This window comes from Chryseobacterium sp. FR054 (genome assembly GCF_056844565.1).
Genome location: NZ_JBXDSA010000001.1, coordinates 1,462,412 through 1,520,082, shown reverse-complemented (window position 1 = coordinate 1,520,082; position 57,671 = coordinate 1,462,412). Strand labels below are relative to the sequence as shown.

The window sequence follows — 57,671 nt, the reverse complement described above, 5'->3', positions numbered from 1 at the left end:
GATCTTGAAAGAGAAACCTTAAGAACACCCCTGGAACCTGCGCAAACTTATTCAGACGACCCTTTGAGAATGATGAGGGCAGTACGTTTTGCGTCAACCCTGAATTTCAAAATTGAAGAAAACTCTTTAGAAGCCATCAGACAGGAAGCTGAAAGGATTAAGATCGTTTCTATGGAAAGGATCATGGTGGAATTCAATAAGATCATGATGTCTGTAAAGCCATCCGTAGGACTGAGATTAATGGAGCAGACAGGACTTTTAAAGCTTATTATTCCCGAACTGATCGAACTGAAAGGAGTAGAAGAAGTGGAGGGACAGACCCACAAAGACAATTTCTATCATACTCTGGAAGTGGTAGACAATATTTCTGAAAATACAGATAATCTCTGGCTGCGCTGGTCGGCATTATTACACGATGTAGGAAAAGCTCCCACGAAAAAATTTGTAGAAGGAACAGGCTGGACCTTTCACGGACATGAATTTCTGGGCTCTAAAATGGTGAAAACTCTTTTTCAGAGACTGAAGCTGCCATTGGGAAGCGATATGAAATATGTACAGAAAATGGTTAAGCTGTCCTCCCGTCCTATTGCATTGATCACAGATGACGCCTCAGATTCCGCATTGAGAAGGCTTCTTTTTGATGCCGGGGAAAATCTGGAAGACCTGTTTACCCTTTGCAAGGCCGATATTACCACCAAGAACTCGAAAAAGCAGGAGAGATTTAAAAAGAATTTCGAATATGTAGCGGTAAAAATCAGAGAAGTGGAAGAAAAAGACCAGGTCAGAAACTTCCAGCCGCCGATTACCGGAGAAGAGATCATGAAGATGTTTAACCTTAAACCCGGCCGTGAAATCGGAATTCTTAAAGAAAAAGTAAAAGAAGCCATCCTGGAAGGCGAAATCCCGAATGAAAAGGAAGAAGCAGAGAAATTTGTGATTGCCGAAGCCGGAAAACTGGGACTTCAGATCAGTTGAAAATAAATTCTTAAAAAATCTTAATTTTTTATCAATAATATATTGAAATAATACACTGTTGAATTGATTTTGTAATTACATTTGTAAAAACATTTCAATTCGGCAGTGTATCATTTTTAAAACATTCTATTGGTGAAAAATACCTTTTTATTCCTCGCTCTCATCCTTTCCCTGCTTTCCTGTGAAAACAAAGTGGAATCGGTTGAAAAAGCTTTCTATTACTGGAAATCCGATGGCTACTCCTTATCCGAGAAAGAAAAAGATCTCCTGAAAAACCAGGATATTAAAAAACTGTACGTAAAATTCTTTGAAGTCGATTATAGCGAGGCGATGGGTAATTTTCCGGTTTCCAAAACCAATTACAGTTATTATACCTGTTGTGATGGGGAAAAAGCCGGGTATGAGATTATTCCGGCAGTATATATTAAAAATGTTGTTTTTCAGAAAAGCAATGAAAAAGAACTGGATCAGCTGGCGGATAACGTCAGCTACCTCATCGATAAATATGCCCGTGAAAAAATGGATTCACTCCAGGTTTCAGAGATACAGATCGATTGTGACTGGACGGAATCCACGAAGAATAAATATTTTTATTTTCTCAAAAAACTGAAGCCGCTTTCCAACAAGCAGATTTCTGCCACACTTCGCCTTTATCCTTACAAATATCCCGATAAAATGGGGGTTCCTCCGGTAGATAAAGTGACGCTTATGTGCTATAATCTTATCAATCCGCTTGAAGATAAATCAAAAAACTCAATCCTTGATCTGAAAGAACTGGAAAGCTATCTGAGCGGTACCAAAAAATATCCCCTGCATCTTGATATTGCCCTGCCGGTATATTCCTGGATGCAGATCTATCAGAATAACCGTTTTACGGGAATTATATACAACGGAAATCAGCTGAAAAAAAGCCTGAAATCCATAAAGCCGATGTGGTATGAAGTAACAAAAGATACGGTGATGGATTACCAGACCTACCTGAGAATTGGGGACAAAATAAAATACGAAGAAATAACCACAGATAAGATCACTCAGGCAATAGAACTGATTAAAAAGCATGTGAAACTCGATAAGAATGTCACGGTAACCCTGTTTCATTTAGACGAAAACCAGTTAAACAACTACACCGATGAAGAAATTAGCAGTTTTTATAGCCGTTTTGCTAAATAGCATTATCACGGCCTGCGGATATTATCCTTACGGTGAAGATCTGCGGTTTTCCTTTTTAAATCCGAAGAATTTACCTTACCGGAACTATGCTTCATTTTATTATTCGGCATTAGGCTTTACAGCAGAACCGGAAGTGGGAGCCGATGCCCGTGATAACGAAGAACTGTGGAAAAAATACTGCAGAAATAAAGTCTCCCTGGAAGATATAGAAGACGTTCTCAATCATTACAGCTATTCCGACATACAGCCGGACCGGAAAAACAGTTTTCTTAAATATCTGTATGCACAGAAAGACACCGAAGCCCTGGATTATCTGAAATTTGCCAAAAACTGTGAATATTTCAATACCTGGCAGGACGATCCGTGGGAAAGAAAAGACAGCATCGCCGGAGTAAAGAGAAAAGAACTGATTGGAAAAGCAGTTTCCTTTGCCGGAAGCAGCCGGAATATGGAAATCAGGAAAAGATACGCCTTTCTGGCTGTAAGGCTTGCATTCTATCAGGACGACATGAAAACCCTTAACCGGGTTTATGGCCAATATTTCTCTGCCGGTAACACCGGTACGGTGATTGATGTGTGGGCGCTTTACTTTAAAGCTGTTGCGGAAGAAAATCCGGGATTGAAAAACCTTTACCTGGCAAAAGTGTTTGCGCTTTCTCCTGCAAAACGTTTCGTGGCATGGCAGCTTTTTGTTTCCAGACTTCCTCAGGAAGAAACGCTGAAGTATGCTAAAAATAATTCTGAAAGATCAGCGGTTCTTCTCATGTACGGAGTTTACAATCCGGAAAAAAATCTGGAGAATCTAAAAAAAATGTATGCAGTAGATGCAGGAACAGAAGGACTGAGCTTCCTGCTTTTAAGAGAAACCAGCAAACTGGAAGACTGGATTTATACCCCTTATTACTCCCTTTTTGAACCGGCTATAAGACAAAATTATTTTACCAGCGATAATGATCCTGAAGAGGAATCCATACAAAGGATTTTACAAAGAACAGAAACAGACCGTGAATACGCCGGAAAAGTTCTGGAATTTGTCAGTTCAGCGGATCTTTCAAAAGTAGAAAATCCGGAATTCTGGAGGTTGGTGAAAGCCGAACTCCTGCTCATGACCCGGAATTACTCAGGCAGCCTGGAAGAAATTGCCGGACTTGAAAAAATGCTTCCCGTAAACAGTGGAATCTGGCAGAATCTGGAACTGATCAAAACCCTGAACCTCTTTGCCGGACAGGAGTATGGAAAGGCTGTAATTCCGGAAGAAACCAAAAATATTCTGCTCAGAAACAAACATAATAAGTATTTTATTTTTGCTTTGGGAAGAGAACTTGAATATCTGGGAAACACCGATTATGCCGCACTTTTATATGTTTCACTGGATACCAGCTATCAGAATGACTACTTTTCTGTCTTCTATAAATCCCTGAAAAATACTAAAAAGACCTATACAGATTATTACGCCGACTATTTTGACTACCTGGATGCTGTATATACATCCGGACAGCTGAAAAGCTTCATCAGTAAGACGGAAAGCTTATATAAAACCGGAGATGCTTTTTACCGGCAATACCATCCTCTGAAACAGGTCCAGATCAATGAACTTTACGATCTGCTGGGAACCAAATATATCCGTGAAAACAAGCTTCAGCCCGCTCTCGCAGTTTTTCAGAAACTGGGTGAGAATTATTTTGACGGACAATCCGCGCTTTGGGAAAGAGAAAAAGAAGATGATAAAGTAGCCGGGAAAATATTTTCCGAAAACCCTTTCTATGAATTGAGATATACCCCGGATTTTATCGATAAAAAAGAAGAATTCAGGCTTAGTAAGATCAGTATTACCAAAAAACTGATAGAATATATTGGCAGGGCAGAAAATCCCGGTGAAAAAGACAGAGATTACTATTACTTTCTGGTGGCCAACTGCTATTACAATATGACACAGTACGGAAATGCCTGGATGATGAAAAGGTACAGCCTGAGCTCTTCCGGAAATTTTTCAGTCCGTGAAGATAATGAAGAGTTCAATGCTGCAAATCTGGCTAAATTGTATTACGGAAAAGCACTTGAACAGGCCAAAACAGAAAAATTTAAAGCACTCTGCCTGAGAATGCAGGGAAGATGCGAAAATTATAAACTGGATTTTAAACAGGATGAAGCCGTAGACTATTTTTATGCTTCTGAAGGATATGAAGAAGAAAGACTTCAGAAAAACAAATACTACCAGGATCTGGCCGGTAATTACGGAGATCACTATTCTGATATGATGAGCGGCTGTGATTCCTTTGCGGAATATTTTAAGGCAAGGAGATAAAAAATCCGGCCGCTTCGGAGAAGCGGCCGGAAAAAAAACACAAATGATGAAAAAAAATAAAAATTTATAGTAATACCGGAGTATTATTTTCTTAATTCCAATACACCGCGTTAGAACCCAGTCCGGCGGTTAATGTCTTAATAATTGTTCCTGAAACAGCAGAGTAAATAACGATCTTACTGCCCGCTGTAAATCCATTGGAATCGGAAGTGAAAATCTTATCATTGATCACGCTGAATCCGTAAAGATCAGAATAAGGATCTGCGCTGCTTGCAACAGTAAACAGCGGTGAAGCAGGAGCTGTGGTAGCTGCCATATCCATCGCGTAAACTTTAGTTCCTGAGCTGAAATAAAACCTGCCGTTAGAGATTTCCAGATTCTTGGCATTCGCAATACCCGTTAAAGTAGTGGTTTTTACCACAGATCCTGTATTGGAGATCTGATAAATGTAAGAATCCGCAGTACCGGCAGCAATAGCATACACATTTTGGTTGTCGGCGATCATCTTTGTGATGTCTCCGTTAGGAAGTTCAATTACATCCTGTACCTCATTTGTGAAAGTATTGATGTAAGTGATCTTGTTTCCGTATCCGTATGAAGCATTCTGTACAAAAATCTTATTTCCTGCTTCTACAATTCTTTCAGCAGCACCGGTAACCGGGATTTTTTTGATGAAAGAGTTATCCGATAGCTTATAAACACTTACATATTTCTCGCCTCCGAACTTATCATTGGTTACATAAATGCTGTTATTGGCAAAAGCCATATAACGGGGAGCAGCAAGTTCTGCTTTAATTTCTCCCTTTATTTTAAAATTAGCACGGTTAACGACCTGTATCCTGTTGGAGTTATTCAGGAGAAGATAAGCATTATCACCATTGAAGGCAATGGTCTGCAGTACATCACCAAGTATGGTCCCGCCATTGCTGGAAGAGAAAATGTTGTTCTTCTGAATGTTCAGATCAGAGCTCAGGAAAGTTACTTCTGCCGTAGGAGACTGAAATTTACCTTCATTGGCAATCAGGAAACCGTTTCCATAGTATTCTTCCGGCTCATCATTGTCGCTGCTACACGAATAAATTCCTGAAAGGAGTACGAAAGCAAAAAGAAGAGATAAAAGTCTGTGTAATTTCATAATATATTTCAGTTTTAAAAATTAATGGTTGCGTAAATACTGTAATTCCTTTTAGGCATGGGATAATAGTACACCGTCTGATAAACAGTATCAGTCAGGTTATTGATCTTGACTCCTAAAGTATACTTCTTCAGAAGCGTTGCAGAAACACCGGTATTTAAGATAAAATAAGGATCAAGCGACATCGCTTTGTTTTCATCCGTAGTCGTGTAAGTAAGACCGTTGAAAAGACCCTGAACATACACTTTAAGAAAACCGTACTGATATTCTGCCGTTCCGTTGGCTTTGTGGAAAGGAACATACATCATCTGCTTCCGGGTTTCCTTGTTTTCCGATCGCGAATAAGTATAGCCCGCATTCAGCTTTAGTGCGTGTTTGCCCCAGTTTTTATAGAATGAAGCCTGGGTTTCCAGACCATAGGATTCAACTTTATAGGTATTGAAAGCTCCCCAGTATCCGTAAGGAGTGGGTAACCAGCTGATATAATCCTTAATATCCATATAATAAGGACTCAGCATAATTTTAAAGTCACCCAGGACGAACTCATGATTCATATCGATATTGATGGAAGTTTCCGGCTTAAGATCACGGTTCCCGCCCGGCTGCCAGTAAAGATCATTAAAAGAAGGAAACCTGAAGTTTCTGGAAAAGCTTACCCCGGTATGGTACCATTTCAAAGCATTCCATTTCCCTGAAAAAGAATACAGGAGCGGAGAAGAAATATCCTCGATGAAATTCTGCTTGACACCGGCTTCAAAACGGAGATCCTTTGTAGCAAAATACCTGATAAGACCCGCTATGGCTCCTACATTACGGCTGATATTACCGAGTCCCGATTCATAGCCTTCCCCTTTGTTGACCTGGAATTCACCGATCGCATTGACGTTGATCTTAGGAGTAATGAAGTAATTGAAATCATTCCTGAAAATATAATTCTTTCCTTCCGCACCGCTCGTTTTCGGACGGCTGATATCCCCGAAATACTGGAAATTATCCTCCGTATAGGCAGCCTTTAAACTGTTGGAAAGATTCGTTGTATTTACGTCCCAGGAGATCAGGCTCCTCAAAGTCTGGGCATTGTATTTGGTCTTATTCCCGTTAGGTTCAAAAATAGGATAGTGCTGGGATGCATCAAAGATCTGGTTTTGCCATGAAATCGTCTGACGGTCTGCAATCTTATAAGAAGCCCCGATATTGAAAGTCGTATTATAATACTTTCCGTTGAGGTTATTATAAGGAGAACTTCCCACGACAAACTCAGGAACCTTATAATCATTTTCACTGATAACATAGCTTCCGGATGCTTTAAAGCTGAATTTTTCATTGCTGTAAGAAGCTTTGGCAAAATTATTATACGTTCCGAATGAAGCTGCCTCAGAATACAGCGAGGCCCCGAATCCTCTGTTGAATTCCAGATTATTATTCAGGTGAATACTGCCGCCGATGGCCGAGCTTCCGTACTGCACGCTTCCTCCCCCTGCTTTTATTTCAAGTTCATCATAGCCATAAAGCGGAATATTATTCACATCTCCCTGCCCTAAAAATACAGAATTGATATTGATGCCGTTCCATACAAAAGCCGTATGTCCGGCACTCGTTCCCCGGAATGAAGGTGAAGAAACAGCACCACGGCCGTTTTCCTTCATATAAATCTGCGACTGAAAACGTAAAAGCTCGGAAAGATTCGTCGAATTTTTCTCAATATCCTTTGGAGTAATCGTATTGACGTAGTGAAACTGTTTCACCCTGCTCATCTGGTTATCGAATATATAAATGGTATCAATGGCCTTCTCCTGTCCCAAAAGAAAGCTGCCGTATGACGAACAAAGCAGTAATAAAGATCTTTTTATATCCATACTAATTTTACTTCTCCTCCGGAAGCAAGTCATTTTTAGTTAGTATTCTGGCAGGTCTCCTGACTTTCGCGTTCTGCACCTTCCCGTATAAACAGTGGTTTTTTGCAGAATCTCTTATTACGATTTACAGTTGCGGGGACAGTTTGGGATTTTCACCCAATTCCCTATTATTTCCAATAGACTGGAAACCAAAATTTTTGCAAAGATAAGTTTTTAAATGTATTAGACAACAGGACAGAAAGATGAAACGATAAATGGGTAGAACAGGAGGGATTCTGTCAAACTCTATGGATTACGTAAATTTTTTGTTGGTTTAAAGTAATCTCCTGATAAATTGAATTATTATCATGTTTTATGGTGTAAGAAGATCAAATATTTTCATCCATTTTACAATCAAATATTGAATTTCTCGCAGAATACACGAATTTCACAGATTTTTATGGGTATGTTTTTCCTCGCAGACAGAGCAGATGATGCAGATTTTTTGTCGGTTTAAAGCAAGGGCGTAAGGACTTTAATTATGATACAGCTTTTAAGACACAAAAAAATTCAAAGATTTTCAGCAGTTTTCCTGAACAGTGATCGATTGCTTTAAGATTTAAGACAGCCGAAGGCTAATCCATCGCTTCATCGGATCAACGGAGTTGATTCTGAACTTTACTTTCTTCAAAATTGCCTGTGCATCAAACTTTGCGTTCCAAAAAATACAGTTATCATATTGATGAAATTTGAGTTTTCCACAGATTTTCCAGAAAAAGATCTGTGTTATCTGTGAGATTTGCGGGAACAATATTTATGAAGGTTTTGAATAACGATGCTGTAAAAATCTGCTTAATCTGCCAGATCAGCGAGCATAAAATTTTCATGGATTAGGTAGATTCTTTACCAAGAATTTAAGTGAATTTCTATAAGCAAAACTTTAAACTTTCAGATGAGACGTAAAAAACTGTTGTGATTAAAAAAGCTTTATTGCCACGGACACAGATATTTTATTCGTGGCAAAAAGCAATATATCTTCCATTTATAAAAACGATGAATCAAAATAGAAGGGAAGCAGATCTTTAATCGCATGTACCTTGTAAACCTCCTCATTCATACTTGAAAAATAAAGGTCGATATTCTCGTTCTGCTTGGTCTCAAATTCTATTAAGCTCTGGCGGCAGGCTCCGCATGGCGGGATCGGAGGATTTTTCTCATGAAATTCCTTAGGTCCGCCCACTACAAAGATCTTTTTAATCTTCACATCCGGAAAGTTGGCGGCTACCCAGAAAAGAGCCGTTCTTTCAGCACACAGCCCGGACGGAAAAGCAGCGTTCTCCTGGTTGTTGCCGGAATAGATCTCTCCGTTTTCAAGCAGGACAGAACATCCTACCAGAAACTGGGAGTAGGGGGCATAGGCATTTTCGCGGGCTTCTTTGGCTCTTTCGAATAGTTTTTTTTCAATATCGCTCAGTTCACTGCTGTTTTTAAAATACTCGTAACTGATCTGTATGTCTTTTTTCATATATTGTAGGACTAAAAAAGGGGGGCTAAAATTAGTTCTTTTTAATCAGGTGGGCAATATTTTTGTTCATCAGATCATTGAACCTGAAATTCAAAAGTTTAAAATGCTGTATACACCAATAAAATTCAGAAATATAGAATTGAAGAACCGCTGGGTAATGTCACCGATGTGTATGTATTCCTGCGAAAACGGACTGGCCAATGACTTTCACTTTGTGCATTACGGAAGCAGGGCACAGGGCGGAACAGGACTGCTTATGGTAGAAGCCACAGGAGTGGAACCGAAAGGGAGAATTACGAATAAATGCATGGGAATCTGGAGTGATGAGCAGGCAGATCAGCTTAAAAAGATCGTTGATTTTGTCCATTCCCATTCGGAAAGTAAAATAGGAATCCAGCTGGCCCACGCAGGAAGAAAAGGCTCTACGTGGAATAATAAACAGATCTCTGTTGAAGAAGGCTGGGAAACTCTGGCTCCGAGCCCGGTTCCCTATCATCCTTCAGAAAGAATTCCCCATGTTCTGACCACTGATGAGGTGAAGCAGCAGGTACAGAACTTTAAAGAAGCGGCAAAAAGAGCCGTGAAGGCAGGATTTGATATCATAGAGATCCACGGAGCTCACGGCTACCTGATCCACCAGTTTCTGTCCCCGCTTTCCAATATAAGAACTGATGAATATGGAGGAAGTTTTGAAAACAGAATCCGGTTCCTGATAGAGATTGTTGAGGCGGTGAATGAAGAACTGGACGAAAATACCGCTCTTTTTGTAAGAATTTCCGGAACCGAATACGCGGAAAACGGATGGGATATTGAAGACAGTGTTCAGCTGGCTGAAATATTGAAAAGCCATTCCGTTGATCTGGTAGATGTTTCCAGCGGCGGAAATATTCACGGTGCAAAAATTTCAGTTTTTAACGGGTACCAGGTTCCTTTCTCTTCTCAGATAAAAAATCAGGCAGGAGTAAGAACCGGTGCCGTCGGATTGATCACTACACCCGATCAGGCGGAAGAAATCCTTCAGAACGGAAATGCAGATCTGATATTTGTCGCCAGGGAAATATTAAGAAATCCCTATATCGCGGTACAGGGAGCCTTTGAAATGAATGAAGAATGCTTTTTCCCGCATCAGTACTCCAGAGCAAAAATTTCTTCATAATAAAATGACCAACAGCAGGCAGAAAACTTTTCACTATTAGCAAAAACAGGGAATATGAACATAGAAGACTTTATGCTGACCTGTCCCATCAAAAAATATCTGGGATTCGAATGCCTGGGATGTGGAGCCCAGAGAGCTGTTATACTTGTGTTTCAGGGAAAATTTTCAGAAGCTTTTCATACCTATCCTGCAGTATATACTTTGCTGATATTCTTTTTTACACTGGGCCTGAGCTTTATAGACCGGAAAAGAAAATACGGTACTCTTTTAATGGTTATGGCCGCCGTTAATCTCATCATTATCATTGCTGCCTATATCTATAAACATTAAATTGGTTATCATCTGCAAAAAACGGAATACTGAGCACTTAATTGAGATACTTTGATTTTCTTCTTAAGGGAACTCTTTTATGAAGCTTGATTTTCCTGATTTTCCAGACAGTACCAAAGCAAAAGTCGTAGAATTACTACAATTTACGAAACTCTTCTTTAAAAACTTTTCAGATTAGGACCTGAACTTTATCTTTGCTTCCGGATCTGATGAATACAGTATCATCAGGAGAAAGATAAAAATTTAAGAATATGGCAGGAAATTCAAGAGGAATCTTAAAATTCAATGGAGGTGAAGGTCAGAAATTATTAAAGCTGAATTACAGCGTTTCAAGATCTACGGATGTTTCAGGGCGCGTAGCGTCTGATCCGTCTAATGCTCTTATTAAAGTAACAATAGAAGCTACGGAGAAATCTGATATTCTGGAAAGCTTACTGAACAGCAAATACAAACCTACGAACGGAGAAATCACATTCAATAAATCCCATGAAGAAGGAACACTCATCTCATTGAAATGGGAAAACGGATATGTGATCCAGCATGAGGTGGATTTTGATGCTCTGGACAGCAACAATATGTTGATCAGCTTCATCGTAAGTGCAGAAAGCATCATTTATGGTGGGGCACACTATGAAGGATTCTGGCCTTTAAGCTAGTCCCGGGCAGACCCGGATATAAAGAGACTGTCCCTGAAAAGACAGTCTTTTTTCCCTGATATAAGTATCCCTTTATGGAATTTTAGGGATCAGAGGTAAAAGCCGGATAAACCGTTGAGCAAAACTGAACAAAGTCTTGTTTTCCAAAAATAGACAGAACCGTTTTGTTGATAGTAAAAATATCCCGTTATTATGGATTCTCATGTATTTTTGAGATTAATGATAAAATAATGTGTCAGGTTTTCGGGTTTGGTCCGTTTTATGGACTTGCAGAAATTCCTGTATAATTGAATAATTATCAAATTAAAAAAACAAATCACCGATAGAAAACAGAATATGTCAGCTACACCTGAAAAGTCAAGAGGATCATCATTCCGTCCTACCCAAAATGCAGACGGGGTATCCGAAAATCACCATATAGGCATTAACCGTCTCGTAAAGCTTTCTCTCGTTATAGAAGGCAAAATGATTAAATACTATAAACATTTTAAGCTTAAACAAAGCACCGGACGTCATCACGAATTTACTCTTACGCTGGCCCACGATACCCTGGAAGACCGCCAGACCCATTCCCTGGAAGATGCCAACAAATTCCTGGGAAAACGTCTTACAGCAGTTATTTCCTATAAAGATATAGATAACAGTCCTGAAAGAACATTTGTAGGTGTAATTACCGGAGTAGGATTCAGCCAGGAAAAAATGAGCCTCGGAAACATCGTGCTTACAGGATACAGCCCTACCATTCTTCTGGACGGTGCTCCCCATATCCAGAGTTTTGGAGGAAGCCAGCCTGTGAATATGGGAATCATTGCTGAAGAAGTCATCAGACAGGGTATTGATAAAAACCGTTTTGACATCAGAATAGAGGCCAATAACTACTCTCAGATCATTTACAGCAGCCAGTACAACGAGACCCATTATAACTATCTGGCAAGAATGGCGGAAGCCTATGGCGAACAGTTTTATTATGACGGAGAAGTTCTTCATTTCGGAAAACTTCCGCCTCAGAATAAACCGATCATGCTGACTTACGGAAGCAATGCCAATGATATTAAAGTAGATCTGAAAGCAGTACACACCAGACCCCAGTTCTACGGCTATAACAGCAACAGAAATGAAAAGCTGATTTCCGGAGCCACACCGGTGCAGCACGTAGGTGACCTGGCAAAGACAGCCTATGCACACAATAACAATATCTATAAAACCCCGGCACTTCAGGTAGCTCCCATTAAAGCGGCTACTCATCTCGACGTTGAGTACTCCCAGAAGAGCGCATCAGGAAGTGAGGCTGTTAATGTCTTTTCCATATCGGGAAATACTACTGTGCCTTTCCTGCATCCGGGATGTGTAGCCGATGTACAGATGCGTAAGCCTGATTCCAATGAAACATCCTACTTTACAAGGATCATGATCACAGAATCTGAGCATGAAATTGATACCATAGGACACTATAAAGGAAGCTTTTCAGGAATCGCTGCCGATACAGGATTCCTTCCGAAACCTGACTTTAATATTCCCAAAGCGGAACCCCAGACTGCTGTGGTTATTTCCAATACCGATCCGGAAGGACAGGGAAGAATACAGGTGAGATTCGACTGGCAGACCAACGATACCACTCATTTTATCAGAATGATGAGCCCTGATGCAGGAGGAACCGATCAGATTACCCAGAACAGAGGATATGTTGCCATCCCCGAAGTGGGAGACCAGGTGATGGTGAATTTCGTTCACAGCCATCCGGACAGGCCGTTTGTAATGGGAGGCATGTTTCACGGAGGAGTAGGTTTAGGAGGCGGAATCAATAACCACCTGAAATCCATACAGACCAGAAGCGGAATCAGGATTCTGATGAACGATGAAGAAGGAAGCGTAAAGATCCTGGATCCGAGCGGAAATACCTTCTTTATGGACGGACAGGGAAATATCAGCGTAAAAGCCCCTAAAAACTTTACCCTGAATGCCGGAGAAAATGTAAGCATCACTGCCGGAAAAGAAATTTCCATTGATGCCGGAGCAAGCATTACCAGTACTGCCAATGAAAATATAAGCTCTACGGCAGGAAAAGATATAGAACAGACCGCTTCGGGAGATATCAGGGAGTCTTCTGATACCAGAACAGAGCTTATCGAAAAAGAATTCAGAAGAGAATCTGAAACTTCCCATGAGATCGCCGGTGAAATATCCATGTTCAGCGAACTTGAAAATATGACCATGCAGAGCGGAAAGATCGTGGAATTCAACAGTGCCGAAAAATCAAAACTTTTCTAGAGTATGGCGATTATTAAAACAGCAGCCAACATGAAGGTAACCGTTAAAGACACTTATCATCTTAATGTTGGGAAAAAAGTTGAAAAAATGGCAAAAAAAATAAATGTAGAGGCACGGAAGGAAAACCTTGTTCTGGCAAGCAACAAGAAGATCATGTCTCACGGAAACAAATAAATTACAGAATCTATGTCGAATGTAGTTTTTGGAGATTACGAACCGTCACCTCCGGGAAAAGGGCAGATCGATATCCGCATCGGAGTTTTTTTTGATGGTACCCAGAATAACCGGGTCAATACAAGAGCCGGAGGAAATGAACCGGGATATACCCCTACGGCAAGTGAAAAGGAAGTGTATAAAAAACAGTCCAATAAAGAAGACGACAGTTATACCAACGACCTTTCCAACGTAGCCAGAAAAGAATACTGGTACAAGGAAGACCGGAGTAAAAATGTTGCCAAGATCTATATCGAGGGAATAGGAACAGAAGATCTGGGCTCAGACAGCGATAAAAAACTCAATCATAAAGGAGTGGCTTATGGTGCCGGAAGCACCGGTGTCAGGGCAAAGGTGGAAAAAGGATGCCGGAGAGTGGCTGAAAAGGTCAATGAACTGAAAGGCAGATATGAAGTAAACACCATTACCCTTGATGTATTCGGTTTCAGCAGAGGAGCCGCTGCAGCAAGAAACTTCGTATTTGAAGTAACGCAGACTAATCCCAAAAACGGAATTCTCGGAAGCCTTCTCGACAGAAGCCGGATAGAATATAATGCCATAAGAATAAGGTTTCTGGGGATCTATGATACCGTTTCGTCCTATGATCCCAACGCCAAAGAAACAACCACAGATCCGGATTTTACCAACGATGTGGGAGAACTGAACCTGAATACGCTTAAAGCCAGGAATATTATCCATCTGGCAGCATCCGACGAGCACAGAGAAAACTTTATGCTTACCAGGACACAGCTCGCAGGAGGAACAGATTACTATCTGCCCGGGGTACACTCCGATGTCGGAGGATGTTATACCCATAACATGTCTGAGGAAAAACAGGTCATGGATTTAGACAATACCGTAGGAGACGGACTGGACGATGACGATTATAAAAAAATTCTGAATAATGATCTGAATAACCTTATTGAACAGGGCTGGTTTAAATCCGGTGAGGTGACACGCCCTAACTACTGGCTGGAAACCTATATCAACAGAGCGAAGATCAGCAACAGGTACAGCTTCATTCCTCTGCATATCATGAGTGAGCTGGTAAACAAAAATTATGCTGATACCATTGATCTTACCAACCTCAGTAAATCATACAGAATTCCTGACGGAAAAGAAGATTCCTATTATCCGCTTGACCTCACCAAAGTGAAAAAAAGACTGGATGAATATATTAATGGAACCGCTCCGCAAATGGTTTATTATACCAACAGGCAGATCGAGGATTTGAGGAAACAGTTAGCCCTGAAGAAGATCACTGTGGCAAATTTTAACAGGATTGTTGCAGATCATAACATTCTGATAGAGCTTAGGAACAGATATCTGCACTGGAATTCAAAATTCGGTGCACTCGGATACAGACCCAATTATACACTGGATAAAAACAAGCTGCAGGTAAGAAGGTGGCGAAGAATGGCTCCCCACTCATGAAAAAAGTTATAAAACATATCGCTTTCAGACTTATCCTTTTGCTGATCCCTTATCTGGCATTCTATTTCATGTTTGCCGAAAGCGGATTCAAAGGACAAACCTATGATATAGACGAAATCCCGCTGTATCTCTTTTTTGCCGTTTGGGTTTACATTTTTCTGGAGACCTTTTTCTGGCTGTATAAAAAGAACAGAGCCAAATGGACCGGTAATATTGCCGTATTGCTGCTGATGGTGGCTTTATATTTTATATTACCTCACCGAAACTACTTTAACTGAACCAACAATGAACGTGAAAACAGGTATTATTAGTTTATTGATTTTTATAAGTTCACTCATTTCGTGCCAAAATAAAATGGAAAAATACCAATGGCTTCCTACGGAAAGCTCACCCTCACTATACCCTATGAACATTTATCAGGGACATCTTTTTCTTGAAGACGGAAACAATGTTTATATTCCCTGTTCAGGAGTATCACATACAGGATGGGGATACAGCGGATCCCTGCATACCCAGGGAGAAGACCTTAAAGCAGTTCCGGTGAGACTGGAAGTAACCTGGGCATCCTTCCTTGAAAATAAATTTTACAAAGGAAACTGGGATCTTCCCGTAGATAAAATCAAAAAGCTCTTTAAAGAAGGGACGGTCAACTGGAGGACCAATGAGAAAGAAAGCTACTCATCCGTTGTAGTAGGGCTGGCACCGGGAGGTGTGGCTGTTGTATGGCTGTACGGAAACGACCAGCAGGTAGAAATAGGCAGATTCCAGGCGAAAGAAACCACCGTGGCTATGAAAGACTATGTTCCGGGAAATCCTACCATTTCACAGGAGGAATATTTTGATATGAGCAGTTCTGTGCCTGAAGCCTATGAAAACATGAAAACAAAAGGCATCCCTTTCGGAATATGGGATAATACATACCGTAAAAAATACAGTTGGAAGACAAAAACAGAAATTCCGGGCTACGTCCTGAAAAATGTGACTATGGAAATGTATAACGGGGAAAAAGAAACCCTGTTCAATCAGTCTGTTATTGAAAACCCTGTCAGAGAAAGAGCTGTTCCGCGTCTTATTTCTTACCAGTTTGAAGCTAAAGACGGGACACAGACTGTTTTTGAAGTCAAATATTTCGATGAAGATGAGATCTTTTCTCTGTTTAAAAATGCAGATGAAAATCAGCCCGTTGAAATCGTCCTTAAAATGAATGAAGACTTAAGTGACAGAAATCTGGTGTTCAGGCAGAAAGATAAAGAAATCCGGATCAGAAAGATCGATATGGATAATATGTGGAAGACTAAAAAATATGAACCTAAATAAGAGAATATCCGTCTGATCCGGAGAATTTATGCAGAAGTTTAACAGACATACTGTTCAGAAAAATGAAACCTTGCAGAGCATTGCATCGCTTTATGGCATGGATACGGATACTCTGAAGCAGTTTCACAACAATCAGTGCGAGGTAAAGGATATGATCCTGATCGGGCTTACCGGGCAGAAAGAACTTTTCCTTCCCAGAACAGCCGTTGCTGATAAAAACAGACTTGTGAAGTTCGGTCCGGGAAATACCCTTTTATTTCAGCCTGAAAATTCATTCCGTAGATATGCAGCGGCCATTACTATTGATAACGGAAACCGTAGAAGCGAACTGAAATATGAAACCTCCGTACGCTGGCTGAAAAGTGAAAATAAGCTTCATTTTTTTGAAATAGACAGAACTTCCCCGTTATATCTGAACGAAGAAGAAGTGAATGAAATAGCAGACCTCCTGGCATACAAAACCTCTAAAGTACTTTACCCGCTGCAGATCAGTATAGACAGGCATGGAAAATTCAATGCAGTAGAAAACCTTTCCGTATTCAAAGAAAGATGGCCCGCTGTAAAAGAAGAGGTGTACCGGTTATTTGATGGGGAAACTGTGGATCATTACTGTCAGAAGATTGAATATATTGTTGATGAACCCGATGCCATTGGTCTCTACCTGAAGAATGATTACTTCATCAGAACCTTATTCTTCGGGATCTGCCGGCATTTCGGTGAAGAATATGAAACAGAAATAACAGAAACATTTCCGGTAGTTGACAATGTAATGGAACCTGTTTTCGGAATCAGGCTGGAAACAGATCCTCTGAAAGACGAATATGATCTCATCCGGATAAAAGGAGAGGGAATATTGAATGACGAACGGTCCGTCAACGATTTTATAGCAGGAACACCATTTTCTTTAACCGTTGATGACGAGGGAGAAATGAATCATGAAGGAAGCATCAGACTCCATTATTTCCTTGATGAAAAGACAACACTGGCAGAATCTATTTACCTGGAATGCGATATAAACCTTGAGCAGGAAAAGAAAATAGCCGTAGAAATAGCCGCCATAACAGAATAAAAAATAAACAAAATAATATGAAAACAAGATTAAACGATAAATTGCTTACACTGGTTTCAATCCTGTGTTTCGGTTTGTATTTCGGGCAGAAAACAGAGTTTACAGTATCTAAAAATATGGAGACATTACAACAGTTCATTTTTAATTTCAGCAACGATTTTACAAAAGATGATGTTAAAGGAGCTGCGGCGTCAGATGTTGGTTTTTCTACCTCAATTGACCTCTACAACCTTAAAGATGAAGCAGGAAAAAAGAATCCTTATCTGATCCTTGCTCTGAAAAACGGGGCAAAACCCAAACAATTTATTACGCATGCGGCCTGGAATGTAACGATGAAAAAACTGTCTTCCAAAAGTACGAAAGTCAGTATTTCCCTTCAGGAAGTCGTTCCGGACAGCTGGTCAAAGAAAGAAGTGGATGTAAAGCAGACCAAATCAACAGGCCTTCTGGAAAAAGAGATCAAAGCATTTCTGTTAAGTGATAAAGGAGGGTTTGAACCAGATCAGGAACTAGCAGCATATGCTGCCGATTCCGTCGTTGCTGTAACAGAACCCGTAGCAGCAGATGACTCGGATTTTGTTATAGAAGAAAGCACACCAAAAAAGAAAACAGTTTCCAGAAAACTGCAGAATCTGTTCAATAAAAAACAGTTCATCTCCCTGCCGGCATCAGAAGCTGTATTTACCAAACTTTTACAGATAAAATCCAGCCAGATGCCCTGCGAAAGCTGTAAAAACGGAACGCAGAGCAGCTGGGACTTCGATGATTTTAACCTGATCTATGGGCATACAACCGATGGAACAGAATATTATGGCCTGCAATATTTTGGGGATAAAGCGGTTTCAGGATTACCGTACGGACTGGTGTTCAACAGCAGTTCGCCCACAGAATGCAGGGATAAGTTTGCCAGATATAATGCCAGTCTTTACCAGACTTCGGTAGAAGTGGACGAAAACACCTCAAGTGCCCTTACAGTGGTTACTTTTAAGATGAACACTTCATTTGTCCGTCTGGAATTCGGGAACAGCTATTTAACCAGAGTTTTAATTTCCACTAAAGAATTCTAAGCATGGCAGAACAACATATTGTAGTGCAGGGAGCGATGTGCAGATGCCAGTTCGGGCAGGCTCCCGATAAGCTGAAAGTACTTACCCATCAGAAAGAATATGCCAATGATAAAGACGGTTCCAAAAAACTTATTGTAACAACAAAAGAGACCGGAGGAGCTACTTTCGAAAAAAATACCTTTGGAAACTGTACCAAAAACGGAGGCACGCCGCCGCCATGTAAGATCATGGTCACCGAATGGCAGGGGTTCTACGATAAAGTACAGTTAAGCAACGGAGGATATATTATTTTAGAAAAAAGTAAGGCCATCTGTGCTGTTGCCGGAACTCCATGTATTGAGATCACCGACCACGGCCAGAGGGCGGAAGCCAGCCCGCAGAACTTTAAAAATGCAGATAAAGACGTACAGCAGCAGATCAATCCGCTTGTAAGTTCCGGTGAAATGTATAAAGAAGAACCTACCCATGAAGGAGTGGAAGCAGGAGAATCCCCAAAATTGTAAGCGATGCCGAAAGGAATAAAAAAAATAAAATTTGTACCGATGCCCAATGAGGCAAATAATTCGAACTCCCGGTTCGGACCGGATAAATGGGTATGCGTTCCTGCCGATAAAAAGGCACATTTCTACATCAAAGAATGGCATAAAGACACTACCGAAGACCAGAAGAAAGGAAAACTCTACTGGATGGTGCTGGATAAAGAACGCAAAAATATTGTGGAACGTCTTCACTGCATGACCGACAAATATTTTTCATACAGAATTCCCAAACGCCTCTGCGGATATACGTATTACGTGGAAGCCAGTATGACAGGGAAACCGGATGTGGCTTTTACAGGACTGATGATTGCCGGATTCTGCGATCCGCTTATTACCTCCAGCAAATGGAGTAAAACGAGAGGCGGAACAAACATCAGGAATACCGACAGCAAAAATTTTGGAGTGTCTTACGGCGAAATAATTCATTTTCATGCCGATACAGAAGGGATTAATGGGGAAGTAGTGACCGTAGAAGTTCACAACGAAATGTGGAGTGGTGACTATAAAATGCGCACCATATACAACGTGGAAGTAAAAGACGGGCAGATTAATCTTGAAATTCCAAATACCTCACAATGGAAGGCATATATCAAATATATCCAGGAAAATGAAGAGTTTTACGTAAAAATCAAAAGAAAGAACGGAACCTACCTTAAAGATAAAGCAGGAAACGACAGACACGGAAAATACCTGAACATTAAGAATGCATTAAAAGCAGTTGTTAAAACACCGCCTTCCAATCAGACTCCGTTGATCATCGGACAGCCGAACACAGATATTGCAAGGGTGGGAACCTGTAAATTCAAACAGATCAAAATCAATGAAACGGATGAGTTTATCGTTTTTGAAGATGGAAAATCGAAGATCAAAGCGGTAGGAACAACTCCCCTGGAACAGAAACATTTTGTATTCTTCGACTTTAATAAAAGTGCTGTAAGAGCAGATGCCCAGAAAATATTAAGCTCCCTCGTCGCCCTTTTGAAGTCCAATCCCCATTCCCAGATCATTATAGACGGTCATGCCGATGAAAGAGGTCCGGGAGACTATAACCTGAAGCTGTCGCAGGACAGATCGGAAGCCGTTATGAATTTCATGAAAAGCAACGGATTGGGATCTTCTAAATTTAAATGTCACGGGCATGGAGAAAGCCAGCTGATCCATAAAGGAGACAAACTTACAGAAGCACAGCATCAGCAGAACAGAAGGGCGATGATCCGCTTCAACTATTATGAAAATACCTATGCCCCTATTATTTTCGAAACCATAGCACCGTTTGCCGGTAAAACGAAGAATCTTACCGTAAGCGCAGTGAATAAAGAAAGAAAAGGCTGCAGAAATACCCATAAAGACGAAATCACCATTCAGGAGGCCGGGCTTCCTAAGAAAACAGAAGCTAAAAATACAGTCGTTTATCCGGTAAAGGCCGATATAGGAGATGATTTTATCCCGAATTATCTTAAGTATTTTGGAAAATACATCAATTATTTTTCCTCAATGCACAAAAGCTATTATTTCTATATCAACAGCTGTACTTATTTTCCACAGAAAGACAAACCTACCCTCCAGGTAAAAACATACCCGGATATTGTCTGGCTGGCCCACGGAAAATACGATTTCGAGGAAGACTATTTCTTCCACAACCACAGCGTAGACCTTCAGAAAGGATTTGTTACAGAATTCGAATCCTTCATCGAGAGGGTTTATCTGGGAACCTCCATGACGCTTGTGGATTATATGGCAAAACAGGTTCTTCTGGATTACATAAAAGCTGAAGCCCAGAAACTGGAAGCAGGATTACACGCCATTCACAACCGTACCCAGGAGAAAAAGGGAACAGCACTCAGCCTGAACGGAACTACCGTGAATTTTATAACCCAGACCAAATACACCAAATATGCGACCAGTATAGCCATGTTCGGTTTCGTATGTCTGCAGATCGTTATCGAAATTCTCATCCTGATCCTCACCAGGGGAAGAAGCGGGATCAGTAAGCTGAAAAAAATAAAAAAGCTGGCAAAGGGCGTACAGAAAGCAATGAAAGCCATAGAAAGCCTTCCCGATTCCATAGAACTGGTAGGCCCGTCCATGGCGTACAAAAGCGGACTGTATTATTACAAGCAGGCGGACGGAAGAGTAGCGATGATCTTTGAAGCCGGGATCAAAATAGATCCTCTCATCGGGGTAAAATATGAGCTTGTAGGCAAAGACCTTCTCGATTATGTGACGGATAAAACTTTAAAAGATAAGCTCCCTGAAGCAAGACATAAAGACTTTGAAGATATCAGAGGCAAAGTCAAGGATACCTATGAAGATAAAACAGCCAATATATCATTCTCCGTAAGCATCATCGGAGCGATCAGTATTGAGCAGAATGTGAAATATAACTTCCTTACAAAAACCTATTCTTTCTCTAAACAGGCAGGCAACTACTATGATGAGGTAAAAGGAATCATTGCTTTCGGGCAGTATGTGAGAGGAAAGGCAGAAGTAAAGAGTATTTTCTATAAAGAATTGTTTAGCTTTACCCCTTTAAAGACACAGGTAAAGCTGGAGGCAAAATTAGAAATAGACTGTTCCTTCGGTATTGTACAGCAGTACGGAAAAGATGAAGGAGGATTTTTCGTAGACAGCAGCCTGTATTTTTCCGGTCTGAAAGGAAAGTATAAATTTAAATCTGAAGTGAAAAACCAGCAGCTGGGCATCGATTGGGAAACTTCCACAGAAACGGATAAAGGCAAGGAAGATAAGTCATTCACTATTTTTAATGAGAGAACCATCACCTTATACAAAATATACCTGCTTAAAACTTAATGCAATGAAGTATTCAAGACTGATATTTTTCATGCTGATATTCACCTTCAGCCTGAGTTGCTCACAAAAAAAAGATAATATGCAAAACAATAACAATATAGAAATCAATTCAAAGAATATAGTAGAAGAGATCACAAAAAAAGTAAAACGCTATGACTATGAACCGCGGTATTTTATAGAGATCGGCCAGAATATGGGGCATGCTGAAATCTTTGTGAACGGGCTGCCGGTTTACAGGAACTTTGAAGAAGCGTCAGTCAGTACTTCAGTCAGCATCAATCACTGTATTTTCAGATCCGGAGTACAGAAAATTACCTGTAAGATCTATACCGATAGCCCTGATCATGCATTTCTGGAAGTGAATGTCAAAGAATTTGATAACAGAAAACATGATGCTCCCGGGAAAGAAGTAATCATGAACAGAAGCCAGGCACTGGTGAAAAATATAGATTATAATACCCAGCCTTACGAATACACCTTCGAATTTAAAGCTTCGGTTCCTTATCAGCTGGCCCAGCCCAAAGAATATCAGAATCTCAAAAAACTGGCGAATAATGTGCTTACCGAAGAATTAAAAGAAAGATACAGCAAGATTAAAAACCTGTACATAAATAAAGATATAGACGGGTTGGCGAGGGCTGTCTATCCAAGTATGAGCAACCAGTATATTTCAGAATATAATAACAGTACCGTAAAAACCGGCTGGAATGAGCTTAAAGAGGTGTATGAAAATCCTACCCTTAAAATGCAGGATGCGGAATCTTATGAAACGGAGATCAGCGAAGATGGAAAATTCGCAAGATTCATACAGAAAAGTTCGGATCCGAGACTAAGACACAGAAGTGTGCTCTGGGGGCTCTATAAAGCAGGAGGAAAAACAAAGGCCATGTTCAACAGCAGCTCTTTTTATCTTACGGAAGGAAAAACGAAACTTGAGGTTTATTAAATCCATAGAAAACCCAATGAAACAGATCCTGATTATTTTTTGCTTTTTGACTGCTCTAACCTGTTGCTCTCAGAAAAAAGAAGATACCACCCTCACTGGAAAATGGGTGGGACAGGTCAAAGATTCCGGAACTCAAAATGTCATTGAGAAAATCGTTATTGAATTTACCAAAGACGGAAAATATATCCAGCACACCGGAGAAGGGAAAATGCAGCATACCACAGCATCTTCCTGTAAGACAGAAAACGGGAAATTGATCATCACGGAAACAGAAACCGGCGAAAAAACAGAAGGTAAATACTCCGTTAAAAATGATACACTAACCATCGTATTTGAAGGAGTGGAAAATAAATTTGTTAAACAGAAATAACGGGAAACGCGGAATCTTATGACCTTTTTCGGATATTTTGTAGTAGTGATCACCTTATTGTCTGTGTATGCAGGATATAGAATTTTCAGCAAGATAATCCGGAGCGGGAATACAGGTAAAAACGAGCGTAGCGCCCTGGAAAAAGGATTTCTTCTTTTCTTTGTATGTCTGCTCATGGTGATGATCAATGCGCTTACTTTCGTATTATCTTACAGTTTTTTCTGGGAAAAGGCATACAGATCTTTAAATGAAAACAGGTATGAAGCGGTTGTTATCGGTTATAAAAAAGAAATGGTCAAAAATCAGAACTTCCGCAGCTCTTCCTATTCAGATAAGCCCGTATATTTTCCTGAAGTGGAATATATCAACAGAGAAGGGAACAAAATCATCAAAACAGTAGACATTGCAGAGAATAATCCCCCGGAAATCGGGCAATATCTGCAGATTACCGATAGCAGTTCTGAAAACAGTGCCAATGCTATTGATCTCAACTGGATCATGTTCTTTTTCGGAAGCATTTTTACCGGAATATCTGCATTTTTTGCCAGCTTACTGTTTTCCTACACCACAAAACAGTCAATGAAAAAGAGAATAGCTGTATCTGTATATTCGGGATTGCTGATCCTGCTGATTAATGTAGGCTGTATAATTATTATTTATCTGAAACAACAATAAATAAAAGTGAATATTCCCTGTTTCTGTTAAAAAAATAAAACTCCAATTGTAGACTGATTTGAAATAAAACGTATTTTTAAACTTCCGGTCTGCTGTATAAAATGTGCAGACAGCCGGGATAATTAGGATAACCATGAGAAACGAAAGAAAAAGATCATACATCGGATGGATCATTTTTGCTGTCCTCCTGTTTTGCGTGATCTACTTTATTTTATGGGCTGCGGTTTTTAAAGAGAAGATGCCTTTACATCATATAATGCTCAGCATAACCCGGAATTATGATGCCTACGCCGGACAGTTCTTTGTGCTTTTTCCTCTGGCATTCTTTGTTTTTATAGCACTGGTTCTTATGAAACCTACCTCTGCTAAACGCTTTCTCAGGCTTCAGGCATCGCTTCCCACCTCAAAAATAAAATCCCTGGCTAAAGGTCTCGTTGAAATTGAAGGAACACTGATCATGCAGGAACCTCTTATTTCTCCGGTAAGCCATGAAGAATGTATCGGGTACTATTATACCATTGAAGATATAGAAAGAGATTCAGACGGAAGAGACTCTTACAGGACCGTCCATCGGGAAACCCAATGCAACCCTTTCCGGATACAGGATGAGACCGGCATCATAGAAATAAGACCGGAGGGGATAGAATTGGTCCTTCTGGCAGAAACCAATGTAAGCCACAGCAACAGCAAAAGACATAAGGAAACCCTTCTGAAGAACGGGCAGAAAATGCTTTTGGTAGGATATGCAGATACAGAAGACGGAACGACTTTCATCAGAAAAGATGACCATTACAAAGTATTAGGGATCACTTCCGCATCTGGAATTACCATCTGGAACAAATATCAGCCACTGCTGAGATCATTCATGTTTACCTGTACCGTTGTGATGATAATGATTATTTATATACTTTTACAATAATGAATCAGACTACTGCAATAGCATTTTCCATACTTCTGGCGATCGCCGTGATTGGCTTTTTTATCAGTATCTACAATAAGCTGGTCCTGCTCAGGTTCAATATAGAAAAAGCTTACAGCAATATAGACGTTGTTCTGAAACAGAGAGCAGACGAAATTCCCAATCTGGTAAGAGTAGCCCAACAGTTCATGAACTATGAAAAAGAAATTCTCATCCGCCTGACGGAGCTCCGGTCTTCCTATACAAGTGCCACAAATTCTGATAAAAAGACAGGAGTGGCCAATGAGACCTCAAAAGCTCTTCAGTCTTTCTTTGCCGTATCTGAAAACTATCCGGAACTGAAATCCAATGCCCACTTCCTGGAACTGCAGCAAAGGATTACCGGGCTTGAAAATAAAATTGCAGACCGCAGGGAGTTTTTTAATGACAGTGTTAATCTTTATAATATCGGGATTCACGAATTCCCCAATGTAATATTCGCCAGATTGTTCGGATACAGAAACAGAACCCTGCTGGAAATCCCTGATTCAGAAAAACAGTATGAAAATATTCAGTTTTAATGCCTTCTTCGGGCTGGAACAGGAACTCACAGAACACCCCGAAACCGTAATTTTTGCAGCCATGTTCCTGCCGCTGATATTAGCTGTACTTTTGATGCCCATAGCCTGGATATTCAGAAAGCTGAAACTGAATAGCTACCTTATTCATGTATTCTGTTATACATTGCTTTTCACCTTTGTATTGGGAGCCATCGCGATATTCGTCCTTTTTCTTACTACGGACAGAAACGGTATTAAGCTTGCCTGGTGCTGGCTGGTTATTTTCCTCGGCATGTTTACTTTTGCGTTGATTAATACTTCTACACTGAACAAAATGTTTACAGACTGGGGGAAAACAATCAAGGCTAAAAAATAAACTAAAAAATTTTGTGATTAACAAAAAAGACCGGCATAACCGGTCTCATTATCATATGGTATTCAAAATTATTTCACTAAAAACTTCAAAGTAGACTGGTCCAGTTTCAATAAATAAACTCCCTGCCCGAGATTTCTGATCTTAATAGAATTACCGGTTTTAAAAGGCTGATGAATAGTCTGAAGTGGTCTTCCCTGAAGATTATAGATTTCTGCTTTCCGGATATGCTGAACATTTCCTTTCACAAAAATCTCCTGTCCTGAAATCGGATTAGGATAAACCTGAAGTTCCTGAACCGGAAGATCAGAAGAAAGAGTTTTGGCTGGTCCGGAAGTTCCCGTATAGCAGCTCCATTTCAGATCATCAATGGCGATTCTGTTGCCTGAAGAATTGTTAACCAGACTCACTGTTACATTTCCGGTAATATTGATGTTATTAATTGTTGTTGTAGTTGCAGTTGTGCCGTAAGGAACGCTTCCCACGGTTGTACCGTTTACTTTTACTTCTAAATTTCCGTTACTTCCTGAAAATTTCAGCTGGGTGGTTACAGTTAACGATCCGATCCCGTTGGCTGAACTGCCCGAAGTTAAAGAACCGTTTCTCACGGTAATAGCTTTACTGTTAACCGTCTGGTCGGTTCTGGCATCAGTGGCGGTCCATGAAATACCTCCGTTGGTCCAGGTTCTTGTTGTGTAGGAAGCATTGGCTGCCGGAATAGATTCAAATGTTTCGTTGATGCAGTCTGATCCCGGATTGGGAGTAGGATTAGGATTAGAGGTTCCCGGATTGGAAGATCCCCAGATCAGATTCACATAATTCGGATTATCGATAAACGGATTTCTGTTTCCCTGGTATTTATAGGAAGCATTATTCCGGTTAACTTCTGCCGGAGAAACCGGATCCTGATTATGCCATGCAAGAAGAACATTCAGTTCCCAGGTCTGAAGCCCCGGAAATGCGGAACTGCCCAGCATATTTCCTGAAGAAAACGAGGAAAGCTTACTTTGGTATCGGGTTACAAAATAAAAGATCATACGGGCTACATCCCCTTTAAACTCGTCAATCGGCTCAAATACCGTTCCCGAATATCCCGAAGAAGCAGAACTGCCCAGTTTGGACCCGTTTTTTGAAGTAAATGTTGCTGTTCCCACTTTCCCGAAAGGATAATTGCTTCTCATTCCGTTTACCTTCCCGTCAGTGGCACGAATGAAATGAATATCCGAAACCATCGGTGAAGACTCATTAAACAGGCTTTGAGGAACAATATGCTCACGGTTGTAGCAGTCGCCTTCCGCTCCGTAAGTTCCGCACTGGTTGGTTCCCGGAGTATATTTATAAGGATCGGCTCCCGAAGGTTTCTCAGAATAAATATCCATAATAGAGCCGTCATTTTCATAAGTTTTGTCGGTATCGGTAGTCTTGTAGCCTGTCCATAAACCATTGTACCCTTTATCCTGATGACCGTTGGTAATAATGACGCTTAATGCCGTTTTCAGTGACGCACCGCTCAATCCGCCGGCTGAATTGTAATACCCTGCAGGAGCCTGGGCATTGGCAAATCCGGCTATTACAGAGAATAAGATGATTTTTTTCATATCAATAAAATTTCTGTAAGATTACCACATTTCAGTGAATAAAAAATGACGTTACCATTAATTTTGAATGAACAGCATCCTTATTTTGATATGCTGAGAATAATAGGCTATGCTATTGGGCATGAAAAATCTGATGAATGAATCCTTTACAGCGCCTAAAACCTAACAGGTTTCAAAAACCTGTTAGGTTTAGTAAGAATACCCCTAATTTTATTAATAGCAAAAGACTCCAGCCGAAGCTAAAAAGAACTCTTATTATTTCGCTGAGTTTACGCTTCTTTTATTTTAAAGAGAATTATTCTTCCCTTGTTTAGCTTTGTGATTAATTTTAGATGAAACGACAATAACACAAAAAAAACCGGTACAAAAGCACCGGTTATATATCATTTCAATCAATTGAAATCTTATTTTCTCTGTGGCGGATAATTTTTCATAATCTCAGCCATGATCTCAGGAATCTGTCTCTGCTTGGCTCTTGGCGAATCAACGGAAATTCCGCTTCCGATTCCCTGCCATACCAGTTTGTTGCTTTTTGAATCAATAAGATCTACAATTAAAGCACCTTCGTTATAATTGCTGGTCCATGTTCTGCTCATTCCAACGCCCCATCCGAAAGGGCCGCCCCATCCCCACATTCCGTAAGGAGTATTGTTGGTAATATCTGTAATCTTTTTGTGATTGGCTTTTACATTAACGATCAGGTCGGGATTTTCACCGGACTGAAGACCTTTGCTCTGAAGCTGTCTCGACAGCTCGTTCAGAACCCTGTCTTTATCAATATCATTGAGTTTCAGGTCGTCAATTCTTATTTTATACGTTTTATACGTAGTGAAATTAGCGGTTTCAGCATAATCAGAACGTACCTGGAAAGGACTACACGATGTAAAGGCTAATGAAGCCGATGCCAACAAAATAAAAATATATTTTTTCATTTTATTTATTTTTTTTATCGTTTTTTATGAATGTATCAGTCTTTTTATCATACCCGTAAGGACAGTGTCTGCATCCGCTTTTACAGCAATATCCTCTTTTCAGATGGAATTTCTCCGTAAAAACCTTGTATCCCTGTTCATTATAGTAAAAGTCTTCACCTTCTTTGATGTCATAATGGGCCATAAGTTAAATCTCTAAATCAAAAAAACTTTATATTTGTTATATGATAATTGTATGCCAAAAGCCATTAAAAAAACTAAAAATTAACGGCATTGCTCTCTTTCCCTTTATCTTCATTAGGAAACCCGAAGATAAGGAAAATAAAATACTTATCAATCACGAAAAGATCCATTTAAGACAGCAGATCGAGATGCTGATTATTTTCTTTTATATTTTTTATGTCGCTGAATATTATTACTGGCTTTTCAGACTGAAAGACGGTTACCTGGCTTACAGAAGAATTTCATTTGAAAGAGAAGCGTATAGCCATGAATCCGATCCGGATTATCTGAAAAAAAGAAAACTCTGGAATTTCAGAAAATACCTGTAACAGATTGCCGGCTTATCTGAGGTTTTCCCACTCTTTGTCAAAATCCTGTTGTTTTTTTTCAGGAGGAAAATAGTTCTGTCGGTTTCTGCCCATATCATAAGCAATTGTTTTTTCTATCATGAGACTGAGATCCTGAATGATCCAGTCCGGGGAACCTTTTTTCTCCTGTCCGTTGGTATAAACTTTAACTGCTTTTCCATCACTCATTTCTACCTTCATCAGCAGACAGGGACCTGTATATCCGGAGCAGGAATATCCCGTGTAAACTTCCTTGGCTGTTGTTCCGTCATTAAATGCAATATTCAGTTCAAGATAATTCCGGGGCCTGGTTGACTGTACCCCATAACGGGCATAGCTCTCAATTGTTTTGATGGTTTTCAGATAACTGACTGTATTCTTGCGGCTTTCACCGGTATAACCGGGATACATCGTGCTTTGCGTATGATTTTCAATCTGTTGGTCTATCTGTGCATTGAACATGCTGATGATTTTGTCATTGCGCCGGTCTGTCTTATCAGATTCAGATTGAGAGCCAAAAGGATTCCCTAAAAACAGATACAGGATACCGGCGGACAATCCTGCAATGATAAGAATAGCGGTAATAGGAGAAAACTTTTTCATGGCAGGCGGACATTTTCTATATACCAATTTACAACAAATATTTTTGATATCTCATCCCGTTGAAAAGATTATTCTTACAGCAATCTTATGATGAAAGCAGCTGAAGTTCGGCTTTTATATTCTTAATAGCCTGAGTCTCATATTGAGCCCTGAATTCTTCCGTTTTAAAGATACCGTCAAGTTCCAGAAAATGTTTCAGTACTTTTTTCCGCCCGGGTTTATAAAGAAGATCAGGATAAATGGAATATTCTTTGCGGATTCTTCTGCTGTAATCAAGATAAGTTTCCAGGTCTTTTCCTAAAACCGAAAGATCTGCATCCAGAAGATAATTGGTGTCATTGTCATCGGCTTTCTGATGAGCTTTTGTAGCGGTAATCTGGTCCTGAATTTTTGAAATGCTATCCGGGGAAATTTTTAATTTCTGAAGTCGTGGTATGGCGTAAGCTGCACTTTTTTCCTCATTGGATTTTGAGGAAGCATCATAAATAACATCATGGTAAAATACGGAAAAAAGAACCTCATCAAAATCGGAAATTCTGTCTTTCACAGTTTCCAGCTCAAGGATCATGTTTTCAAGATGAAGAAGATTATGATAATGTCTGCCTTTTTCAGAATACTGTTTTTCAATTTCCTGCCATAGAAGGCTGATAAGAGCTTTATCTTCCGTATAAGAAAGACAGAGCTGTTCAAATATTATTTTCAGGTCCATGATGCAATAAGATAAAAAAAGGAACTTTTAAAAAGTTCCCCGATTTGCTTCCAATACGGCTTTTAGTTCAGCCCAGCCTCCGCCGTTGTGACCGTCTTTCAGGCCCTGGCTGTTAAGATATTCTAATGCTTTTCCGCTTCTGTTTCCACTTCTGCAGAATAAGATTACCGGTTTTTCAATGGATAAGATCTCTTCTTTTCTATCTTCTACTTCACCAAGAGGAATATTTTTCGCCCCTTCAATATTCCCGTCCATTTCAAGTTCCATTGGCTCACGAACATCGATCAGCTCATAATTTCCTGATTGTATTACTTCTATTAAAGACATAACTGTTTAATTTTAATTATTAAAAATAAGAACGAAAATACGTAATTTTTCTGAAAACTTTCTACTGCATCCAAATATTCATCCGCTTCATCGGATCAACGGAGTTGATTCTGCCCTTAGCTCCTTTAAAAAATCGATATTGCCTGTAAATCATCTTTGCATTTCCAAAAAAACTGTATTTACAACAGTTTCTCATTCAATCCAACATTGATAAAATAATCTTAATTTTGCAAAGTGGAAATCCTGAACACCGGTGCCGAAAAATACTCACAGCTGATTAAATCTAAAGCAGAACGTTTTGGATTCCAGAGTTGTGGGATTTCAAAGGCAGATTTCCTTGAAGAAGACGCTCCCAATCTTGAAAAATGGCTCAAAAATAATTTTCATGGCGAAATGAAATATATGGAGAATCATTTTGATAAAAGACTGGACCCGAGACTGCTTGTGGAGGGCTCCAGATCTGTCATCTCACTTTCCTATAACTATTTCCCGGAAGAGAAAATTTCTGCCCTGGAAAATTATAAGATTTCCAAATATGCCTATGCAGAAGACTATCATGAAGTAGTAAAAGAAATTCTCCGCGAAATGGTGGCGGAACTTCAGGAAGAAATAGGGGAGTTCGGATTCAGGGTGTTTGTAGATTCAGCACCCGTACTCGAAAGAAGCTGGGCCCGAAAATCAGGGATAGGCTGGGTAGGAAAAAATGCCAATCTCATCACTAAACAGAACGGTTCTTTTTATTTTCTGGCTGAGATTATCTGTGATCTTGAACTTGTTCCGGATCATGCGGTAACAGATCACTGCGGAACGTGCAGAAAATGCATTGATGCCTGTCCGACAGATGCTATTGTGTCTGAAAAAATCATTGACGGAAGCCGCTGTATTTCCTATGCCACCATAGAACTGAAGAATGAAATTCCGGATCATTTCAAAAACAAAATGGAAGACTGGATGTTCGGATGTGATATCTGCCAGGATGTATGCCCGTGGAACCGCTTTTCTGCACCTCATAAGCAGAACAGATTTACCCCCAACGAAGCTCTGAAAAACTTCAAAAAAGAAGAATGGAAGGAAATTACCCAGGAAATATTCTCCGGAATTTTCAGAAAATCACCGGTGAAAAGAACCAAATTTGCCGGACTCAGGCGAAATATTGAGTTTCTTGAAAAATATTCGGATAAAAATTAGCCAGGAATGCCGCGGACGATTCCCGGTTTGGAATTTTGCCGTTCCAAAATATAAAAGGTTAATCATCCATTCCTTAAGTTTTCAGCCTTAAAGAGGTTAGATTTAATACGGTAAGAATCTTTACAGCAGCTTTCCTAAAAAGAAAAATTGACTTTCAGGAGACCAAAGTCACACAGAAAATCAACGTTTTTTTTGCACTCTTTTCGGAGCTGTTTTTACTCTTATTTTAAACCTTTTTTGTGATTTTGTATTTTTACGCATATTTGTGAATATTTCGTAACTAAATATACTCATTTTTCCGATTAAAACAAATACTTTTACGGAAAAATGAAGATTAAATTTTATTAAAATATGACCTTGAAAATGATTTTAATGTATATCCTGAAAACCATAGGGGTTATTTTGGGAATTGTAATTATTTATATTATATTGGGGCTGGCCCTTCCCCTTATTCCTGTTTCTGCAAAAGATGACGGACAGGAAAAGGTTATTCCCATTTATATTTATACCAACGGAGTACACACCGACATTGTGATGCCTGTGAAAAACGATCTGCAGGACTGGAGCCGGAAAATTCCTTTCGACAATATAAAATCCAAAAAAACAGATTATAATTATATCGGAGTAGGCTGGGGAGATAAAGGTTTTTATCTGGATACCCCGACGTGGGCTGATCTGAAATTCTCAACTGCTGTAAAGGCGGCCTTCTGGATGAGCGAATCAGCGATGCACTGTACTTATTACAGAGCCATGAAAGAAGGGAACGACTGTAAAATGATCATGATCAGCAGAAATCAGTATAAGGACCTGGTGAAGTTTGTAGAAGATAAATTCGACAGGGATCAGAACGGAAACTTTATCCTGATTCCAACCAGTGCGGTTTATGATGATAATGACGCGTTCTATGATGCGAAAGGGACGTACAGCTTCCTCTACACCTGCAATACCTGGTCCAATGATGCCCTGAAATCTGCCGGACAGAAAGCTGCGCTGTGGACACCTACCGATTTCGGAATTTTCCGTCATTATAAATAACGGTAAATGAAGCTCCTGCCTGTAACTTTCAGTATTTTTCTCCTGTTTTCCTGCAGTAACGAACCTAAACTTATGAAGGTAAAAGGTGCTGCCGAAAAAGCAGCTGTTCAGACGGAAAAGAAACCGGAAGCTGATCTGTCTGAAGTAGCAGCCAGGGCAGAAGAAGCTCTCAGATACTGTATCTCAGCAAAAATGAATACCGATTTCTGTATCCTGATCGATATGAGTCTGCATTCCGGAGTCAAAAGGTTTTTTGTCTGGGATTTCAAAAAGAAAACTGCTTCAAAACAGTATCTGGTAGGACATGGCTGTGGGACGAATGCCTGGAGTACAGATGGTTCCAAAGAAAATCCTGAATTCAGTAATGAAGACGGCAGCCATCTTTCTGCATTGGGAAAATATAAGCTTGGAGAAAGAGGATACAGCAACTGGGGAATCAATGTGAAATACCTGATGCATGGGCTTGAAGAAACCAACAGCAATGCCCTGAAACGGTTTATCGTCTTTCATTCCTGGGATCTGATGAGCGATGAGGATGTATTTCCCGAAGGGTCTCCGGAAGGTTGGGGATGTCCCACCATATCCAATAATGCCATGAAAGAAATTGATCCCATGTTACAGAATGCCGATAAGCCCGTTTTAATGTGGATCTATCAGTAAATAATAAAAATGAAACACCGTCTTTACAGAGAGCAGCAGCTTAACTGCAGCCCGGAAACAGCCTGGAACTTTTTTTCTTCAGCCAATAACCTGTCAGAAATTACTCCGGAAGATATGAACTTTACGGTACTCACAGCAATGGAAAATGATGAAATCCATGAAGGAATGCTCATCGATTATCATGTTTCCCCTTTATTGGGTATTAAAATGAAATGGCAGACTGAGATCATTCAGGTGGATCATCAGAAAAGCTTCACTGATTTTCAGAAAAAAGGACCTTATAAGCTCTGGCACCACCATCATGAGTTTATTCCCAATGAAAAAGGAGTCCTGATGAAAGATACGGTAAATTACGAATTACCGTTGGGATTCCTGGGAGAAATAGCTCATGTTCTTATGGTGAAAAAAAACTGAAACAGATCTTTGATTACCGTTATCAGGTATTGAAAAAAATGTTCGGAGAAAAATAAGTCTGAAATCAGATTCAGATAAGAAAAGATGAATATATCCATGATTACGCCTTTCGTGGTTTTAAAAGTTTTCCACAGATTCCAAAAATTACACTAATGTTTGTGGATGTTTTTTATTATCTCGCAGATTTTGCAGATGACGCAGATCTTTTAATTAATCTGATAAAAATCGTAGATTTTTAAAGAGCTTAAGTGAACTTCTATGCGTAAAGTTTTTTAACTTAGAGATCACTAAAGTGTTATAATCTTTTTTAAGTATTGAAAATAGCAGAAGGCCGGTCTATCGCTTCATCGAATCAACGGAGTTGATTCTACCCTTTGCTCCCTCTAAATCAACATTGCCTATAAATTAACTTTGCGTTTCAAAAAAATGCAAATTAACATATCCATACAAATTGAATTTCCCACAGATCCCACTAATGTTTGTGGATGTTTTTTATTATCTCGCAGATTTTGCAGATGACGCAGATCTTTTAATTAATCTGATAAAAATCGTAGATTTTTAAAGACTCTTATATGAACTTTTATGCAGTAAGCATTTAAACTTATTGCTCCTAAAGTGTAAAGTCTTTTGGTTAAAAGATCCCCAGACATATAATCTCTTAAAATGAGACTTTTAAATATTCTCAAAAGGTTCTTTTCCGACAAAACCCTGATTGTTTAAGTTTTTTTAACATTTAAAAGACCATAAACCTCGTCTGAAATCCATAATTTTGCGAAACTATTGTTTTTACTGAAAAACTAAGTATTCTTTTTTGACATGGCAGGTCTGAGGTCATTTATCTTTTTTTATTTCATGCTGGTTTTTACCCTTTTCAATTCGAAATGGGCAGAAAAATCATTGCAGAATATTCCCTGCGTAGCTCAGATAGGTAATGTTCATATCCTCGATTTCTACGAAGAAACGGATATGAATACCCATGCCGTATCCACAGTTTCAAAAATTGTAAAAAACGTTGCCCGTCAGGTAGATGAGGCATCCGGAGATTTTTCAGCGATTGAAAAAATTACATCAAAAATTACACTTCCGGATATTGCGGTCTCCTCCATCTGCGGCGTAAAATCCTTTCTCCATCTCCTCCAGTTGTACTAGTTTAAGTTGTTGAAAACCAATTTATTTTAACGAAATTTTTATAACTTAAACAACTTAAGATGTATTCTAAAAATGTAATAATTTGCATTCTTGCAATATTATTCGCTGTGTCATGCAGTAAAGACAACAAAAAAAACAGGAATAAAGAAAAAGAAGTTCCCGTACTGGAAATCAAAGAAAAAGATACCCTTGTCAACAATCAGTTCGTAACCGATATTCAGGCTAAAAAAAATGTAGATATCCGTTCAAGAATCGGCGGAATCATCCAGCATATCTATGTCAATGAAGGTCAGTTTGTTCATCAGGGGCAGGCTTTATTTAAGATCAACGATGCCGAACTGCAGATGGAATTACTGAAAGCTGATGCCGCCCTGAAGCAGGCAGATGCTGACGTTCGCATTGCAGAAGTGGAACTGAAGCAGATTCAGAGTCTTCACGCTAAGAAATTCGTAGCCAATAATGAGCTTGAAATGGTAAAGGCTAAACTTTCTTCGGCTAAAGCAAAATATGCTTACGCGGATGCAGAAAGAAGAACGGTCTTACAGAAGATCAGCTTTACAAAAATTACGGCTCCTTTTGATGGCGTGATCGATGTGATTCCTCATAAAGACGGAAGCCTTGTGGAAAACGGAATTCTGCTCACTACACTTTCACAGCTGAACGAAGTATATGCTTACTTTTCTATTCCGGAGAATCTCTATTTTGAGCTTTTGGCCAATGATAAGATCGGAAACCATCAGAAAATTGAGCTTACCCTTCCGAATGGTGTCAATTATCAGTTCAACGGAGCTCTGAAAACAGCGGAAGGGGAGATCGACAGAACTACTGGTTCCATCCGTTATAAAGTACTCTTCCCGAATCCGGACCACCTCATCAAGCATGGAACTTCAGGGAAGCTTATTATTTCCGAACAGCAGGATAATGCCATCCTGATTCCTCAGAAATCAACATTTTCTATCCAGGACAAAACCTATGTATTTGTTGTAGATAAGCAGAATAAAGTAAAAATGACCAACATTAAGATCGGTACCACTTTAAGAGATTCTTATATGGTGGAAAGCGGCCTTAAGAAAGGAGATTTAATTATTTATGAAGGAACACAGTCTTTGAAAGACGGTGATCTCATCAGGATTAAAAAGAAATATTAACCTTCATCTTTAAATCAACTTACCATGGTAGAAATGTTTATAAGACGAAAGGTGCTTTCGTTGGTTATTTCCATAGTCTTTGTACTGCTGGGAATCATGGCATTGATGAAAATGCCGATCACACAGTTTCCTGATATTGTACCGCCTTCTGTAACGGTAACCGCAAAATATACGGGAGCCAATGCCGAAGTGTCGGCCAACGCGGTGGCACTTCCTTTAGAACGGGCCATCAACGGGGTTCCCGGAATGACGTATATGTCAACGGTAACTTCCAATGACGGGCTTACCCTGATTCAGGTTTTCTTTGAAGTGGGAACAGATCCCGATGTAGCAGCAGTAAACGTACAGAACAGGGTAACGACTATCCTTGATGAACTTCCTGAAGAAGTGATCCGGGCCGGAGTAACCACTGAAAAGGAGGTGAACAGTATGCTGATGTACCTGAATATTACCAGTACAGATCCCAGCCAGGATGAACAGTTCATCTATAATTTTACGGATATTAATGTTCTTCAGGAACTGAAGCGTATTGATGGAGTAGGACGTGCGGAAATTATGGGGCAGAAAGAATACTCGATGAGGGTATGGCTGGATCCGCAGAAGATGGCTGCTTATAATATCTCGGCAGACGAGGTGATCGGTTCCCTTCAGAAGCAGAATATTTCGGCAGCACCCGGAAAAGTGGGGGAAACCTCCGGAAAAACGTCCAGCCAGCTGCAGTATGTCATTAAATATAAAGGAAAATTCTTTGAGCCTAAACAATATGAGGAAGTTCCGATAAGATCAGATGTTAACGGAACCATTCTTAAACTTAAAGATATTGCCAAAGTAGAGTTTGGAGCGATGAACTATGGGATGGTATCCAAAACAGACGGAAGACCTTCTGCCTCTATTATGATGAAGCAGCGTCCGGGTTCCAATGCCTCTGAAGTAATTGAAAGTGTAAAAGCCAAAATGGAAGAACTGAAAGGCACATCTTTCCCTCCGGGAATGGAATATAATATGGCCTATGATGTTTCCAGGTTCCTCGATGCTTCCATCAGTGCAGTTCTGATGACCCTTATCGAGGCGTTTATCCTTGTGGGAATTGTAGTGTTTATCTTCCTTCAGGACTGGCGTTCCACTCTGATTCCTGTTCTTGCGGTGCCTGTGGCATTGGTAGGAACTTTTGCCTTTATGAGCATGCTGGATTTCTCCGTAAACCTGCTGACGTTATTTGCCCTCGTTCTTGCTATCGGAATTGTGGTGGATAACGCGATTGTTGTTGTAGAGGCCGTCCATGTGAAAATGGAAGAGGGAATGAAGCCTTTGGAAGCAACGATCAGTGCAACCAAAGAAATTGCAGGAGCAGTCGTTGCAATTACCATTGTAATGTCAGCCGTATTTATTCCGGTGGCGTTTCTCGAGGGTCCGGTGGGGGTATTTTACCGCCAGTTCTCTCTGACGTTAGCTATAAGTATTGTGATCTCAGGAGTCAATGCATTAACCCTTACTCCTGCGCTATGTGCGATTATTTTAAAACCTCACAGCCACGATAAAAAGAAAACGGTTATTGACCGGTTTTTCCAGAGCTTCAACAGAGGCTTTGAAAAGCTGACAGACCGATATGTAGGAATTCTTTCAAAATTTGCCACCCGTACCGTGGTTACTTTTGGGTTACTGTTCTTATTCATTCTTCTGACAGGCGTTACCAGCCGGTTCCTGCCTACCGGATTTATCCCGATGGAAGACCAGGGAATGGTTTATGTAAGTGTCACCACCCCGCAGGGTGCCACCGTTGAAAGAACGGAAAAGGTTCTGGACGAGGTAACGGTTATCGCCAGGAAAATTGAAGGGGTGGAAAACGTAACCACTCTCGCCGGATACAGTATTGTAACAGAAATTGCAGGATCTTCTTACGGGATGGCCATGATCAACCTTAAAGACTGGAAAGAGCGGAATATTTCTGTAAATGACCTTATTGCGGAACTGTCTGATAAAACTCAAAGTATTGCCGATGCGCAGATTGAGATCTTTGCGCCGCCTACCGTTCCGGGATTCGGGAATACAAGCGGTTTTGAACTCCGTTTGCTGGACAGAACCGGAGGGACAATTGAAAATACAGACAAGATCACCAAAGATTTTGTAAAAAAGCTGAATGAAGCTCCTGAGCTGCGGAATAATTTTACCAGCTTTGATGCCACTTTCCCGCAGTATATGATCAATATGGATTATGATATGGCGGCTAAAAAAGGAATCTCGGTAGATAATGCGATGTCAACCCTGCAGACAATGCTGGGATCGTATTATGCCACCAACTTTATCCGTTTCAGCCAGATGTATAAAGTGATGGTGCAGGCAAGTCCGGAACACAGAGACACGCCGGAAAGCATCCTGAATTTATATCTTAAAAATGACAAAGGGGAAATGGTGCCTTTTTCCACCTTTATTACCATTGAAAAAGTATACGGACCGGAAGTTCTTACGCGGTATAATATGTATATGTCTGCAATGATTAACGGAGAGCCCTCGGAAGGATACAGTTCCGGTGATGCTATTGCAGCAGTGGAAAGGGTGGCCGGGGAAACACTGCCGAGAGGTTTTGATATCGAATGGTCCGGAATGACAAGGGAAGAGATCCTTTCCGGAAATCAGACTGTCTATATTTTCCTGATCTGTCTTTTATTCGTATATCTTTTGCTGGCTGCCCAATATGAAAGCTTCCTGCTTCCGATGCCGGTACTTTTAAGTCTTCCGACAGGAATCTTCGGTTCTTATATCGCATTGGTGCTTACAGGGCTGGATAATAATATCTATGCACAGGTTGCCCTGGTGATGCTGATAGGGCTTCTGGCCAAAAATGCCATTCTGATTGTAGAATTTGCCGTAGCCAGAAATAAGGAAGGTTATGATATTGTTCCGGCAGCTATTGAAGGAGCCAGGCAGCGTCTGCGCCCGATCCTGATGACCTCTTTTGCTTTTGTGGCCGGACTTATTCCGCTGTGTATCGCTTCCGGTGCCGGAGCAGTCGGAAACCGTTCCATTGGTACGGCGGCGGCAGGAGGAATGCTTATCGGAACGATCTTCGGACTGGTGATCATTCCTGGGCTGTATATATTCTTTGCAAAACTTGAAAATAAGAAGAAAGATGACAAGATTCAATCATAAACCTATATTATATGGAATCGCTGTGCTGGCGATCACCTCATGTGCCGTTCCGAATGTTGCTGATATTAAAAAAGCCAGAACTCTGCCGGATGAAGCTGTTCAGACTGAAAATAAGGCAGATAGGTTTCAGCAGATCAACCTGAAAACTTATTTTACAGATCCTCAGCTTCAGGAACTTTTTGAAAAAGTGATAGAAGCCAATCCCGATTTTCAGATTGCCCAGCAACGGGTTGAAATTGCCAACAGTTTTCTCCGGAGATCAAAAATGGACCTTCTTCCTTCCCTTGAAATAGGTGCTGCGGCTTCCGGTGACCGTTACGGTAAATATACGATGGAAGGTGTCGGGAATTACGACACCAATCTGTCACCCAATATCACGGAAGATCAGAAGATCAACCGTGATTTTACCCCGAATTACTGGCTGGGAGCAAGAAGCAGCTGGGAGATAGATGCATGGGGAAAGCTTAAAAACAAGAAACTGTCTGCCCAGAAGAAATTCATGGCTTCTACGGAAGGATTACGGCTGCTTCAGGTAGAACTGTTTACCGATATCGCCAATCTTTACTATCAGCTGGTAACGCTGGACAACAGACTGGCTATTTATCAGAAGAACTATAATCTTCAGCAGCGGGCTTTTGAGATTGTCCTGGCCCAGAGAGAAGTGGGAAAGGCAACCGAGCTGGCAGTACAGCAGTTCAAAGCACAGAATAACAACTGGCTTGCCGAAATTGAACATATCAAAGTAGAGATTGTTACCGTAGAACAGGCGATTACTACCTTAACAGGAAGCTATGGCGGGGGAGTGAAAAGAGGAAAAGACTTAATGCCGACCAATATGGAAATCCTGAATAAGGATATCAACATAGAAGCTGTAATCCATGCAAGACCGGATGTTGCTGCAAATTATTATGTGCTGGAAGCTTCCCAGGCTGATGCTAAAGCTGCAAGGGCTGCCTTTTATCCTAAAATAGACCTGGGAGCAGGTTTCGGACTGAACGCTTTTTCTGCGGGAACATTCTTCAGGCCTGCATCATTAGCCGGACAGCTACTGGGCGGACTGATGGTTCCTGTTTTTAATAAGGGACAGCTGAAGCATGAGTTCAATGTAGCGGATAAAGAGCAGGAGATTGCTTTTCTAAATTATCAGAAAAGTATTACCACGGCATTTAATGAACTGCAGTCTATCCTGAAACAGACGAAGATCTATGAAAAGGTATTGCAGCTGAAATCTGAAGAGGTAGGATTTCTGGACCGCGGTGTAGAGGTTTCCAATGATCTTTACCTTACAGGGTATGCCAATTATTTTGAACTGATCAATTCTCAGAAAAGCAAACTGACCGCTGAACTGGACCTGCTTCAGTTTCAGCATCAGAATACCAGAAATAACGTCCTTCTGTTTAAAGCACTGGGTGGAAAGCTGGACTAACTCAGGTCAGTGTTGACAGGGAAAAAATGATTCCATAAGACTTCATCTGATATAAGTATTGAATTTTTTGTTTCTTTTTGTTTCAAAGGCAGAAGAACAGGACTAGGAACAATAACTTAGAGAATGAAGTCCTGAAGGGGATCATAATTTTCCCGGTTAATCTATGATCTGATCATTTTTACTTTTTTTTACGATGCAAGAAGCCACCTGAAAAGGTGGCTTCTGTATTATATAAAAAAACAATCCCGCCGGTAGCGTTGGCTGTTTCTGAGTAAAAGATTATTTGACAATCTGAATATTAACGGCTGAAAATCCTTTTGGAGATTTTTCTTTTTCAAAAGAAACTTTATTTCCTTTTTTTACCGGTTCTGTACAGCTGTTGTTGTGAAAGAAGATATTTTCCTTAGTTTGGTCTTCGGTGATAAAACCGTATCCTTTTTCACTGTGGAATGTAATGATTCCTGTTTTACGCGGATCTTCCTCAACGATAGGTGCAGCACCCAGCTGGATCTCATCAAGATTCACCTCCTGTCTCTCTGAAGGAGGAGTAGAGGTAAGTCTGCCGAATTCGTCCACATACATGAATACGTCTTCAAGTTCTTTACCTTTGTTGTTGTTCGTTTTTCGTTCTTCGCGTCTTAGCGCTTTTTCTTTTTGTTTTTGAATTTTTTTCTTAAAATTTTCTTTTTTAGAAAAAGAGTCTGCCATAAATTATTTTTAGTATTTAGTTTCTGGTTAATATAGGTTATTTGGGTCTGTATGAACATTGTTCATGATGTCATCTGCTTGGTGTTCTGTTTTGTATATTGCTCCGGTCTCTTTGGTTATCCGGTCTCGGTACTCTGAAATCCTATCATTAATACAAGCATCAAAAGCTAAAATGAGCCGCTGAAAAAGCAAAAACTGAAAGAAAAAAAGAAATATTCTAAACTAAAACAGAAAGCGAAGACAGTTTCCTGCTTACTAATCTGTACAAATATACGAATAATAAAACGAATGACACTGTTTTAAATGTTTGATTATCAAAAATATATTTTTGGAATCAAATGGACATTACCGGTATAGAGGTGGTTTTTCAGTATATTACGTCCTTTAAACATCGTTTGGAAGCCTTTAAATTTTATCACGTCCGTCTCAAAATCCGGAAAGAAGATTTCAGAGGCAGACAACGAACAGGTGGTAGGTTTTTTTAAGAAGCCAGGCTCTGTCTCAACATAAAAAATCCCCAGCATGCTGAGGATTGTGGAAAATAATATATTATAAAAATGAAGTGGTGTTGGTTATAATATGTTGTGTTTAGAAGCAAATGTTATGCCTAAAGTTCACCGATAATAGAATTTTATATCTTATGCGGCAGGAAGCGGAATGCTTTTTTAGTGTTGTTCCACACTGTATCTTTCTGGGAGGTAACAGGATATGTGCGGTTTTTTTAATTTCCGGAAAAAGTGAATATTTTTACTTTTTCAATAATCTTTCAGTAATCGGGTGATCATTTATAGCAGTTTCCGAAAGATTCACCATGATCGTTTTATTTTCATTGGCCATCTTTGCTTCAGAAATATAAAAACAATATACAATGTCAACACAAGATGTTAAAGGAAAAGTAGTATTGATTGCCGGAGGAGGCAAAAACTTAGGAGGACTGTTAAGCAGGGATTTTGCAGCAAAAGGGGCAAAGCTGGCTATTCATTATAACAGCGAAAGTTCCAGAGCCGAAAGTGAGAAAACGCTGGCGGAAGTCCGGGCAATGGGGTCTGAAGCATTTTTATTTCAGGGAGATCTTACTCAGGTAGACAATATCACAAAATTCTTTGATGAGGCTGTATCCAGGTTCGGAGGAGTGGATATTGCGATCAATACAGTGGGAATGGTACTGAAAAAGCCGTTTGCGGAGACCACTGAAGCAGAATATGATACCATGTTCGGGGTCAATTCGAAGTCGGCTTATTTCTTTCTTCAGGAAGCCGGCAAAAAGCTGAATGACAACGGAAAGATCTGCACGATCGTTACTTCATTGCTGGCGGCCTATACAGGGCTGTATTCTACGTACGCAGGAGCAAAGGCACCTGTGGAACATTTCACAAGAGCGGCATCCAAAGAATTCGGATCAAGAGGGATTTCCGTAACAGCAGTAGCTCCCGGCCCTATGGATACTCCATTTTTCTATGGGCAGGAAACAGACGATGCTGTGGCCTATCATAAGTCAGCTTCCGCATTGGGAGGGCTTACGGATATTAAAGATATTGCTCCGCTGGTTGAGTTTCTGGTAACCGACGGATGGTGGATCACCGGGCAGACTATTTTTGCCAACGGTGGCTATACCACAAGATAGTTTACTTTAGAAATAAAGAAAGATGGATAACTGATCCCCGGTTATCCATTTTTTATATACACTTTCCGGCAGTTGGTATGCTTTTTCAATGTGTTTTTTTCATGATTTTTCTAAATTGGTTTTATGAAAAAGTATTTCTTCCTCCGGTGTGGCCTCTCGGTTATTCTGCTGATGCACAGTGTTGTTTCTATTGCCAGCGGAGATGTCAGTAATTTTGGGCTTCTTTTTTTAGATACCATAGGCTTCAGTCCTTTCGGGCTGTATATAGCATGGACGATAAAGCTTATTCATCTCGTTTCTGTGGTTCTGTTATGGATAGATGCTCTCATCAGACCTGTTGCAATTTTTAATATACTGATCTTTATTTTCGGGATTTATTATGTTCACTGGCAGAACGGCTGGTTTGTGGTAGGCGGCGGAACCAACGGAATAGAATTCAATATCCTTCTTATATGTGGCTTTTTACAGTTAATGTTTTCTGAATGTCCGGCTGAAAAGAAAAGTTGCCGTTGATAGCCGGATGGGTTTCTTTGGTAGATATTCTGTTTTTATTTTTCACTGAAAGATAGTATTTTGCATTATAAATCATCTCAGTTTTGAAGTCTTACAGAAAATCAAAAATATATGTTCATCTGCTCTTTTGGATTCTCTATTATATCCTGGAAGTATATCTGGACTTCTACTGGTCGAGATATCAGTTTCCCGGTCTGGAATGGCAGGTCAGGCTTCAGAATACAGTAGTACTGGAACTGGGGTATCTTTTGGTAAAAGCACCGCTGGCCTATTCATTACTGTATCTGTATGAGAAAATGGGACTGAACAGGTTTCTGAAACTGATTTTATATAGTGTTGTTATTGTCCTTGCAGTACTTGCTCACAGACTGTTTACCCATTATATCATTTATCCTTACATATACGGAGCTACTGAAACACTGGACGGAAAGGAACCTTCAGGCTTTATCAACGGGCTGGTTGCCTTCAACTCATTTATGGATCTTATTTTCATGGTGGGACTGGTGTTCGGAGTTGAAATTACCAGACAGAAAAACCTGCTTAAAGAACAGCTGTCCCAGCTGAAAACCGAAAAGCTGGACCAGGAGCTGACGATGCTGAAGGCCCAGATCAATCCTCATTTCTTATTCAATACCCTTAATAATATTTACGGGATGGCTCTTAAAAAGGCAGACGGAACTCCCGAAGTTATTTTACAGCTTTCGAAGGTGATGAGATATAACATTTATGAAGCTGCCAAAAAATATATTTCTATTGAAAAAGAAGTGGAAAATATCCGTGACTTTATCCAGATCCAGCAGATCCGGCATTATGACCTTGAAGTCAGCTTTCATGAAAATTTAGATCGTCCGTCACAGGAGATCTCTCCGCTTATCCTGATTCAGTTTGTGGAAAATGCTTTCAAACATGGTGTTTCAGAGAGTATCGGGCAGAAATTTATTCATATTGATATTCAGCTGAAGGATGGGACCTTGCGTTACCGTATTGAAAATTCAAAAGAGGAAAAACCTCATGGCAACTCTACCAAAATAGGGCTGAAAAATATCCGCAGGCAGCTTGAACTGCTTTATCCGAAACATATGCTGACTGTTGAAGACAAAAAAGACCATTATATTGTACATTTAACCATTGATCTGAATGACACATCCGGCCACTAAAAAATACAACTGCATTATTGTAGAAGATGAACCCATTGCATCCGATATTCTGGAAAGTTTCGTGAATAAAGACGAAGCGCTCCATCTCGTGGGAAAATGCTCAGATGCTGTATATGCAGGAAATCTGCTGGGAAGACATGATATCGATCTGATGTTCCTTGACCTTCATCTTCCCGTAGTGAAGGGTTTTGATCTTCTGAAAAAACTGAAAGATCCGCCTTTTGTGATCGTTACAACGGCTTATCACCAGTATGCCGTTGAAGGCTATGAACTTGACATCGTGGATTATCTGATGAAACCTGTTCCGTATGACAGATTTGTGAAAGCAGTGGAAAAGTTCAAATATCTGATGAATGCTGAAGAAGCCCTTCTGGAAGCAGCAGACCGCGAGCATATTTTTATCAGCAGCGGAAAAAAGCAGATTAAAATTATTCTGAATGATATTTTTTATATCGAAAGCCTGCGGGAATATATCCATATCCATACAAAAACAGGAACAGTAACGGTAAAAATGCCGATCAGCAGGATAGAAGAAAGCCTGGAACCCGGCATGTTCGTACGCATTCACAAGTCCTATATCATTTCCAGATCAAAGATAGAAGTGAAAACCTCATCCATGATGCAGGTAAACGGTAAAAAACTTCCTGTGGGAAGAACTTACAAACCTTTTATCGGTTTTAAATAGATGCGTTTTTTATAAACCGTGAATCTGGTAGACGCTTACATCCGGTTGATAGCTGTTTTTTTCAGGATCTGTAAAGAAAATCTAAATTTAACGACAGAAATAAAATACACCTTTTACCGGCAATAATCAGAAATATAAATGTGGAGAGTTAGTATTCGACTGACGAATACATCCGGCTTAATGATCTTCAGGTTCTTAAGCCGGTTTTTTAAAAATTATAACAGAAACCTCCGGAACAGAGTATTCCGGAGGCTTTTTATACTATCACTTTTCAGATGCTGATTATGTAGTTTTCATTTCATCTTTATTGAGGATGCTTCTGATAACAAAAAACAGTCCGAGAAGAATAAAAGGAATACTCAGAAGCTGGCCCATGTTCAGGCTCATTCCCTGCTCAAAACTCACCTGATCCACTTTGATGAATTCAATAAGCAGGCGCATCACGAAGATCAGCAGTGAACTTATTCCAAAGTAGAAACCTTTGCCTGCACTGAATTTCCCTTTCCTGTAAATAAAATAAACCAGAGAGAAAATCAGAAAGTAAGAAACCGCCTCATAAAGCTGGGCGGGATGTCTTGGAATGTCATCCACTCTGTGGAAGATGAATGCCCAGGGAACGTGGGTTGGAGTACCGATGATTTCAGAGTTCATCAGGTTGGCCAGTCTGATAAAACCTCCTGCAAGAGGAGTGGCAATCGCAATAATATCCAGGATTTTCATAAATGGGATGGAATATTTTCTGGCATAGATCAGAAGCATAATGATCAGCCCGATTCCGCCGCCGTGGCTTGCCAGTCCCGCATATCCGGAGAAAAAATAAGACCCGTCCGGCCCTTTCTGAATAGGCAGGATAATTTCAAGAGGATGCTGGGAATAATAATCAAAATCATAAAAAATACAGTGCCCCAGTCTTGCGCCAGCCAGAATACCGATGACAGCGTAAGAAAAAAGAGCTTCATGAGCCTGGCTGCTGAGGTGTTCCTTTTTATAGATCTTTTTCAGAATGATGAAGCATAAAACAAGTCCGGCGAAGAATAGTAAACCATAATATTTAAGAGGAAATCCAAATATATTGATAATCTCGGGATCCACATCCCAGTTAATGTACAGTAAATTCATTGATGGTAGTTGAAATTTCAGGCAAAGATAGAAAGATATTTCTGCGCAGTCCTAGTGGAAGACTATGAATTTTGGTGAGAAAGGCGTACCGGAATCAGTTTCAGGCCATTGAAAAGTCATATCGGCTGAGGTTAAAATATAAATATCCCGGTTGGGTGATAATTTTTGAAAAGATCAGGTTTTACCTGTAACAGACCGGATCTAATTTAGATTGATTCCTGAGAAATGATTGCTTAATTTTGATAACAACTATTATATTTCCTTATGCCTCATCAGTTAGAAAAACATTACGTGAACAGGGTAGGGTGGCTTCGGGCCGCCGTTTTGGGAGCCAATGACGGACTTTTGTCTACCACCAGCATCGTAATTGGTGTTGCGGCGGCACAACCTGATCGGAATACCATTATTCTGGCTGCTTTGGCCGGGATGATTGCCGGAGCGATGTCTATGGCTGCCGGAGAATATGTATCGGTAAGTTCTCAGGAAGATACAGAAAAGGCGGATCTTCACCGGGAAAGGAAGGAACTGGAGGAAATGCCCGAAACCGAACTTCATGAACTGGCAAAGATCTACGAAAAAAGAGGAGTGAGTAAAGAAACAGCTATGAAAGTTGCCGTTGAACTCACGGAACATGATGCCCTGGAAGCCCATGCCAGAGATGAGCTGGGAATCAATGAAATTACAAAGGCACAGCCTTTATATGCGGCGGGAGCATCATTTATTTCTTTTGCCGTGGGTGCTTTGCTTCCGTTTACAGTCTCTCTTCTCGCGCCCATTAAGCAGATGGTTTATTTTCAGTATGGATTTTCTATTATATTCCTGATGCTTCTGGGAGCTGTTTCGGCCAGAACCGGAGGGTCAGGAATAGTTCCTGCTGTGCTGAGGATCTGTTTCTGGGGAACCGTAGCGATGGGAATTACTGCACTCGTAGGACATTTTTTCGGGGTGAATGTGTCGTGAAATTAATCAATGAAATACGGTGTATTTTACACCAATAAAGCGGTAAACGGAGAGACCGGCAGATTCTGCCGGTGTTACAGCTAAGAACCGTTTACATTTTAAATAAGAATTCTTATCGTTTTAGTAATACATAATCTGTTGATTTATTTAACTACTTTTCCTCTTCGGAAAATTGAAGAAACTGCTGTACAAATTTTTTGTGTTTATTTTTCTCAACAAAATCCTGTATTAAGTCTTTGTTTTCATAATTGGCGTTATAGGCGAGATATAAGGCATCTTCCTGAACATGTTCATCTTCAAAAGATAATAAAAATTCGTAAAAATTTAAATCTTCTTCATAATATTCACTCTCCCTGAATACGGATAAGATTTTATATAAAACATAGAGATAAAGATCTCCCGGTTTTTCATATTCCCTGTTCTGTATATAAGACACCAGCCTGTCCCAGAACCTGAAAATATCAATATCATTCATGATTTTAATGACATTAATCACGGTGTCACAATGATCACTTTCAAGTGCTTTCAATAGTATATCGTCTTCAATGTATTGAAAATACCGTTTATCAATCATGGCTAAACCCTCAAATAAATACTGTTCATCAATTCCAAGAATATAATTTCTGTCATCCAGCTGCAGTTCTTCCGTTTTGGGATTTAATTTTAATATTAAATGTGCTGTAAAATCCCGGGTCATATACTCTTCATCAAAAAGCAGCATATAGGTTCGCTTTAACAGATCCTGTTTGTATGGATAAACCAGATTTTTAAACTGACCTTCTTCATATAAACAACTTATGATCTGAGTTTTTACTTCCCATTCTTTTCCTGCATATAGAAAACAAATTCCCAATAATGGTATAACATCGAAACACTGCCGGTTAATGATATAGTTCAGCAGATGTTCATTATCCCGGCCTTTACTGTGATAGGTAACAGTAAGTACCTTTTTAAATAACTCTATTAAGTCTTCACTAATATCCGGCTGATGTATATTGATATTATGGCTGCCTGTATGTTTTTGCATGATCTCAGCTGCATGGTCTGCATCCAGACTAAGATTGGTATCCATCAATACATTACTTTTTTCTTTTTCAATATTCAGACTGATTCCATCAGTAAGGCAGCCTACGATTTGTAACTGATCTGAGTTCAGAATAATCTTTGTTCCCCGCAAATCGCAGAAGAAAAATGAATGATCCTCATTCAGTTCTATTGTCTGATTACTCATGATCCTGCCTGACACTTGTTTCATGGTTCTAAGCTTTTTAGTTTTCTGGCAGTTAAAATAATTAAATTAATATTCATTTTTTTACAAAATAGAATTTTTCAACTGACCCTCAGTTTTTTCTGACCTTTATTGCCATAAGATGAGTGAAAAATGATATATATCCATTATTTTTTTTCAAATCAACGAATGATAACTTTGCAAATACAATGATGAAAAAAATTAAACAGGAATCAACAACCCTCTGAAATATCTGTTATAGTGTTTCTCAGAGGGAATGATTAAGAGTTTCAAGGATGGAAACTGCCCATAGACAGATAGTGTTAATGATAAGTTAAGTGTTTACCTTATTTTTCCATCCTTATACTCTTTCCTTAAATCCCGAAAAACATATAAAAATTTTCTTTGTAACAGTTTAGGTAACAATGCAAACGTAATTGCCAAGTGAGCATTGCTCCCGGATTTCCATTTGTTTAATACGTTTTATATTGTTGGTAAGATGACAGGTACCTGTTATTGATGACATGAAGATTAAAAATGCATTTTGCTTAATAGTATAACCTAAATTCGTATTTTATGTTAAAAATCAATTTTTATATTTTATTCTGTATGCTAATGGCGCCGGTGTTTTCATTTTCTCAGGTTGCATTACCTTTTACGGAAAAGTTTGGTGACAGCCCTACCCAATCTCAATGGAATTATTCTTCTTCAGGTACCATTGTAGGGGCACATCCGGTTGTAGGCTCTCCTAATGGTGGGCAGGGAAGTCTTATGTATAATTTTTACAATTCACAGGGAGCTTCTACCTATAATGTAGTTTCTCCCATTTTAAATTCTTCAGGAAATTCATGGATCAGGGTAACCTTTGATTTTGCCGGGGCCAACCGGTATACAATGCCTATTGCACTGCAGACCGTTTTTGCTGATGATCATATCATTCTTGAATACTCAACAGATGAGGGGAATACCTATACTGAAGCTCATAATTATGAGATAGGGGTAAACGGTGAACTGAATACCGGTGGTATCCTGAATACTTTTTTTATGCCTACTGCTGCACAATGGGTGACAAAATCAATCATTCTTCCTGCCGGAACCAACAGAGTGAAGTTTAAAGGGCTGAAGAATATTATCTATCAGGCCGGAAATTTTGCCTTTCTGGATAATGTTGTCTTTGAAGAATGCAGCACTGCTGCCCCGGTGGGAAATACAGCACAGCAGTTTTGCTCCGGAAATACACTTGCTCAGCTTGCCGTTTCTGGAACCGATATCCGGTGGTATGATTCAGCAACGGGAGGAAATCTTTTACCCGATACGACACCGCTTGTAAATGGAGGAATGTATTATGCATCCCAAACCCAAAATTTATGCGAAAGTATGGAAAGATTAGTTGTAATGACATCAAGCGGAGCATGTCTGGGAGTAAATGAGGCTGATATTTTGCATTCAGGGACTGGTTTTTATCCTAATCCTGTTGGAGATGTTCTTCATTTCAAATCCAAAAAGCAAATCACAAAAATCATTATCTATGATATGGCGGGAAAGAGAAGTATGGAAGTGAAAGATAAGGAAATCACCTCTGTTAATGTAGGATTTCTGGTAAAAGGAGTGTATATGGTAGAAGCTTATTTTTCAGACGGCGGAAGAACCACGGAAAAAATAGTGAAGAAATAGCGGAAAGTCAATATAACATTAAAAATAAAGAGCTGTCTATAATTGTAGATGGCTCTTTATTTTTTGATGCCATATAAGTTTTAATATCAACTCAATAGTAAAAGGATCTGTAATATTCAGGCTCAGATTTACAGCTTTCTGTGAATGTATTGGATTGATAAAAATAGTTTGTGTGAGCTTTAATTTATAGAATAAATGAATTGAATTTTATTATTGTAAAGTATTGTTCATATCATTCTTTTCAAAAAACTGAAAAAGACTAGGTTGCTAGTAGTTCAAAAATCAAAAACCTCTGAAAATCAAATGATTTCAGAGGTTTTTTGTACCCAGGACCGGGATCGAACCGGTACTCCTAAGAACTGGTGTTTGAGACCAGCGCGTCTACCAATTCCGCCACCTGGGCTGCTGTAAATCGGTGTGCAAATATAGAAACTTTTTTTAATGTCCGAAAACTTTTTAGAGGAAAATTTTTAAAATTCAATTTCCAGACCGTCGTAGGCAAGGTGCATTCCGGATGGAAGCTGTTTATCTTCAACATCATGCAGCCCGAGATGATGGCTGATGTGGGTTAAAAATAACTGTTTAGGTTTCAGTTCCTCAAACAGTCTGATAACGTCCGGGAGGATAAAATGGGCAGGGTGAGGATCAAATTTCCTGATGCAGTTCAGGATCAGTACATCCAGGTTCTTTAATTTTTCCTTTTCCGTTTCAGAAATAAAACCGGCATCCGTAATGTAGGCCAGTTTTTTAAACTTATATCCGAAAACGGTAATTTTATAGTGGATCACTTCCACAGGAGTGATTTCCGTATCCAGTACCTGAAAAGGTTTATTTTCAATTTCGTGAAGCTCAAATGCGGGAGCACCGGGATACCTTACATCAGCAAACGCGTAAGGAAAACGGTTCTTGATTTCGTGGGCCACTCGCGGATAGCAGTAAAGAGGAATATCTTTTCCGCTTTTGAAGATCAGCGGACGCATATCATCAAGCCCGATCACATGATCGTTATGTTCATGAGTGATGAGGGCGATATCCACATTATTTTCGCGATTGATCAGCATCTGCTGCCTGAAATCCGGACCGCAGTCGATCAGTATTTTTTTATTTTCCTCCGTGGTGACCATCACAGAAGAACGGAAACGCTGATCTTTGGGATTTTGGGAAGTACACACCTCGCAGGTACAGCCTATAACGGGCACACCCTGTGAAGTTCCGGTTCCTAAAAATTTCAACTTCATTTTCTTTTGAGGTTGGTTTAATTTTGGTAAATTTACGAAAAATTTGACGTCCTAATGTATCAGAAATTAACTCCTAAGCAAAAAGCATTAACAATTAATCTAGATCCTACTATTTATGGTACTTTCGCGGAAATTGGAGCAGGGCAGGAGACCGTTCGCCATTTTTTTAGAGCAGGAGGAGCTTCCGGTACAATTGCCAAAGCCATGTCTGCTTACGACAAAGATTTCAGTGATGCGATCTACGGAAAAGAGGTAAAAAACAGATACGTTACCCAAAACAGACTCCGAAAAATGCTTCGCTATGAGGTAGCACTGATCGAAGAACGTATTTCAAGGGAAAATAATCCCAACAGAAAGTTTTTTTCCTATGCCAATACCGTAACCACCATCAATTTCGATAAAACCATTAAAGGCCACGGCTGGGTGGGAATCCGTTTTCAGGTAAAAGAAAATGAAGATTACAATGAGATCGTGATCCATGTAAAATTCAAGGAAAACGATGCCACCTTACAGCAGGAAACTTTAGGGAATCTGGGGGTAAACCTTATTTTCGGAGCGTTCAATTACTTTGACAATCCCAGAACACTGATTGAATCCTTATATGATGATATTGCCAAAGATAATCTTGAAATTGACATGATCGATTTTAACGGCCCTGCGTTTGCGTACGTAGACAACAGGCTGATGTCTCTGCAGCTCGTGAAGAACGGAATGACAGATGCTGTGATCTTCAATTCCCAGGGGAATAATATGCTTCCTGCCGATGTTTTATACAAGAAAAATATTTTTGCGGTAAGAGGAAGCTTCAGACCCGTTACAAAAGTGAATATCGATATGCTTCAGAACGGCCTGGATATGTTTCTGAAAGATGCCACGTGTACCCATGAAGAAACAGAGGTGCTTATCGAAATTACCATTTCAAACCTCAGAGCAGACGGAGATATTGATGAGCGCGACTTCCTGGATAGGGTGGATATTCTCGGTAAACTGGGATATACCGTTATTATTTCCAACTTCTCAGAATATTACAGACTGATTGATTACTTCGCTTCGTACACTACCGGAGACATCGGGGTGGCAATGGGAGTAAACAACCTGTTGATGGTATTTGATGAGAAATACTACAAAGATATGTCAGGCGGAATTCTGGAAGCTTTCGGGAAGTTCTTCAGAAACGGAATGAGAGTATATCTGTATCCGTATAAAGATCCTGAAACGCATGAACTGCTTGATGCATCCAATCTTAAAGTGGAAGAAAACTTAAAAGAACTCTATAAATATTTCAAACACAACAACCGTATCGTAGATATCACCAACTATAATCCGGAATTTTTAGAGATCTATTCAAGAGAAATATTAAGAAAAATTGCCTGCTGCATCAAAGGCTGGGAAAACCAGGTTCCGGATGGCGTTGCAGAAATGATAAAAGACCGCGGAATGTTCGGATATAAAGAAGAACTTTCCTTAAAACAATTCTCTTAAAAACATCAATACAATGTCAGAATTAAAGAAAAGGCTTTCGTCCATTCTTGAAAGTCCTAAACATAATACAAACGAAAAACTTGAAAAAGTATGCCACCTGCTGGATCAGGAGATTTCCTATTTCAACTGGACCGGTTTTTATTTTAAGAACGGGGATAAAGACGAACTGATTCTGGGGCCTTACGTAGGAGCTCCTACCGATCATACCATTATCCCTTACGGAAAGGGGATCTGCGGGCAGGTTGCCGTTTCCAATGAGACATTCGTAGTTCCGGATGTACATGAAGAAAGCAACTATCTGAGCTGTTCAATTGATACAAAGGCTGAAATTGTAGTCCCGATCTTTAAAGACGGAAAAAATATTGGGCAGATTGATATTGATTCTCATACAATCGATCCTTTTACAGCTGCAGACAGAGAATTATTGGAATGGCTTTGTAACGAAGTTTCCAGGATTTTATAACTTACTTACGGAAGTTCCCCCGGAGGTAGATTTTTTTAACTTTTTTAAAACATAAATGATGAAAACAGCAACCAACAACGTATGGCTTGTAATTCTGTGCCTGTTTCTCTTCCAGCCGTGCTTTGCACAACAGGCCCCGAAAAAGGATTCTTTGCCCGTCTCAAAAATGTTTGGGGACGAAGCATCCGCTACGGACTACCTTCTTATCATTGAAAAAGCAGATGAAATTCTCCGCAAGTCTTATACTGACGGTGAATTCGGTTTAGATGCCTATAAAGTTTTCAGTGATATGAAATCCACTGATGAAAGACTTAAGCTTATTTTAGGAAGCATCAAAAGGGCCAATCTCAATGTCCGTAACCAGCAGATGTACCAGAATGAACTGGTAGGAATTAAGAAAGAATTTGAAAATCAGAATAATTTCATCAATACTCAGGATGAAAAATTTAATAAAATTAAAGAACAGGCTTCCAGCCTTAAAAACAACCCCCTTCTTACCAGGCTTATAAAAGATACGGTTCTCATCAGACAGTTCCTGCCTGAACTTCTTGCCCTCAATGAGCAGTATAAAAAAACAGACAGCCTTCTGAATGCCAATCAGGCGATTGTGAATGAGAAGAAAAGACAGATGCTGGAGTATAAAACCAGTATTACAGAAGCACTAAATAAGCAGGAAGAACGCGTGGAAAGGTCGGGAATTGATCTTTTTAAACAAGAGTATCCAGCTTTATGGCAGGTGATAAAGTCCGGTCATTCAGGGAAAGATATAGAAAATATAAGCAATATCGGAACTGAAAAAAGCGTTACAGCCTATTACCTGAGGTCCACATGGGGAAGTTTTGTCGTACTGGCTGTGTTGATGCTCCTTTTGGGTGGGTATATTACAGCCAATCTGCAGTATATAAAAAAAGCAGGGTATTTTGAAAACCTGAATCTTCTGAATTTTAAATATTTAAATCATCACCTTTTTATTTCCCTTCTTCTGATCGTTATTAATATTGCCATTATCAATAATCTTTATGCCCCGGCTGCTTTCACCGAAATTCTTCAGCTGGCACTGATTCTCTGCATTTTCTTTCTATTCAGAAAATCATGGCCGCAGCAGCAGATGAAAAGCTGGATTTTTATTATTGCGGTCTTTATTTTCATGTGCTTTATAAGTCTTTTTCTGAAAGCTGATCTGTTGGGCAGAAGCCTGTTTTTGATCTTAAATATTCTGTCCGTAGCCTATACCGTATGGCAGTTCAGAAATAACGGAGATCTTCCCTGCAATAAAGCGGCATTCCGGCTGGGCCTTTTTATATTTGCAGTTTTCAGCGTGTTTTCCATTTTTCTTAATCTCTTTGGAAGAGTATCATTGGCACATAGTTTCAGCTTTACAGGGCTTATAGCTTTTGTTCAGATCATTGCGCTTAATGTTTTGCTTAAGATCATTACAGAAATCATTATCCTTCAGATTTACAGATCAAGAGTGAAAAGAGGTATAGACAGGCTTTTTGATCATGAAAGCCTGGCAGCAAATCTCAGAAGACCTTTCATTTTACTTCTGGGGTATGCCGGTTTTGCTGTACTTACTTCTAATCTTAATTTATGGATTCCTTTCCGGGCCGTTTTCATAACAATATTATCGCATCCCAATACCATAGGGAGTTTTACATTTACACTGGGCAATATTCTGCTTTTTATGGCGCTGGTATGGATTGCCCATCTGCTGCAGAAATATGTGGCCTATTTTTTTGGGGAAATTGAAGATGAAGACGAAGAAAACATTAATAAAGCCCAGCATTCAAAGCTGCTGATCACAAGGCTTCTGATCCTTATAGCCGGTTATTTGCTGGCGGTAGCTGCTTCCGGAGTTCCATTAGACAAAATAAGTATAGTTATAGGAGCATTGGGAGTTGGAGTAGGATTAGGATTACAGAGTATTGTCAATAATTTTGTATCAGGGATTATTCTGATTTTTGACCGCCCTATCCAGATAGGAGATATCATTGATGTGAATGCACAGACAGGACGTGTAAAATCTATGGGGCTGCGGACTACCAAGATTAATGCACCCAACGGAGCGGAAATTATTATCCCGAACGGAACTATTTTATCCCAGAATATTACCAACTGGACCTATACAGACAATCTGAAACTGGTAGAAATCACACTCTCAGTCTTAGACACAGAATCTATGTCGGAAATCAATGAAATTGCCGGAAAAACACTTCAGGAAGTACCCCAGGTAGATCAGACAAAACCATATCAGATTTATTACAATACCATAACTGATGGGAATTACGGGATACTGATCAAATTCTGGTGCAGCATTTACCGTATTGAAGAAACAGTAAGTATTGTAAAGCAGAGCCTGTTCAGCAGTTTTAAAGAAAATAATATCTCTATTAAAATTTAGGAAGGTACAGCAAGGACTTCCGCGAGCATCTCTTTAAAATAATTTCCGCACTTGGCAATATGCGTCCCATACCAGGAAAAAGCTTCACCGTCTACGATCATGATCTTTTTCTCAGGATAAACTGCTTTCAGCTCCTCTATATGTTTTTCTTTAAACGGAAAAGGTTCGGAAGAAAGCATAATGACATCAGCATCAGCAAGATCTTCCGTTGTAATGACAGGGTAGCGGGTTTTATTTTTAAAGATATTGTCAAAACCAATTTCCGATAAAATCCGGTGGATGAAAGTATCGGAACCCACTGTCATATAAGGGTTATTCCAGATAAGATAAGCCGTTTTTATATGAGTTTCAAGTTTTGTCTGATCAAGGATTTCATAGATCTTAAGATTGAAAAGCTGGGCTTTTTCTTCTCTGTTCAGGAGTTTTCCGAGATTTTTTAAGAGATAATAATTGTCTTCAATGGTTTCAATATTCGTTACCGTTACTTTGAAATCATTCATCAGGACTTCTACCTGTTCTTTAATGTTTTCCTCCTTATTGGCAAGAATCAGATCAGGCTGTAAGGCTTTAATCTTTTCAATATTGATGTTCTTTGTACCGCCGATCACTGTTACATTTTTTACTTTATCCTGTGGATGAATGCAGAATTTGGTTCTTCCGATAATTTCATTTTCAGTCAGTCCGAGGTCAAATAAAGCTTCCGTAATAGAAGGAACAAGAGAAACAATTTTCATATGGGCATATTAGATGATGCCTAAAATTACAAAAGTTTTCCGGTAAGGAAAAGTCCGGCTACGGAAAAATAAATGATAAGCCCGGTTACATCTACCAAAGTGGCTACAAACGGAGCGGAAGAAGTGGCAGGGTCAAGATTTAGTTTTTTAAGGATAAAAGGCACCATAGAACCGGAGAGTGTTCCCCAAAGTACAATCATTACTAAGGAAACGCCTACACTTAAACCTACGAAAGGCCAGTATTGCCCGTAATTGAAAAACCCTGCTTCGTGCCAGATCATAATTCTCAGGAATCCGATGATTCCAAGAATCCCGCCGAGGAAAAGCCCGGTAAAGATTTCTTTCCTCATCACATACCACCAGTCCTTTAATCCGATCTCCTGAAGGGCCATAGCTCTGATGATCAGCGTTGCAGCCTGGGAACCGGAGTTTCCTCCACTGGAAATAATCAGCGGAACAAATAAAGCCAGGACTACGGCTTTCTGGATTTCATCTTCAAAATATCCCATTGCAGAAGCGGTAAGCATCTCGGAGAAAAACAGAATGATCAGCCAGGTTCCTCTTTTTTTGACCATTTCCATCAGGGAAGTCTGTGTATAGGGAACATCAAGGGCTTCAAGACCCCCGAATTTCTGAATATCTTCCGTATTCTGCTGCTCAATCTGATCGAGAATATCATCAATTGTCACAATACCCACCAGAACACCGGCTTCAGTAATAATGGGTAATGCTGTTCGGTCGTACTTTTCAAAGTAGGTTACGGCATCTTCTTTACTCGTAGTGGTGGTTATGGCTACAAAATGATTGTCGGTGATCTCGGAGATCAGAGTATCTTCTTCAGCCAGAAGAAGGCTTCCCAGAGCAATATCATCAATAAGCCGGTTTCTTTCATCCACCACGTAGAGGTGGTTCATGGTTTCCACTCTTTTTCCTACCTTTTTTATTTGCTGAAGGCATCGCTTTACAGTCCATTCCTTACGGATCTGGATGTAGTAAGGTGTCATCAGACGGGCAATGGAATCGGAGTTGTAACCCAGAAGTTTCAGAGCGATTCTTCTTTCCTGGGGATTCAGATGATTGATAGAGTACTTGATCAGTTCATCCGGAAAATCCTCAAAGAGGGCAGTCCTGTCATCCGGTGTCATGGCATTCA

Annotated in this window: 54 protein-coding genes, 1 tRNA gene and 1 riboswitch (2 of these 56 running past the window's edge); of the genes, 39 read left to right on the top strand and 16 right to left on the bottom strand. The window is 39.9% G+C overall.

Translation table 11 applies throughout. The features are described from left to right. The 3 genes from AC106S_RS06935 to AC106S_RS06925 form a co-directional block, all read left to right on the top strand. A protein-coding gene (locus AC106S_RS06935) for a CCA tRNA nucleotidyltransferase (protein WP_482438351.1) crosses the window boundary here: on the top strand, positions 1-975 show its 3' portion. The gene continues 447 nt to the left of window position 1, outside the view; 975 of the gene's 1,422 nt are visible here — the last part of the coding sequence; the start codon falls outside the window, past its left edge; it ends in the stop codon at positions 973-975. 132 nt (positions 976-1,107) lie between these two features. Then, positions 1,108-2,145 carry a hypothetical protein gene (locus tag AC106S_RS06930; RefSeq protein WP_482438350.1) on the top strand — a complete coding sequence of 346 codons (1,038 nt, stop codon included), beginning with the start codon at positions 1,108-1,110 and terminating at the stop codon, positions 2,143-2,145. Continuing rightward, positions 2,105-4,450 carry a hypothetical protein gene (locus AC106S_RS06925; protein WP_482438349.1) on the top strand — a complete coding sequence of 782 codons (2,346 nt, stop codon included), beginning with the start codon at positions 2,105-2,107 and terminating at the stop codon, positions 4,448-4,450. The genes AC106S_RS06930 and AC106S_RS06925 overlap by 41 nt, the downstream gene beginning before the upstream one ends. A 91-nt stretch (positions 4,451-4,541) precedes the next feature. Here the strand turns inward: AC106S_RS06925 and AC106S_RS06920 are convergent, their stop codons facing one another. The 3 genes from AC106S_RS06920 to cdd form a co-directional block, all read right to left on the bottom strand. Further along, a complete protein-coding gene (locus AC106S_RS06920; protein WP_482438348.1) occupies positions 4,542-5,585 on the bottom strand; it encodes a YncE family protein in 1,044 nt (347 codons plus the stop codon). A 14-nt stretch (positions 5,586-5,599) separates the two neighbouring features. Beyond that, positions 5,600-7,441, bottom strand: a complete 1,842-nt coding sequence (locus tag AC106S_RS06915) for a TonB-dependent receptor plug domain-containing protein (RefSeq protein WP_482438347.1) — start codon at positions 7,439-7,441, stop codon at positions 5,600-5,602. A gap of 32 nt (positions 7,442-7,473) precedes the next feature. After that, positions 7,474-7,649: riboswitch (cobalamin riboswitch) on the bottom strand. Positions 7,650-8,462: 813 nt separating this feature from the next. Next, the gene (gene cdd / locus AC106S_RS06910) at positions 8,463-8,945 is read right to left on the bottom strand and encodes a cytidine deaminase (RefSeq protein ID WP_482438346.1); all 483 of its coding nucleotides are present in this window, start codon (positions 8,943-8,945) and stop codon (positions 8,463-8,465) included. Positions 8,946-9,048: 103 nt separating this feature from the next. On the opposite strand from cdd, the gene namA reads away from it, so the two are divergent. The 18 genes from namA (at position 9,049) to AC106S_RS06820 (ending at position 25,630) form a co-directional block, all read left to right on the top strand. Then, positions 9,049-10,101 (top strand): NADPH dehydrogenase NamA, encoded by a 1,053-nt coding sequence (namA, locus tag AC106S_RS06905; RefSeq protein ID WP_482438345.1) that lies wholly within the window; start codon positions 9,049-9,051, stop codon positions 10,099-10,101. A 54-nt stretch (positions 10,102-10,155) separates the two neighbouring features. Beyond that, positions 10,156-10,431 (top strand): DUF2752 domain-containing protein, encoded by a 276-nt coding sequence (locus AC106S_RS06900; protein ID WP_482438344.1) that lies wholly within the window; start codon positions 10,156-10,158, stop codon positions 10,429-10,431. 251 nt (positions 10,432-10,682) lie between these two features. Beyond that, positions 10,683-11,087 (top strand): type VI secretion system tube protein TssD, encoded by a 405-nt coding sequence (gene tssD / locus AC106S_RS06895; RefSeq protein ID WP_482438343.1) that lies wholly within the window; start codon positions 10,683-10,685, stop codon positions 11,085-11,087. Between the two features lie 336 nt (positions 11,088-11,423). Next, positions 11,424-13,355, top strand: a complete 1,932-nt coding sequence (locus tag AC106S_RS06890) for a type VI secretion system Vgr family protein (protein WP_482438342.1) — start codon at positions 11,424-11,426, stop codon at positions 13,353-13,355. Positions 13,356-13,358: 3 nt separating this feature from the next. Next, entirely contained in the window at positions 13,359-13,529 is a 171-nt protein-coding gene (locus tag AC106S_RS06885) for a hypothetical protein (RefSeq protein WP_482438341.1), read from the top strand. 12 nt (positions 13,530-13,541) lie between these two features. Then, a complete protein-coding gene (locus AC106S_RS06880) occupies positions 13,542-15,002 on the top strand; it encodes a phospholipase effector Tle1 domain-containing protein (protein WP_482438340.1) in 1,461 nt (486 codons plus the stop codon). Then, complete coding sequence (locus tag AC106S_RS06875; RefSeq protein WP_482438339.1) at positions 14,999-15,280, top strand: hypothetical protein; 282 nt, start codon at positions 14,999-15,001, stop codon at positions 15,278-15,280. Before AC106S_RS06880 ends, AC106S_RS06875 begins: the two co-directional genes overlap by 4 nt. A 76-nt stretch (positions 15,281-15,356) precedes the next feature. After that, on the top strand, positions 15,357-16,319 hold the full coding sequence (locus AC106S_RS06870) for a DUF2931 family protein (RefSeq protein ID WP_482438338.1): 963 nt from the start codon (positions 15,357-15,359) through the stop codon (positions 16,317-16,319). A 28-nt stretch (positions 16,320-16,347) separates the two neighbouring features. Beyond that, positions 16,348-17,388, top strand: coding sequence for a LysM peptidoglycan-binding domain-containing protein (locus tag AC106S_RS06865; RefSeq protein ID WP_482438337.1), 1,041 nt, complete (start codon positions 16,348-16,350; stop codon positions 17,386-17,388). Positions 17,389-17,405: 17 nt separating this feature from the next. After that, positions 17,406-18,455 carry a hypothetical protein gene (locus AC106S_RS06860; protein ID WP_482438336.1) on the top strand — a complete coding sequence of 350 codons (1,050 nt, stop codon included), beginning with the start codon at positions 17,406-17,408 and terminating at the stop codon, positions 18,453-18,455. A gap of 2 nt (positions 18,456-18,457) precedes the next feature. Then, complete coding sequence (locus tag AC106S_RS06855) at positions 18,458-18,958, top strand: DUF4280 domain-containing protein (RefSeq protein WP_482438335.1); 501 nt, start codon at positions 18,458-18,460, stop codon at positions 18,956-18,958. A gap of 3 nt (positions 18,959-18,961) precedes the next feature. Next, positions 18,962-21,805: an OmpA family protein gene (locus AC106S_RS06850; protein WP_482438334.1), complete on the top strand. Its 2,844-nt coding sequence runs from the start codon at positions 18,962-18,964 to the stop codon at positions 21,803-21,805. Positions 21,806-21,884: 79 nt separating this feature from the next. Then, complete coding sequence (locus tag AC106S_RS06845) at positions 21,885-22,751, top strand: hypothetical protein (RefSeq protein ID WP_482438333.1); 867 nt, start codon at positions 21,885-21,887, stop codon at positions 22,749-22,751. 16 nt (positions 22,752-22,767) lie between these two features. Continuing rightward, positions 22,768-23,121 (top strand): hypothetical protein, encoded by a 354-nt coding sequence (locus AC106S_RS06840; RefSeq protein WP_482438332.1) that lies wholly within the window; start codon positions 22,768-22,770, stop codon positions 23,119-23,121. Positions 23,122-23,139: 18 nt separating this feature from the next. Further along, the gene (locus tag AC106S_RS06835) at positions 23,140-23,796 is read left to right on the top strand and encodes a hypothetical protein (RefSeq protein WP_482438331.1); all 657 of its coding nucleotides are present in this window, start codon (positions 23,140-23,142) and stop codon (positions 23,794-23,796) included. Between the two features lie 133 nt (positions 23,797-23,929). Further along, complete coding sequence (locus AC106S_RS06830; protein ID WP_482438330.1) at positions 23,930-24,715, top strand: hypothetical protein; 786 nt, start codon at positions 23,930-23,932, stop codon at positions 24,713-24,715. Further along, positions 24,715-25,275, top strand: a complete 561-nt coding sequence (locus tag AC106S_RS06825) for a LemA family protein (protein WP_482438329.1) — start codon at positions 24,715-24,717, stop codon at positions 25,273-25,275. The genes AC106S_RS06830 and AC106S_RS06825 overlap by 1 nt, the downstream gene beginning before the upstream one ends. Continuing rightward, complete coding sequence (locus tag AC106S_RS06820) at positions 25,256-25,630, top strand: hypothetical protein (protein ID WP_482438328.1); 375 nt, start codon at positions 25,256-25,258, stop codon at positions 25,628-25,630. Before AC106S_RS06825 ends, AC106S_RS06820 begins: the two co-directional genes overlap by 20 nt. Positions 25,631-25,698: 68 nt before the next feature. Here AC106S_RS06820 and AC106S_RS06815 read toward each other — a convergent pair whose 3' ends face one another. The 3 genes from AC106S_RS06815 to AC106S_RS06805 all read right to left on the bottom strand — a co-directional run bounded on the left by AC106S_RS06815 (position 25,699) and on the right by AC106S_RS06805 (position 28,341). Next, positions 25,699-27,225, bottom strand: a complete 1,527-nt coding sequence (locus AC106S_RS06815) for an endonuclease (RefSeq protein ID WP_482438327.1) — start codon at positions 27,223-27,225, stop codon at positions 25,699-25,701. 404 nt (positions 27,226-27,629) lie between these two features. Next, positions 27,630-28,157 (bottom strand): DUF4136 domain-containing protein, encoded by a 528-nt coding sequence (locus AC106S_RS06810; protein ID WP_482438326.1) that lies wholly within the window; start codon positions 28,155-28,157, stop codon positions 27,630-27,632. 1 nt (position 28,158) lies between these two features. After that, a complete protein-coding gene (locus AC106S_RS06805) occupies positions 28,159-28,341 on the bottom strand; it encodes a C1orf53 family protein (protein WP_007842321.1) in 183 nt (60 codons plus the stop codon). A gap of 40 nt (positions 28,342-28,381) precedes the next feature. On the opposite strand from AC106S_RS06805, the gene AC106S_RS06800 reads away from it, so the two are divergent. Beyond that, positions 28,382-28,708 carry a hypothetical protein gene (locus AC106S_RS06800; RefSeq protein WP_482438325.1) on the top strand — a complete coding sequence of 109 codons (327 nt, stop codon included), beginning with the start codon at positions 28,382-28,384 and terminating at the stop codon, positions 28,706-28,708. A 12-nt stretch (positions 28,709-28,720) separates the two neighbouring features. On the opposite strand, the gene AC106S_RS06795 is transcribed toward AC106S_RS06800, so the two are convergent. The 3 genes from AC106S_RS06795 to AC106S_RS06785 form a co-directional block, all read right to left on the bottom strand. Continuing rightward, positions 28,721-29,329: a hypothetical protein gene (locus AC106S_RS06795; RefSeq protein ID WP_482438324.1), complete on the bottom strand. Its 609-nt coding sequence runs from the start codon at positions 29,327-29,329 to the stop codon at positions 28,721-28,723. A gap of 85 nt (positions 29,330-29,414) precedes the next feature. Then, positions 29,415-30,038, bottom strand: coding sequence for an HD domain-containing protein (locus AC106S_RS06790; protein WP_482438323.1), 624 nt, complete (start codon positions 30,036-30,038; stop codon positions 29,415-29,417). Between the two features lie 27 nt (positions 30,039-30,065). Further along, on the bottom strand, positions 30,066-30,365 hold the full coding sequence (locus AC106S_RS06785; protein ID WP_482438322.1) for a rhodanese-like domain-containing protein: 300 nt from the start codon (positions 30,363-30,365) through the stop codon (positions 30,066-30,068). A gap of 243 nt (positions 30,366-30,608) precedes the next feature. Here AC106S_RS06785 and queG point away from each other — a divergent pair, with 243 nt between their 5' ends. The 8 genes from queG to AC106S_RS06745 all read left to right on the top strand — a co-directional run bounded on the left by queG (position 30,609) and on the right by AC106S_RS06745 (position 40,532). After that, positions 30,609-31,553, top strand: a complete 945-nt coding sequence (gene queG, locus AC106S_RS06780; RefSeq protein WP_482438422.1) for a tRNA epoxyqueuosine(34) reductase QueG — start codon at positions 30,609-30,611, stop codon at positions 31,551-31,553. A 357-nt stretch (positions 31,554-31,910) separates the two neighbouring features. Beyond that, entirely contained in the window at positions 31,911-32,588 is a 678-nt protein-coding gene (locus AC106S_RS06775; RefSeq protein WP_482438321.1) for a TIGR02117 family protein, read from the top strand. A gap of 6 nt (positions 32,589-32,594) precedes the next feature. Further along, positions 32,595-33,248 carry a murein L,D-transpeptidase catalytic domain-containing protein gene (locus tag AC106S_RS06770; protein WP_482438320.1) on the top strand — a complete coding sequence of 218 codons (654 nt, stop codon included), beginning with the start codon at positions 32,595-32,597 and terminating at the stop codon, positions 33,246-33,248. Positions 33,249-33,257: 9 nt separating this feature from the next. After that, positions 33,258-33,662, top strand: coding sequence for an SRPBCC family protein (locus AC106S_RS06765; protein WP_482438319.1), 405 nt, complete (start codon positions 33,258-33,260; stop codon positions 33,660-33,662). Between the two features lie 852 nt (positions 33,663-34,514). Continuing rightward, positions 34,515-34,811, top strand: coding sequence for a hypothetical protein (locus tag AC106S_RS06760; protein WP_482438318.1), 297 nt, complete (start codon positions 34,515-34,517; stop codon positions 34,809-34,811). Between the two features lie 59 nt (positions 34,812-34,870). Beyond that, complete coding sequence (locus AC106S_RS06755; protein ID WP_482438317.1) at positions 34,871-35,959, top strand: efflux RND transporter periplasmic adaptor subunit; 1,089 nt, start codon at positions 34,871-34,873, stop codon at positions 35,957-35,959. Between the two features lie 24 nt (positions 35,960-35,983). After that, on the top strand, positions 35,984-39,106 hold the full coding sequence (locus AC106S_RS06750) for an efflux RND transporter permease subunit (RefSeq protein ID WP_482438316.1): 3,123 nt from the start codon (positions 35,984-35,986) through the stop codon (positions 39,104-39,106). Further along, positions 39,087-40,532 carry a TolC family protein gene (locus AC106S_RS06745; RefSeq protein WP_482438315.1) on the top strand — a complete coding sequence of 482 codons (1,446 nt, stop codon included), beginning with the start codon at positions 39,087-39,089 and terminating at the stop codon, positions 40,530-40,532. Before AC106S_RS06750 ends, AC106S_RS06745 begins: the two co-directional genes overlap by 20 nt. Before the next feature lie 279 nt (positions 40,533-40,811). On the opposite strand, the gene AC106S_RS06740 is transcribed toward AC106S_RS06745, so the two are convergent. Further along, positions 40,812-41,240, bottom strand: coding sequence for a cold shock domain-containing protein (locus AC106S_RS06740; protein ID WP_482438314.1), 429 nt, complete (start codon positions 41,238-41,240; stop codon positions 40,812-40,814). Positions 41,241-42,108: 868 nt separating this feature from the next. On the opposite strand from AC106S_RS06740, the gene AC106S_RS06735 reads away from it, so the two are divergent. The 4 genes from AC106S_RS06735 to AC106S_RS06720 all read left to right on the top strand — a co-directional run bounded on the left by AC106S_RS06735 (position 42,109) and on the right by AC106S_RS06720 (position 45,219). Next, complete coding sequence (locus AC106S_RS06735; protein ID WP_482438313.1) at positions 42,109-42,864, top strand: SDR family oxidoreductase; 756 nt, start codon at positions 42,109-42,111, stop codon at positions 42,862-42,864. 123 nt (positions 42,865-42,987) lie between these two features. Beyond that, the gene (locus AC106S_RS06730; RefSeq protein ID WP_482438312.1) at positions 42,988-43,377 is read left to right on the top strand and encodes a DoxX family protein; all 390 of its coding nucleotides are present in this window, start codon (positions 42,988-42,990) and stop codon (positions 43,375-43,377) included. Between the two features lie 83 nt (positions 43,378-43,460). Then, positions 43,461-44,534, top strand: a complete 1,074-nt coding sequence (locus tag AC106S_RS06725) for a sensor histidine kinase (protein ID WP_482438311.1) — start codon at positions 43,461-43,463, stop codon at positions 44,532-44,534. Next, positions 44,515-45,219, top strand: a complete 705-nt coding sequence (locus AC106S_RS06720; protein WP_482438310.1) for a LytR/AlgR family response regulator transcription factor — start codon at positions 44,515-44,517, stop codon at positions 45,217-45,219. Before AC106S_RS06725 ends, AC106S_RS06720 begins: the two co-directional genes overlap by 20 nt. Before the next feature lie 282 nt (positions 45,220-45,501). Here AC106S_RS06720 and lgt read toward each other — a convergent pair whose 3' ends face one another. Continuing rightward, on the bottom strand, positions 45,502-46,338 hold the full coding sequence (lgt, locus tag AC106S_RS06715) for a prolipoprotein diacylglyceryl transferase (protein WP_482438309.1): 837 nt from the start codon (positions 46,336-46,338) through the stop codon (positions 45,502-45,504). A gap of 264 nt (positions 46,339-46,602) precedes the next feature. Between lgt and AC106S_RS06710 the strand changes: the two genes are divergently transcribed. After that, positions 46,603-47,298 (top strand): VIT1/CCC1 transporter family protein, encoded by a 696-nt coding sequence (locus AC106S_RS06710; protein WP_482438308.1) that lies wholly within the window; start codon positions 46,603-46,605, stop codon positions 47,296-47,298. A gap of 151 nt (positions 47,299-47,449) precedes the next feature. On the opposite strand, the gene AC106S_RS06705 is transcribed toward AC106S_RS06710, so the two are convergent. Beyond that, the gene (locus AC106S_RS06705) at positions 47,450-48,553 is read right to left on the bottom strand and encodes a hypothetical protein (protein WP_482438307.1); all 1,104 of its coding nucleotides are present in this window, start codon (positions 48,551-48,553) and stop codon (positions 47,450-47,452) included. Positions 48,554-49,102: 549 nt separating this feature from the next. Here AC106S_RS06705 and AC106S_RS06700 point away from each other — a divergent pair. Next, the gene (locus AC106S_RS06700) at positions 49,103-50,200 is read left to right on the top strand and encodes a T9SS type A sorting domain-containing protein (protein ID WP_482438306.1); all 1,098 of its coding nucleotides are present in this window, start codon (positions 49,103-49,105) and stop codon (positions 50,198-50,200) included. A gap of 323 nt (positions 50,201-50,523) precedes the next feature. Here the strand turns inward: AC106S_RS06700 and AC106S_RS06695 are convergent. Further along, positions 50,524-50,603: transfer RNA gene (locus AC106S_RS06695), tRNA-Leu, on the bottom strand. Positions 50,604-50,670: 67 nt separating this feature from the next. After that, complete coding sequence (locus tag AC106S_RS06690) at positions 50,671-51,438, bottom strand: MBL fold metallo-hydrolase (RefSeq protein ID WP_482438305.1); 768 nt, start codon at positions 51,436-51,438, stop codon at positions 50,671-50,673. A 54-nt stretch (positions 51,439-51,492) separates the two neighbouring features. On the opposite strand from AC106S_RS06690, the gene AC106S_RS06685 reads away from it, so the two are divergent. The 3 genes from AC106S_RS06685 to AC106S_RS06675 are packed head-to-tail and all read left to right on the top strand — an operon-like array spanning position 51,493 to position 55,784. After that, the gene (locus tag AC106S_RS06685; RefSeq protein ID WP_482438304.1) at positions 51,493-52,920 is read left to right on the top strand and encodes a TonB-dependent receptor; all 1,428 of its coding nucleotides are present in this window, start codon (positions 51,493-51,495) and stop codon (positions 52,918-52,920) included. A 13-nt stretch (positions 52,921-52,933) separates the two neighbouring features. Then, positions 52,934-53,383, top strand: a complete 450-nt coding sequence (locus AC106S_RS06680) for a GAF domain-containing protein (protein ID WP_482438303.1) — start codon at positions 52,934-52,936, stop codon at positions 53,381-53,383. Between the two features lie 55 nt (positions 53,384-53,438). Continuing rightward, positions 53,439-55,784, top strand: a complete 2,346-nt coding sequence (locus AC106S_RS06675; RefSeq protein WP_482438302.1) for a mechanosensitive ion channel family protein — start codon at positions 53,439-53,441, stop codon at positions 55,782-55,784. Here the strand turns inward: AC106S_RS06675 and AC106S_RS06670 are convergent. After that, positions 55,781-56,518 carry an ABC transporter substrate-binding protein gene (locus tag AC106S_RS06670; protein WP_482438301.1) on the bottom strand — a complete coding sequence of 246 codons (738 nt, stop codon included), beginning with the start codon at positions 56,516-56,518 and terminating at the stop codon, positions 55,781-55,783. The two genes, AC106S_RS06675 and AC106S_RS06670, sit on opposite strands and share 4 nt — an antisense overlap. 26 nt (positions 56,519-56,544) lie before the next feature. Continuing rightward, positions 56,545-57,671 carry the 3' portion of a magnesium transporter gene (mgtE, locus tag AC106S_RS06665; protein ID WP_482438300.1) on the bottom strand. Its footprint extends 220 nt past the window's final position, so the window shows 1,127 of its 1,347 coding nt (coding positions 221-1,347); its start codon lies off the right edge, out of view; it ends in the stop codon at positions 56,545-56,547.

Excerpts from the sequence above, each read along its gene's own strand:
- AC106S_RS06925 (WP_482438349.1), top strand. The coding sequence starts at position 2,105 with ATGAAGAAATTAGCAGTTTTTATAGCCGTTTTGCTAAATAGCATTATC.
- AC106S_RS06920 (WP_482438348.1), bottom strand. The coding sequence starts at position 5,585 with ATGAAATTACACAGACTTTTATCTCTTCTTTTTGCTTTCGTACTCCTT.
- AC106S_RS06915 (WP_482438347.1), bottom strand. The coding sequence starts at position 7,441 with ATGGATATAAAAAGATCTTTATTACTGCTTTGTTCGTCATACGGCAGC.
- cdd (WP_482438346.1), bottom strand. The coding sequence starts at position 8,945 with ATGAAAAAAGACATACAGATCAGTTACGAGTATTTTAAAAACAGCAGT.
- namA (WP_482438345.1), top strand. The coding sequence starts at position 9,049 with ATGCTGTATACACCAATAAAATTCAGAAATATAGAATTGAAGAACCGC.
- AC106S_RS06900 (WP_482438344.1), top strand. The coding sequence starts at position 10,156 with ATGAACATAGAAGACTTTATGCTGACCTGTCCCATCAAAAAATATCTG.
- tssD (WP_482438343.1), top strand. The coding sequence starts at position 10,683 with ATGGCAGGAAATTCAAGAGGAATCTTAAAATTCAATGGAGGTGAAGGT.
- AC106S_RS06890 (WP_482438342.1), top strand. The coding sequence starts at position 11,424 with ATGTCAGCTACACCTGAAAAGTCAAGAGGATCATCATTCCGTCCTACC.
- AC106S_RS06885 (WP_482438341.1), top strand. The coding sequence starts at position 13,359 with ATGGCGATTATTAAAACAGCAGCCAACATGAAGGTAACCGTTAAAGAC.
- AC106S_RS06880 (WP_482438340.1), top strand. The coding sequence starts at position 13,542 with ATGTCGAATGTAGTTTTTGGAGATTACGAACCGTCACCTCCGGGAAAA.
- AC106S_RS06875 (WP_482438339.1), top strand. The coding sequence starts at position 14,999 with ATGAAAAAAGTTATAAAACATATCGCTTTCAGACTTATCCTTTTGCTG.
- AC106S_RS06870 (WP_482438338.1), top strand. The coding sequence starts at position 15,357 with ATGGAAAAATACCAATGGCTTCCTACGGAAAGCTCACCCTCACTATAC.
- AC106S_RS06865 (WP_482438337.1), top strand. The coding sequence starts at position 16,348 with ATGCAGAAGTTTAACAGACATACTGTTCAGAAAAATGAAACCTTGCAG.
- AC106S_RS06860 (WP_482438336.1), top strand. The coding sequence starts at position 17,406 with ATGAAAACAAGATTAAACGATAAATTGCTTACACTGGTTTCAATCCTG.
- AC106S_RS06855 (WP_482438335.1), top strand. The coding sequence starts at position 18,458 with ATGGCAGAACAACATATTGTAGTGCAGGGAGCGATGTGCAGATGCCAG.
- AC106S_RS06850 (WP_482438334.1), top strand. The coding sequence starts at position 18,962 with ATGCCGAAAGGAATAAAAAAAATAAAATTTGTACCGATGCCCAATGAG.
- AC106S_RS06845 (WP_482438333.1), top strand. The coding sequence starts at position 21,885 with ATGCAAAACAATAACAATATAGAAATCAATTCAAAGAATATAGTAGAA.
- AC106S_RS06840 (WP_482438332.1), top strand. The coding sequence starts at position 22,768 with ATGAAACAGATCCTGATTATTTTTTGCTTTTTGACTGCTCTAACCTGT.
- AC106S_RS06835 (WP_482438331.1), top strand. The coding sequence starts at position 23,140 with ATGACCTTTTTCGGATATTTTGTAGTAGTGATCACCTTATTGTCTGTG.
- AC106S_RS06830 (WP_482438330.1), top strand. The coding sequence starts at position 23,930 with ATGAGAAACGAAAGAAAAAGATCATACATCGGATGGATCATTTTTGCT.
- AC106S_RS06825 (WP_482438329.1), top strand. The coding sequence starts at position 24,715 with ATGAATCAGACTACTGCAATAGCATTTTCCATACTTCTGGCGATCGCC.
- AC106S_RS06820 (WP_482438328.1), top strand. The coding sequence starts at position 25,256 with ATGAAAATATTCAGTTTTAATGCCTTCTTCGGGCTGGAACAGGAACTC.
- AC106S_RS06815 (WP_482438327.1), bottom strand. The coding sequence starts at position 27,225 with ATGAAAAAAATCATCTTATTCTCTGTAATAGCCGGATTTGCCAATGCC.
- AC106S_RS06810 (WP_482438326.1), bottom strand. The coding sequence starts at position 28,157 with ATGAAAAAATATATTTTTATTTTGTTGGCATCGGCTTCATTAGCCTTT.
- AC106S_RS06805 (WP_007842321.1), bottom strand. The coding sequence starts at position 28,341 with ATGGCCCATTATGACATCAAAGAAGGTGAAGACTTTTACTATAATGAA.
- AC106S_RS06800 (WP_482438325.1), top strand. The coding sequence starts at position 28,382 with ATGATAATTGTATGCCAAAAGCCATTAAAAAAACTAAAAATTAACGGC.
- AC106S_RS06795 (WP_482438324.1), bottom strand. The coding sequence starts at position 29,329 with ATGAAAAAGTTTTCTCCTATTACCGCTATTCTTATCATTGCAGGATTG.
- AC106S_RS06790 (WP_482438323.1), bottom strand. The coding sequence starts at position 30,038 with ATGGACCTGAAAATAATATTTGAACAGCTCTGTCTTTCTTATACGGAA.
- AC106S_RS06785 (WP_482438322.1), bottom strand. The coding sequence starts at position 30,365 with ATGTCTTTAATAGAAGTAATACAATCAGGAAATTATGAGCTGATCGAT.
- AC106S_RS06770 (WP_482438320.1), top strand. The coding sequence starts at position 32,595 with ATGAAGCTCCTGCCTGTAACTTTCAGTATTTTTCTCCTGTTTTCCTGC.
- AC106S_RS06765 (WP_482438319.1), top strand. The coding sequence starts at position 33,258 with ATGAAACACCGTCTTTACAGAGAGCAGCAGCTTAACTGCAGCCCGGAA.
- AC106S_RS06760 (WP_482438318.1), top strand. The coding sequence starts at position 34,515 with ATGCTGGTTTTTACCCTTTTCAATTCGAAATGGGCAGAAAAATCATTG.
- AC106S_RS06755 (WP_482438317.1), top strand. The coding sequence starts at position 34,871 with ATGTATTCTAAAAATGTAATAATTTGCATTCTTGCAATATTATTCGCT.
- AC106S_RS06750 (WP_482438316.1), top strand. The coding sequence starts at position 35,984 with ATGGTAGAAATGTTTATAAGACGAAAGGTGCTTTCGTTGGTTATTTCC.
- AC106S_RS06745 (WP_482438315.1), top strand. The coding sequence starts at position 39,087 with ATGACAAGATTCAATCATAAACCTATATTATATGGAATCGCTGTGCTG.
- AC106S_RS06740 (WP_482438314.1), bottom strand. The coding sequence starts at position 41,240 with ATGGCAGACTCTTTTTCTAAAAAAGAAAATTTTAAGAAAAAAATTCAA.
- AC106S_RS06735 (WP_482438313.1), top strand. The coding sequence starts at position 42,109 with ATGTCAACACAAGATGTTAAAGGAAAAGTAGTATTGATTGCCGGAGGA.
- AC106S_RS06730 (WP_482438312.1), top strand. The coding sequence starts at position 42,988 with ATGAAAAAGTATTTCTTCCTCCGGTGTGGCCTCTCGGTTATTCTGCTG.
- AC106S_RS06720 (WP_482438310.1), top strand. The coding sequence starts at position 44,515 with ATGACACATCCGGCCACTAAAAAATACAACTGCATTATTGTAGAAGAT.
- lgt (WP_482438309.1), bottom strand. The coding sequence starts at position 46,338 with ATGAATTTACTGTACATTAACTGGGATGTGGATCCCGAGATTATCAAT.
- AC106S_RS06710 (WP_482438308.1), top strand. The coding sequence starts at position 46,603 with ATGCCTCATCAGTTAGAAAAACATTACGTGAACAGGGTAGGGTGGCTT.
- AC106S_RS06705 (WP_482438307.1), bottom strand. The coding sequence starts at position 48,553 with ATGAAACAAGTGTCAGGCAGGATCATGAGTAATCAGACAATAGAACTG.
- AC106S_RS06700 (WP_482438306.1), top strand. The coding sequence starts at position 49,103 with ATGTTAAAAATCAATTTTTATATTTTATTCTGTATGCTAATGGCGCCG.
- AC106S_RS06690 (WP_482438305.1), bottom strand. The coding sequence starts at position 51,438 with ATGAAGTTGAAATTTTTAGGAACCGGAACTTCACAGGGTGTGCCCGTT.
- AC106S_RS06685 (WP_482438304.1), top strand. The coding sequence starts at position 51,493 with ATGTATCAGAAATTAACTCCTAAGCAAAAAGCATTAACAATTAATCTA.
- AC106S_RS06680 (WP_482438303.1), top strand. The coding sequence starts at position 52,934 with ATGTCAGAATTAAAGAAAAGGCTTTCGTCCATTCTTGAAAGTCCTAAA.
- AC106S_RS06675 (WP_482438302.1), top strand. The coding sequence starts at position 53,439 with ATGATGAAAACAGCAACCAACAACGTATGGCTTGTAATTCTGTGCCTG.
- AC106S_RS06670 (WP_482438301.1), bottom strand. The coding sequence starts at position 56,518 with ATGAAAATTGTTTCTCTTGTTCCTTCTATTACGGAAGCTTTATTTGAC.